This window comes from Micromonospora sp. NPDC047521, from assembly GCF_055587305.1.
In genome coordinates this window covers 1-55,692 of record NZ_JBVJGN010000003.1, presented here as the reverse complement: position 1 = coordinate 55,692, position 55,692 = coordinate 1, and the positions used below count along the sequence as shown (strand labels likewise).

The 55,692-nt window shown below is 72.5% G+C and carries 55 protein-coding genes and 1 rRNA gene (1 of these 56 only partly in view); 15 read left to right on the top strand and 41 right to left on the bottom strand.

Translation table 11 applies throughout. The features are described from left to right. A protein-coding gene (gene lepA / locus ACZ6N8_RS07830; RefSeq protein WP_364362265.1) for a translation elongation factor 4 crosses the window boundary here: on the bottom strand, positions 1-1,039 show its 5' portion. 839 nt of this gene lie to the left of the window's left edge; only the first 1,039 of its 1,878 coding nucleotides appear in the window; it begins with the start codon at positions 1,037-1,039; its stop codon lies off the left edge, out of view. 115 nt (positions 1,040-1,154) lie between these two features. Continuing rightward, positions 1,155-1,691, bottom strand: a complete 537-nt coding sequence (locus tag ACZ6N8_RS07825; protein ID WP_387123874.1) for a DUF4240 domain-containing protein — start codon at positions 1,689-1,691, stop codon at positions 1,155-1,157. 61 nt (positions 1,692-1,752) lie between these two features. Here ACZ6N8_RS07825 and ACZ6N8_RS07820 point away from each other — a divergent pair, with 61 nt between their 5' ends. Next, positions 1,753-2,739 carry a phosphotransferase family protein gene (locus ACZ6N8_RS07820; RefSeq protein WP_466008436.1) on the top strand — a complete coding sequence of 329 codons (987 nt, stop codon included), beginning with the start codon at positions 1,753-1,755 and terminating at the stop codon, positions 2,737-2,739. 182 nt (positions 2,740-2,921) lie between these two features. Continuing rightward, a complete protein-coding gene (gene rpsT / locus ACZ6N8_RS07815; protein ID WP_357989588.1) occupies positions 2,922-3,188 on the top strand; it encodes a 30S ribosomal protein S20 in 267 nt (88 codons plus the stop codon). 96 nt (positions 3,189-3,284) lie between these two features. Here rpsT and ACZ6N8_RS07810 read toward each other — a convergent pair whose 3' ends face one another. The 9 genes from ACZ6N8_RS07810 to nadD form a co-directional block, all read right to left on the bottom strand. Beyond that, complete coding sequence (locus ACZ6N8_RS07810) at positions 3,285-3,707, bottom strand: hypothetical protein (RefSeq protein WP_466008434.1); 423 nt, start codon at positions 3,705-3,707, stop codon at positions 3,285-3,287. After that, positions 3,704-4,684: a DNA polymerase III subunit delta gene (holA, locus tag ACZ6N8_RS07805; protein ID WP_466009126.1), complete on the bottom strand. Its 981-nt coding sequence runs from the start codon at positions 4,682-4,684 to the stop codon at positions 3,704-3,706. The genes ACZ6N8_RS07810 and holA overlap by 4 nt, the downstream gene beginning before the upstream one ends. Positions 4,685-4,852: 168 nt before the next feature. Further along, complete coding sequence (locus tag ACZ6N8_RS07800; RefSeq protein WP_466008433.1) at positions 4,853-7,249, bottom strand: ComEC/Rec2 family competence protein; 2,397 nt, start codon at positions 7,247-7,249, stop codon at positions 4,853-4,855. After that, a complete protein-coding gene (locus tag ACZ6N8_RS07795) occupies positions 7,246-8,076 on the bottom strand; it encodes a helix-hairpin-helix domain-containing protein (RefSeq protein ID WP_466008431.1) in 831 nt (276 codons plus the stop codon). The genes ACZ6N8_RS07800 and ACZ6N8_RS07795 overlap by 4 nt, the downstream gene beginning before the upstream one ends. Before the next feature lie 126 nt (positions 8,077-8,202). After that, positions 8,203-8,976 (bottom strand): SDR family NAD(P)-dependent oxidoreductase, encoded by a 774-nt coding sequence (locus tag ACZ6N8_RS07790; RefSeq protein ID WP_466008429.1) that lies wholly within the window; start codon positions 8,974-8,976, stop codon positions 8,203-8,205. A 4-nt stretch (positions 8,977-8,980) separates the two neighbouring features. Beyond that, positions 8,981-9,835, bottom strand: coding sequence for a DegV family protein (locus ACZ6N8_RS07785; RefSeq protein ID WP_387123884.1), 855 nt, complete (start codon positions 9,833-9,835; stop codon positions 8,981-8,983). 48 nt (positions 9,836-9,883) lie between these two features. After that, positions 9,884-10,543, bottom strand: a complete 660-nt coding sequence (locus ACZ6N8_RS07780) for a histidine phosphatase family protein (RefSeq protein WP_364362257.1) — start codon at positions 10,541-10,543, stop codon at positions 9,884-9,886. Then, the gene (gene rsfS / locus ACZ6N8_RS07775) at positions 10,540-10,947 is read right to left on the bottom strand and encodes a ribosome silencing factor (RefSeq protein WP_354828445.1); all 408 of its coding nucleotides are present in this window, start codon (positions 10,945-10,947) and stop codon (positions 10,540-10,542) included. The genes ACZ6N8_RS07780 and rsfS overlap by 4 nt, the downstream gene beginning before the upstream one ends. 110 nt (positions 10,948-11,057) lie before the next feature. Further along, a complete protein-coding gene (gene nadD / locus ACZ6N8_RS07770; RefSeq protein WP_151488713.1) occupies positions 11,058-11,654 on the bottom strand; it encodes a nicotinate-nucleotide adenylyltransferase in 597 nt (198 codons plus the stop codon). Positions 11,655-11,751: 97 nt separating this feature from the next. On the opposite strand from nadD, the gene ACZ6N8_RS07765 reads away from it, so the two are divergent. Together ACZ6N8_RS07765 and ACZ6N8_RS07760 are read left to right on the top strand one after the other, a co-directional pair. Then, complete coding sequence (locus ACZ6N8_RS07765; protein WP_466008425.1) at positions 11,752-12,408, top strand: PadR family transcriptional regulator; 657 nt, start codon at positions 11,752-11,754, stop codon at positions 12,406-12,408. A gap of 163 nt (positions 12,409-12,571) precedes the next feature. Next, complete coding sequence (locus tag ACZ6N8_RS07760) at positions 12,572-13,777, top strand: FAD-dependent monooxygenase (RefSeq protein ID WP_466008423.1); 1,206 nt, start codon at positions 12,572-12,574, stop codon at positions 13,775-13,777. A 49-nt stretch (positions 13,778-13,826) separates the two neighbouring features. Here ACZ6N8_RS07760 and pepN read toward each other — a convergent pair whose 3' ends face one another. Next, complete coding sequence (gene pepN / locus ACZ6N8_RS07755; RefSeq protein WP_466008422.1) at positions 13,827-16,376, bottom strand: aminopeptidase N; 2,550 nt, start codon at positions 16,374-16,376, stop codon at positions 13,827-13,829. 69 nt (positions 16,377-16,445) lie between these two features. Here pepN and ACZ6N8_RS07750 point away from each other — a divergent pair, with 69 nt between their 5' ends. After that, the gene (locus tag ACZ6N8_RS07750; protein ID WP_334510463.1) at positions 16,446-16,664 is read left to right on the top strand and encodes a DUF397 domain-containing protein; all 219 of its coding nucleotides are present in this window, start codon (positions 16,446-16,448) and stop codon (positions 16,662-16,664) included. A 51-nt stretch (positions 16,665-16,715) separates the two neighbouring features. On the opposite strand, the gene ACZ6N8_RS07745 is transcribed toward ACZ6N8_RS07750, so the two are convergent. After that, the gene (locus ACZ6N8_RS07745) at positions 16,716-17,330 is read right to left on the bottom strand and encodes a hypothetical protein (protein WP_466008420.1); all 615 of its coding nucleotides are present in this window, start codon (positions 17,328-17,330) and stop codon (positions 16,716-16,718) included. On the opposite strand from ACZ6N8_RS07745, the gene ACZ6N8_RS07740 reads away from it, so the two are divergent. Beyond that, positions 17,320-18,564, top strand: a complete 1,245-nt coding sequence (locus ACZ6N8_RS07740) for a cytochrome P450 (RefSeq protein WP_466008419.1) — start codon at positions 17,320-17,322, stop codon at positions 18,562-18,564. The two genes, ACZ6N8_RS07745 and ACZ6N8_RS07740, sit on opposite strands and share 11 nt — an antisense overlap. Before the next feature lie 46 nt (positions 18,565-18,610). On the opposite strand, the gene ACZ6N8_RS07735 is transcribed toward ACZ6N8_RS07740, so the two are convergent. Then, positions 18,611-19,780, bottom strand: a complete 1,170-nt coding sequence (locus ACZ6N8_RS07735; protein ID WP_466008417.1) for a zinc-dependent alcohol dehydrogenase — start codon at positions 19,778-19,780, stop codon at positions 18,611-18,613. Further along, entirely contained in the window at positions 19,777-20,331 is a 555-nt protein-coding gene (locus tag ACZ6N8_RS07730; RefSeq protein ID WP_466008415.1) for an SRPBCC family protein, read from the bottom strand. Before ACZ6N8_RS07730 ends, ACZ6N8_RS07735 begins: the two co-directional genes overlap by 4 nt. Positions 20,332-20,485: 154 nt before the next feature. Here ACZ6N8_RS07730 and ACZ6N8_RS07725 point away from each other — a divergent pair, with 154 nt between their 5' ends. Further along, on the top strand, positions 20,486-21,502 hold the full coding sequence (locus ACZ6N8_RS07725) for a glycosyltransferase family 2 protein (RefSeq protein WP_466008413.1): 1,017 nt from the start codon (positions 20,486-20,488) through the stop codon (positions 21,500-21,502). Positions 21,503-21,581: 79 nt separating this feature from the next. Here ACZ6N8_RS07725 and ACZ6N8_RS07720 read toward each other — a convergent pair whose 3' ends face one another. From ACZ6N8_RS07720 to ACZ6N8_RS07710, 3 genes are read right to left on the bottom strand one after another with little or no spacing between them, the layout of a single operon-like run. Beyond that, positions 21,582-22,217 (bottom strand): DUF3618 domain-containing protein, encoded by a 636-nt coding sequence (locus ACZ6N8_RS07720; protein WP_466008411.1) that lies wholly within the window; start codon positions 22,215-22,217, stop codon positions 21,582-21,584. Beyond that, positions 22,214-22,681, bottom strand: coding sequence for a phage holin family protein (locus ACZ6N8_RS07715; RefSeq protein WP_466008409.1), 468 nt, complete (start codon positions 22,679-22,681; stop codon positions 22,214-22,216). The genes ACZ6N8_RS07720 and ACZ6N8_RS07715 overlap by 4 nt, the downstream gene beginning before the upstream one ends. 31 nt (positions 22,682-22,712) lie before the next feature. Next, a complete protein-coding gene (locus ACZ6N8_RS07710) occupies positions 22,713-23,534 on the bottom strand; it encodes a hypothetical protein (protein ID WP_466008407.1) in 822 nt (273 codons plus the stop codon). A gap of 221 nt (positions 23,535-23,755) precedes the next feature. Here ACZ6N8_RS07710 and ACZ6N8_RS07705 point away from each other — a divergent pair, with 221 nt between their 5' ends. Both ACZ6N8_RS07705 and ACZ6N8_RS07700 read left to right on the top strand, forming a co-directional pair. Beyond that, entirely contained in the window at positions 23,756-24,247 is a 492-nt protein-coding gene (locus tag ACZ6N8_RS07705; RefSeq protein ID WP_466008405.1) for a DUF4383 domain-containing protein, read from the top strand. Positions 24,248-24,319: 72 nt separating this feature from the next. After that, on the top strand, positions 24,320-24,979 hold the full coding sequence (locus ACZ6N8_RS07700) for a DUF6766 family protein (protein WP_466008403.1): 660 nt from the start codon (positions 24,320-24,322) through the stop codon (positions 24,977-24,979). A gap of 24 nt (positions 24,980-25,003) precedes the next feature. Here the strand turns inward: ACZ6N8_RS07700 and ACZ6N8_RS07695 are convergent, their stop codons facing one another. From ACZ6N8_RS07695 to ACZ6N8_RS07620, 16 genes are all read right to left on the bottom strand, one after another. Continuing rightward, positions 25,004-25,453, bottom strand: a complete 450-nt coding sequence (locus ACZ6N8_RS07695; RefSeq protein ID WP_357989609.1) for a GNAT family N-acetyltransferase — start codon at positions 25,451-25,453, stop codon at positions 25,004-25,006. Between the two features lie 70 nt (positions 25,454-25,523). Then, positions 25,524-26,993 (bottom strand): GTPase ObgE, encoded by a 1,470-nt coding sequence (gene obgE / locus ACZ6N8_RS07690; RefSeq protein WP_466008401.1) that lies wholly within the window; start codon positions 26,991-26,993, stop codon positions 25,524-25,526. 92 nt (positions 26,994-27,085) lie between these two features. Next, positions 27,086-27,340 carry a 50S ribosomal protein L27 gene (rpmA, locus tag ACZ6N8_RS07685; RefSeq protein WP_043966727.1) on the bottom strand — a complete coding sequence of 85 codons (255 nt, stop codon included), beginning with the start codon at positions 27,338-27,340 and terminating at the stop codon, positions 27,086-27,088. A gap of 11 nt (positions 27,341-27,351) precedes the next feature. Then, the gene (rplU, locus tag ACZ6N8_RS07680) at positions 27,352-27,666 is read right to left on the bottom strand and encodes a 50S ribosomal protein L21 (RefSeq protein WP_007464063.1); all 315 of its coding nucleotides are present in this window, start codon (positions 27,664-27,666) and stop codon (positions 27,352-27,354) included. Between the two features lie 166 nt (positions 27,667-27,832). Continuing rightward, positions 27,833-28,309, bottom strand: coding sequence for a hypothetical protein (locus ACZ6N8_RS07675; protein WP_466008399.1), 477 nt, complete (start codon positions 28,307-28,309; stop codon positions 27,833-27,835). Between the two features lie 97 nt (positions 28,310-28,406). Continuing rightward, the gene (locus ACZ6N8_RS07670; protein ID WP_466008397.1) at positions 28,407-31,421 is read right to left on the bottom strand and encodes an Rne/Rng family ribonuclease; all 3,015 of its coding nucleotides are present in this window, start codon (positions 31,419-31,421) and stop codon (positions 28,407-28,409) included. A gap of 131 nt (positions 31,422-31,552) precedes the next feature. Beyond that, the gene (locus tag ACZ6N8_RS07665) at positions 31,553-32,272 is read right to left on the bottom strand and encodes a TIGR03936 family radical SAM-associated protein (protein ID WP_466009124.1); all 720 of its coding nucleotides are present in this window, start codon (positions 32,270-32,272) and stop codon (positions 31,553-31,555) included. A gap of 252 nt (positions 32,273-32,524) precedes the next feature. After that, positions 32,525-33,856, bottom strand: coding sequence for a type VII secretion-associated serine protease mycosin (gene mycP, locus ACZ6N8_RS07660; RefSeq protein ID WP_466008395.1), 1,332 nt, complete (start codon positions 33,854-33,856; stop codon positions 32,525-32,527). A gap of 10 nt (positions 33,857-33,866) precedes the next feature. Beyond that, positions 33,867-35,330, bottom strand: a complete 1,464-nt coding sequence (locus ACZ6N8_RS07655; RefSeq protein WP_466008393.1) for a hypothetical protein — start codon at positions 35,328-35,330, stop codon at positions 33,867-33,869. A 10-nt stretch (positions 35,331-35,340) separates the two neighbouring features. After that, positions 35,341-35,781: a hypothetical protein gene (locus tag ACZ6N8_RS07650; protein ID WP_466008392.1), complete on the bottom strand. Its 441-nt coding sequence runs from the start codon at positions 35,779-35,781 to the stop codon at positions 35,341-35,343. A gap of 114 nt (positions 35,782-35,895) precedes the next feature. Then, the gene (locus ACZ6N8_RS07645; RefSeq protein ID WP_466008390.1) at positions 35,896-36,090 is read right to left on the bottom strand and encodes a hypothetical protein; all 195 of its coding nucleotides are present in this window, start codon (positions 36,088-36,090) and stop codon (positions 35,896-35,898) included. Beyond that, complete coding sequence (locus tag ACZ6N8_RS07640; protein ID WP_466008388.1) at positions 36,080-36,448, bottom strand: YbaB/EbfC family nucleoid-associated protein; 369 nt, start codon at positions 36,446-36,448, stop codon at positions 36,080-36,082. The genes ACZ6N8_RS07645 and ACZ6N8_RS07640 overlap by 11 nt, the downstream gene beginning before the upstream one ends. Beyond that, on the bottom strand, positions 36,445-36,855 hold the full coding sequence (locus ACZ6N8_RS07635) for a YbaB/EbfC family nucleoid-associated protein (protein ID WP_466008387.1): 411 nt from the start codon (positions 36,853-36,855) through the stop codon (positions 36,445-36,447). Before ACZ6N8_RS07635 ends, ACZ6N8_RS07640 begins: the two co-directional genes overlap by 4 nt. A 20-nt stretch (positions 36,856-36,875) precedes the next feature. Then, complete coding sequence (locus ACZ6N8_RS07630) at positions 36,876-37,610, bottom strand: hypothetical protein (protein WP_466008385.1); 735 nt, start codon at positions 37,608-37,610, stop codon at positions 36,876-36,878. A 44-nt stretch (positions 37,611-37,654) separates the two neighbouring features. Then, entirely contained in the window at positions 37,655-37,963 is a 309-nt protein-coding gene (locus tag ACZ6N8_RS07625) for a type VII secretion target (protein ID WP_466008383.1), read from the bottom strand. A gap of 110 nt (positions 37,964-38,073) precedes the next feature. Further along, complete coding sequence (locus ACZ6N8_RS07620; RefSeq protein ID WP_466008381.1) at positions 38,074-40,068, bottom strand: TIGR03960 family B12-binding radical SAM protein; 1,995 nt, start codon at positions 40,066-40,068, stop codon at positions 38,074-38,076. A 106-nt stretch (positions 40,069-40,174) separates the two neighbouring features. Between ACZ6N8_RS07620 and ACZ6N8_RS07615 the strand changes: the two genes are divergently transcribed. Further along, complete coding sequence (locus tag ACZ6N8_RS07615) at positions 40,175-41,470, top strand: hypothetical protein (RefSeq protein ID WP_466008380.1); 1,296 nt, start codon at positions 40,175-40,177, stop codon at positions 41,468-41,470. A 9-nt stretch (positions 41,471-41,479) separates the two neighbouring features. Here the strand turns inward: ACZ6N8_RS07615 and ACZ6N8_RS07610 are convergent, their stop codons facing one another. Beyond that, positions 41,480-42,169, bottom strand: coding sequence for a lysophospholipid acyltransferase family protein (locus ACZ6N8_RS07610; protein WP_466008378.1), 690 nt, complete (start codon positions 42,167-42,169; stop codon positions 41,480-41,482). 96 nt (positions 42,170-42,265) lie between these two features. Continuing rightward, complete coding sequence (ileS, locus tag ACZ6N8_RS07605; RefSeq protein ID WP_466008377.1) at positions 42,266-45,412, bottom strand: isoleucine--tRNA ligase; 3,147 nt, start codon at positions 45,410-45,412, stop codon at positions 42,266-42,268. A 308-nt stretch (positions 45,413-45,720) separates the two neighbouring features. Here ileS and ACZ6N8_RS07600 point away from each other — a divergent pair, with 308 nt between their 5' ends. The 3 genes from ACZ6N8_RS07600 (at position 45,721) to sigJ (ending at position 48,429) form a co-directional block, all read left to right on the top strand. Continuing rightward, entirely contained in the window at positions 45,721-46,740 is a 1,020-nt protein-coding gene (locus tag ACZ6N8_RS07600; protein WP_466008375.1) for an ArsR family transcriptional regulator, read from the top strand. Positions 46,741-47,125: 385 nt separating this feature from the next. After that, complete coding sequence (locus ACZ6N8_RS07595; protein WP_466008373.1) at positions 47,126-47,557, top strand: carboxymuconolactone decarboxylase family protein; 432 nt, start codon at positions 47,126-47,128, stop codon at positions 47,555-47,557. Continuing rightward, entirely contained in the window at positions 47,554-48,429 is an 876-nt protein-coding gene (gene sigJ / locus ACZ6N8_RS07590) for an RNA polymerase sigma factor SigJ (RefSeq protein ID WP_466008371.1), read from the top strand. The genes ACZ6N8_RS07595 and sigJ overlap by 4 nt, the downstream gene beginning before the upstream one ends. A 10-nt stretch (positions 48,430-48,439) precedes the next feature. Here the strand turns inward: sigJ and ndk are convergent, their stop codons facing one another. Continuing rightward, on the bottom strand, positions 48,440-48,865 hold the full coding sequence (ndk, locus tag ACZ6N8_RS07585) for a nucleoside-diphosphate kinase (protein ID WP_363689346.1): 426 nt from the start codon (positions 48,863-48,865) through the stop codon (positions 48,440-48,442). Positions 48,866-49,007: 142 nt separating this feature from the next. Between ndk and ACZ6N8_RS07580 the strand changes: the two genes are divergently transcribed. Beyond that, a complete protein-coding gene (locus ACZ6N8_RS07580) occupies positions 49,008-50,432 on the top strand; it encodes a VOC family protein (protein WP_466008369.1) in 1,425 nt (474 codons plus the stop codon). Positions 50,433-50,435: 3 nt separating this feature from the next. On the opposite strand, the gene ACZ6N8_RS07575 is transcribed toward ACZ6N8_RS07580, so the two are convergent. The 3 genes from ACZ6N8_RS07575 to ACZ6N8_RS07565 are packed head-to-tail and all read right to left on the bottom strand — an operon-like array spanning position 50,436 to position 54,741. Continuing rightward, entirely contained in the window at positions 50,436-50,795 is a 360-nt protein-coding gene (locus ACZ6N8_RS07575; protein ID WP_364362222.1) for a DUF4233 domain-containing protein, read from the bottom strand. Continuing rightward, the gene (locus ACZ6N8_RS07570; RefSeq protein WP_466008368.1) at positions 50,792-52,126 is read right to left on the bottom strand and encodes a bifunctional folylpolyglutamate synthase/dihydrofolate synthase; all 1,335 of its coding nucleotides are present in this window, start codon (positions 52,124-52,126) and stop codon (positions 50,792-50,794) included. The genes ACZ6N8_RS07575 and ACZ6N8_RS07570 overlap by 4 nt, the downstream gene beginning before the upstream one ends. Beyond that, positions 52,123-54,741, bottom strand: coding sequence for a valine--tRNA ligase (locus ACZ6N8_RS07565; RefSeq protein WP_466008366.1), 2,619 nt, complete (start codon positions 54,739-54,741; stop codon positions 52,123-52,125). Before ACZ6N8_RS07565 ends, ACZ6N8_RS07570 begins: the two co-directional genes overlap by 4 nt. A gap of 69 nt (positions 54,742-54,810) precedes the next feature. Between ACZ6N8_RS07565 and ACZ6N8_RS07560 the strand changes: the two genes are divergently transcribed. Further along, positions 54,811-55,497, top strand: a complete 687-nt coding sequence (locus tag ACZ6N8_RS07560; RefSeq protein WP_466008364.1) for a hypothetical protein — start codon at positions 54,811-54,813, stop codon at positions 55,495-55,497. 104 nt (positions 55,498-55,601) lie between these two features. Here the strand turns inward: ACZ6N8_RS07560 and rrf are convergent. Continuing rightward, positions 55,602-55,692: ribosomal RNA gene (gene rrf, locus ACZ6N8_RS07555) — 5S ribosomal RNA — on the bottom strand; the annotation flags it as partial.

Here is a 55,692-nt window from a genome sequence, read left to right as displayed (position 1 = left end):
CGTAGTCCAGGGCGGCGTCGTTGAGCTTGAGCTTGTCCAGTGCCTCACGCAGGTTGGGGTAGTCGGACCCGTCGATCGGGTAGAGGCCGGAATAGACCATCGGCTTCGGGTCCTTGTAGCCGCCCAGCGCCTCGGCAGCCGGCCGGCTGTTGATGGTGACCGTGTCACCGACCCGGGACTGGCGGACGTCCTTCACGCCGGTGATCAGGTAGCCGACCTCGCCGACGCCGAGCGCGTCGGCCTTGACCATCTCGGGTGAGATGACACCGATCTCCAGCAGCTCGTGCACCGCGCCCGTGGACATCATCTTGATCCGCTCGCGGGCGCTGATCCGCCCGTCGATGACCCTGACGTACGTGACGACGCCGCGGTACACGTCGTACACCGAGTCGAAGATCATCGCCCGGGCGGGCGCCTCGGCGTCGCCGACCGGCGGGATGAACTGCCTGACGATCTCGTCGAGCAGGTGCGGCACCCCCTCACCGGTCTTGCCGGAGACCCGGATGCAGTCGGCCGGGTCACCGCCGATCAGGTGGGCCAGCTCCTCGGCGTACTTCTCCGGCTGGGCGGCCGGCAGGTCGATCTTGTTGAGCACCGGGATGATGCGCAGGTCGTTCTCGAGGGCCAGGTAGAGGTTGGCCAGGGTCTGCGCCTCGATGCCCTGCGCGGCGTCGACAAGCAGCACGGCGCCCTCGCAGGCGGCCAGCGACCGGGACACCTCGTAGGTGAAGTCCACGTGCCCCGGGGTGTCGATCATGTTGAGGACGGCGTGCTCACCGGCCCGCTCACCCTCGGCGATCGTCCACGGCATGCGGACGGCCTGGCTCTTGATGGTGATGCCGCGCTCGCGCTCGATGTCCATCCGGTCCAGGTACTGGGCGCGCATCTGCCGCGGGTCGACCACGCCGGTGAGCTGCAACATCCGGTCGGCCAGGGTCGACTTCCCGTGGTCGATGTGGGCGATGATGCCGAAGTTCCGGATGCGACCGGGGTCGGTGGCACCTGGGGCGTTCGCGCCGGGATCGAGCTTCGGTGGCACAGCGGTCCGTTCTGGTCGGCTGACGTGAACAGGCCGGCGCGCCGCCGACCCCCTCCATGTTCCCACGCCGCCGGGGTACGCCCGCTGCGCGGGCGACGGATCGGCCGGAGAACCCTCACTCCGGCGGCGGCTCCACGAAGAGCGCGGCCAGCCGGGGCAGTCGTCGGCGGGCCTCCTCCTCGTCGTCGAAGTCCCAGAAGTCGTTGAGGTCGGGGGTCCGCACCGGGTCGCGGTCCGCCGGCAGCTCCGTCGCGGTGGCCTTGCGGTACGCGTCCCAGGGCACCGCCAGCATCTGCTCGGCGGAGAACTCCTCCCCGCTGAGCGAGGCAGCCCGCACCTGGGGCAGCTCGGCGAGCGAGTCCGGGTCGGCTACCGCGCGGGCGAAGACGGCCCGCCCCTGGGTCATCAGCCAGCCCCGGAAGTACTCGAACCCGTCCGCCGAGGCGCCTCCGTTGATCAGGTACGCGGCACCCCACAGATCCGCCTTGTGCGACGCGGCCAGCACCCGCGTCTGGTGCCGGGCGTACCCGACGATGTCCTCCGGGTCGCGCTCGGCGAGCAGCGCGACGGCCCGCGCGGCCACCGGGCCGGGCTCTCCCCCGCCCCCGGCCCGGGCCTGGTCGATCAGCTGCCAGAAGTCCTCGGTCCTCATGGCTTGGCAGTCTGGCAGTGTCGCCGCGCGCCGCGCACGTACCCCGGGGCAGCATGGTGGGGTGTCCCCCACCCCGCTGCCTCCGGTGCCGTACCACGCCAGCGCGCAGCGACCGTCGTGGCAGGCGTTGCCGGCGGCGCTTCGGGCCGCCATCGCGGACCGGCTGGGCGCGCCGGTGATCACCGCGCGGGTCGCGGGCGCGGGCTTCACCCGCGGCTTCGCCGCCGTGCTCGACACCGCCGACGGTGGCCGGGCCTTCGTCAAGGCGGCACCCGCCGCCGAGCAACCGCGCCTCGTCGACTCGTACGCCCGGGAGGCCGCGATCCTGGATCGGCTGCCGGCCGACCTGCCGGCGCCCCGCCCCCGGTGGACCCTCCACGAGGCCGGCTGGTTCGTGCTCTGCACCGACGCCGTCGACGGTCACACCCCACGGCTGCCCTGGGCGCCCGCCGAGCTGGACGCCGCGCTCACCGCCTACACGCAGGTAGCCGCAGCCCTGGCCGAGCCGCCGGGCGACCTGACCGCGCTGGGCCTGCCGCACCTTGCCGACCTGGCGCGGTCGGACATCCTCTGGTGGGACGAGGTAGCCGCCGGCCGGGAGCCGTCGCCGCCGCTGCCCGAGCCGGTACGGGGGCGATTGCCCGAGCTGGTGGCACTGGAGGCCCGCCTCCCCGGGTACGCCGCCGAGGCGACCGGGCTGATCCACGGCGACCTGCGGGTCGACAACGTGCTTATCGACGCGGACGGCCGGGCCTGGTTCTGTGACTGGACCTGGGTCTGCCACGGGCCGCCCTGGTGGGATGTGGCAGGGCTGCTGCTCACCGCGTACGCCGGCGGGCTGGACGCGGACGCGCTCTTCGCCGGGCACCAGGCGTGCGCGGGCGCACCCGCCGACGCGGTGGACGCCACGCTTGCCGCGTTGGCCGGCTACTACCTCACCGGCGCGTCGGCGGCACCGCCGACGGCCTCCCCGCACCTGCCCGCGCACCAGCGCTGGAGCGGCGAGCAGGCCCTCGACTGGCTGGCCCGCCGGCAGGGCTGGCGGTGACGGCGTGCGCACCGGCCGGGGCGTAGGCTGGTTCCGACGGGCCGGGTCCGTCCGCGCGATGGCCGAGCCGTTTTGGCTCGTCCCGGGCGACCTGGTAACCTGGCTCTTCGCGCAGCGATGACGCATGTTCGTCATCTCGCGCAGAAGCTGACCAACCCGAGCTATCAAGACGAGGCTGTCGCGTGGCGAACATCAAGTCCCAGATCAAGCGCAACCGGCAGAACGAGAAGGCCCGGCTGCGCAACAAGTCGGTCAAGTCGTCGCTGAAGACCGCCGTCCGGAAGTTCAACGAGGCTGCCGAGGCCGGTGACGTCGAGAAGGCCACCGCGCTCATGCAGGACGCCTCTCGCAAGCTGGACAAGGCCGTCAGCAAGGGCGTGATCCACGCCAACCAGGCCGCGAACCGCAAGTCTGCGATCGCGAAGCGCGTGGTGGCGCTCTCCGCCTGACGACTTCGCCGTCAGACTGATTCGGAAAGCCCCGGACCCTCGGTCCGGGGCTTCCGTGTGTCTGTGACCGGGCTCTCTGCTCGGAAGGCCGAGTGCTCAGTCCGCCGGGTCGGGACGGCGGGCCGGTGGCACCGGGTCGGCGGCGACGACCACGCCCGCCACACTGTGTGAGATCCACTCCACCTGGGCTCGCCCGACCGCAGGCTCCATCTGCCGGCGGAAACGGTCACGCTCCTGCTCGGGCACGAGCGCGGCGGACCGGACCACCACCGCGGCCACCATGTCGTTGAGTTTGACCATGACCGCCACCACGGCGGGCAGCACCAGCACCGACCACCAGGTGACCAGCTCGGCGAGTGCGAGCAGCACCGCCAGGGCGATGGTGCCCTCGAAGAAGAGGAAGCACAGCACTCCCCCGGGGTTGACGAACCGCAGGCCGAGGAGCCGCGCGTACAGCGGCCGGTACCGTTCCTCCTCGGCGGGGATGGTGGCCCACGCCGTGCGGTTCGGCCCCGTCACCGGGTGCTGCCCTGCCGGGCCGCCGCCACCGAGAAGACGGCACGCTCCAGGGCGTACGCCCGGTCGTCGGAGCCGCCCTTGACCGCCGCGTTGCACTCGGCGGCGACCTGCATGGCCCGGACGAGACCCTCCGGCGTCCAGCCGCGCCCCTGCCGCTGCGCGCGCTCGATCTTCCAGGCGGGCATCCCGAGACTGCTGGCGAGCTGGTACGCGTTTCCCCGCCCGGCCGATGCCACCCGCGCCACCGTCCGCACCCCGTCGGCAAGGGCGTCGGCGATGGGCACCGGGTCGACGCCGACGTGCAGGGCCCAGCGCAGCGCCTCCAACGCGGCCGGCACGTCGCCGACCATTGTGGCGTCCGCCACCGTGAAGCCGGTCACCTCGACCCGACCCCGGTAGTAGCGGGAGACCGTCTCGGCGCTGATCCGCCCGTCGGTGTCCGCGACCAGTTGGGAGCAGGCCGCGGCCAGCTCGCGCAGGTCGTTGCCAACGGCTGCGATGAGCGCCTCGGCGGCGTCGTCGGTGCACCTGCCGCCGGCCCGGCGGATCTCGTCACGGACGAAGGCCACCCGCTCGCGGTGCCCCTTGAGCTTGGCCGCCGGGACGACAGTCGCGCCGGCCGCGCGCAGCCCGTCGGCGAACGCCTTGCCCTTGGCGCCGCCCAGGTGCAGCACCAGCAGTTGGACGTCCGGGTCGGGGTTCTTGGCGTACGACACCAGGGCGGTGACCAGGTCCTTGCGGGCGTCCTGGCCGGAGCGCAGGATCAGCAGCCGCCGCCCGCCGAACAGCGACGGGCTGAGCATCTCGGCGATCTCGCCGACGGTGAGCGCGCTGGCCTGGTACTCGCGGACGTCCACTTCGGGGTCGACAGCGCGAACCTTCGCGACAGCTTCGGTGACCGCGCGCGTGGCGAGCAGTTCCTCGTCGCCGAGGACGAGCAGAATGGGGGCGAGGTCGGCGGGGGTCACGCCGCCCATATTCGCACGGCCCACGGCGGGATCGTGCCTGCTCATCCGGCGCCCAGTCGGCGCAGCCCGCACACAGTGCAAATCCAGACATTCACCGTAATTCACCATCTAATCGGCAATACGGCTGCCTTTTCCGGTTCACCCGTGCAATTTCCACAGCACAATCCCCAGGCCTGCTCATGGCCGCCGCCCCGCCGGCACCCCTCGGCGGACCACTCCCAGGCCGGAGCCGGTGCGGAGCACCGCCAGGTCGCCGTCGGTGTCGGTCCGCAGCACCCGGGCGCCACCCCTGCCCAGCCGGGCCAGCAGCCCGGCGTTCGGATGCCCGTACGTGTTGCCGGCGCCGACCGGCACCAGCGCGACGGCAGGCCGCACGGCGTCGAGAAACCCCGGATCCTGGTACGCCGAACCGTGGTGGGCGACCTTCAACACGTCCGCCCGCAGCTGCGCGGGGCCGACCCGGGCCAGCACCGCGTGCTGCTCCTCGGTCTCCGCGTCACCGGGCAGCAGGATCCGCACCCCGGCCACCGTGGCGCGCAGCATCAGCGAGTTGTTGTTCGGATCGGATCTGGTGCCGGCGAGCGGGTACGGCGGGCCGAGCACCAGCAGGTCGACAGCGCCGACCGGATGGCGGGTGCCGGCCACGGTGGTCAGCAGCGCGGCCCGCCCACCGGCAGCCGCCGCCCGGACCAGCTCACTACCGCTCTCCGGGTCCGTCGACCGGGGAGCCAGCACAGCGCCCACCCGTCGTCCCCGGAACACCCCGGCCACCCCACCCACGTGGTCGACGTGGAAGTGGCTGACCACCAGGAGCGGCACCTCCCGTACGCCGAGTCGGCGCAGGCAGGCGTCCACCGCTGCCGGCTCCGGCCCGGCGTCCACCACCACCGCCCGACCGGGCGCGACGGACAGCACCAGAGCGTCGCCCTGCCCCACCGCGCAGGCCACCACCACCCACCCCGGCGGCGGCCAGCCGGTAGCCACCAGCCGAACCGGAAGGGCACCCAGCACCCCGGCTACACCGATCACCGTCACCAGTCGCCGTACCAGGGGCCGGCGGACCGCGACCAGCAGCGCGACTGTCAGCGCGGCCAGCAGCAGGGCTCCCGACGCCCCGCCCGGCCAGGGCAGGGTGCCGCCCGGCAGCCGGGATCCGTGCCGGGCGATGACGACCAGCCACCAGGCCGGCCAGCTCGCCAGCCACGCGGCGAACTCGGCGCCGGCCGGCCACAGCGGCGACACCGTCGCCGCCACCACGCCGAGGATGGTCGCCGGCGCGATGGCCGGCACCGCCAGCAGGTTCGCCGGGACGGCCACCAGACTGACCGTGCCGGAGATGCCCGCGACGACCGGCCCGCAGGCCAGTTGCGCGGCCGCCGGCACGGCGAGCGCCTCGGCCACACCAGGCGGAACGCCGCGCTGGCGCAGCCCGTCACGCCAGCGCGGCGCGAGCAGCAGCAGGCCCCCGGTGGCCAGCACGGACAGCGCGAACCCGGCATCGCCGGCCAGTTCCGGGTCGACAAGCACCAGCACGGCGACCGCGGCGGCCAACGCGGGCAGCGCGGCCCGGGGACGACCGGCGGCGAGCGCGGCGAGCCCGATCGCCCCCATCGTGGCCGCCCGCACGACACTCGGCGACGGGCGGACCAGGATGACGAAGCCGACAAGCGCCACCCCGCAGAGCCCGACCGCGAGCCACGGGCCGGCGCGCGTCCACCGGGCCAGCAGCAGCACTGCCCCTACGACAATCGCCACGTTGCTTCCCGAGACGGCATTGAGGTGCGTCATGCCGGTGGCCTGGAAGTCCTCCTCGACCGCGGGCGGCAGCCGGCTGGTGTCCCCCACGACCAGCCCGGGCAGCAGACCGCCGGGGTCGTCGGGCAGCGGCGCACAGGCCCGTTGCAGGCCGGCGCGGAGCGTCCCGGCGGCGCGTTGCGCGAAGGACGGCGCCCCGTGGCGTGTGGGCGGGCCGTCGGTGCTGAGCACCGCCCCGGTGAGGTCACCGCCGCGCGGAACGCCGAGGCGCCCGTCGGCGGTGAGTCGTTGCCCGGGGAGCAGCCCCCGCCAGGCCGGGTCGGTGGCCAGGACGAGCAGCCGCACCGGCGCACGGATCCGTCGGCCGGCCGGATCGGTGAGCCGGACCAGTTCCGTCGACACCAGCAGCATGCCCGGCCGACCGGCGCTCCGGATCGGACGCGGATCGTCCCGGATCACCAGCTCGGCGCTGACCGTGGCGCGCTGCTCGGCCAGGGCACGGATCGGCGGCGCGTCCCGCACGGCGAGCCGGGCCGCGGTGGCCGCCCCGGCGCAGACCACGCCGAGACCGACCGCGACGACGATCCAGCCGTACCGGCGGGCGACGGCACGGGGTCGGCCGCAGCGGCCGAGCAGGTGCAGGGCACCCGCTGTCGTCACGACAGCTGCCGCCCCGGTGACCACCACGAGCGGGCGGGCGCCGAGGTGCAGCCCGGTGAGCGCGGTGAGCCACGCACCCACCGCCAGCCCGGCCAGTCGCAGGTCCGGTGGCACGGGCTCGGCCTCGGTGGCAGGTGGCGTCACGGGCCGGCCGCTCACACCGTCACCAGGTCCTTCAACTGCTCGTAGCGGGCGTCCCCGATCCCGTCGACCTGACGCAGGTCGCCGACGGCCTTGAACCCGCCGTGCTGGTCGCGGTGGGTGAGGATGCGCTGGGCAAGCACCGGCCCGACCCCGGGCAGCGCGTCGAGCTGGGCGAGGGTGGCGGTGTTGAGGTTCAGCGGCCCGGCCACGGATGGGGCCCCGCCCACCGCCGGGCCTGCCGCGCCGGCCGGCATCGGCGGTGGCGTCACCCCGACGACTATCAACTCGCCGTCGGTGACCTTGCGGGCGGGATTGAGCAACGCCACGTCGACGCCGGGCAGGGCGCCACCTGCGGCCTGGACCGCGTCGGCGAGCCGTGACCCGGCCGGCAACCGCACCAGCCCGGGCCTGCGGACCTTGCCGGCGACCGCCACCACCACCTCGGCCGCGCCGGACCCGCCTGGGTCAACCGCCCCGGCCGCGCCGGGGGCATCCACCTCGGCGGCCGACGTGACCGCGTCGGTCAGCGGGGCGACCGGCTCGGCGTGCGGCCGGGAACGCCAGGCCCACCCGACCGCGGCCAGCACCACCACCACTGCGACGACCGCCAGCGCCCGCACCCCGCGCCGGCCCGGATCGAACGCCCCAGGCCCGGACAGTCGCGACGCGGGACCGGCCACCAGGCCGGCCGACGCCACGCCCGCGTCCGGCTCGGCAGACGACGCGCCAGCCAGGGGTACGCCAGCGGTCGGCACCTCTGCCCGGAGGGACGGCCCGCCGACAGGTGGGGCCGTCAGCCGGCGCAGCCGCTGGCGTACCTCTGTCTCCTCGTCATGCGACACGGCCCGACGCTAGGGGCGGCGGACGGTCCAGCGGGGCGCGGTGACCCGTTCCTGTGGACAACCGGCACCACTGTGGACAACGCCCTGATCATGCTTCGATCTGCTACGGGCGCGGTCGCCTGATGATCAGCGGGCCTCCGGGTCGAGACCGAGCACGGCCCGTCCGCCGTCCACCGGCAAGGTCGCCCCGTTGACGAAGCTCGCGGCGGGTGACAGCAGGTACGCGACCGCCTCGGCCACCTCCTCGGCCCGCCCGATGCGGCCCACCGGGTGCAGCCGGTTGAGTTCGGCGTCGATCCACTCGGCCTGGGACGGTTCCTGGGCGGCGAGGAACTCGGCGTGCCGCTCGGTGGCGATCGAGCCGAGCGCGACGGCGTTGGCGCGGATGCCGTGCCGCCCGTACTCGACGGCCAGCGCGCGGGTCAGCCCCTCCACGGCTGCCTTCGCGGTGGCGTACGGCAGGGCACCGGACACGGGCCGGCGGGCCTGGTGCGACGAGACGTTCACTATCGCGCCGCTGGTGCCGGCGGCGAGGAAGCGGCGCACGGCGACTGCGGCGCCGACCACGGCGGGGCGCAGGTTCAGCCCGATCAGGTCCAGGACCGTGTCGGCCGGCGCGGAGTGCAGCGCGGCGTCGCGGAACACCGCCGCGTTGTTGACCCAGCCGGTGAGCGGCGCGGCACGTTCGGCCAGGTCGGCGGCGTGCTCGGCGACCCGCTCGTCACAGGCGTCGCCGACCACCGGGACGAGCCGGTCGGCGGCGGGATGCCCGGCCAGCCAGTCGACGGCGTCGGCGTCCCGTTCCACGACGACGACCGTCGCGCCGGTCGCCGCGAGTCGTCGCACCACGGCCCGGCCGACGCCACGGCCGCCCCCGGTGACCACACAGGAGGTCGACACCGGCTCAGCCGACCGGACGGCGGTGGACGACCACCGAGGCCAGCCCCGGACCGGCGTGCGCGGCTACCACCGCGCCGGCCTCGGAGACGTACGTGTCGTGCAGCCGGTCACCGAACCGCTCGGTCAGCGCGGCGAGCAGCGCCTCGGCCCGTTGCGGCGCGGCGAGGTGGTGCACGCCGAGGTCGACGTCGTCGTCGCCGGCCGCCTCGACGGCCAGGTCGACGAGCCGGGCCACGCCCCGACTGGCGGTACGGACCTTCTCCCGCAGCACGATCGCCCCGTCCGGCATGTGCATGATCGGCTTGACCGACAGCGCGGTGCCGAGCAGCGCCTCGGCCGCGTTGATCCGGCCACCCCGACGGAGGAACTCCAGCGTGTCGACGTAGAACCAGACGGTGGTCCGGGCGACGGCGGCGAGCGCGGCGTCGCGTACCCCGGTCAGGTCCTCGCCGGCCTCGGCGGCGGTGGCTGCCGCGATGGCCGGGAAGCCGAGGCCCATGCCTGTGGAGCGACTGTCGACGACCTCGACGCGGCCGTCGAAGTCGGCGGCGGCGAGCCGCGCGGCCTCGACCGTGCCGGACAGCGCGGCGGAGATGTGCACCGAGACGACGCCGTCGGCGCCCTCGTCGAGCAGCCGGCGGTACGTGCGGGCGAACTGCTCGGGTGCCGGCCGGGAGGTGGTGGCGGTGACCCGCCGGGCGCTCAACGCCAGTGTGGCGTCGGCCGGTTGGGTCTCCACCCCCTCCAGCCCCTCCGCGCCGTTGAGCACGACCGTCAACGGGACGACTGTCAGCCGGTGCGCCTGCACCAGCTCGGGTGGAAGGTAGGCGGTGGAGTCGATGACAACCGCGACGGGCATGCCCGGCACGCTAGCCGATCGGGGCGTCGAACGCCGAGGCGGCAGCGTTCAGATCGCGTCGACGACCACCGGGGCGGTGACCAGGCCGACATTGTGCGCCCGCAACTGCCAGCCGCTGACGTCGTGCGCCCGGCCGACAGCGGGCGCGCGGTCGTCGTGCCGCAGCTCGCTCCAGTGGCAGTTGGCCAGGGAACCGATGGTGCGCAGCACGCCGGTGTCCCAACCGAGCAGGTGACCGATGCCCTGCCGGCTGGCGCCGCCGTGGGTGGCGATCACCACGGTGCCGCCCGGCGCCGCGTCGGCCGCCTCCCGCAGTGCGGTGCCGACCCGCTCGCCCAGGTCGTGCAGGGGCTCCAGGTCCGCGCCCGGGTCGGGGTCGCCGGCCCGCCAGCGGGCGTACTCCTCGGGGAAGCGTTCGGCGACCTCGGTGAGGTGCAGGCCCTGCCACTGGCCGAAGTGCCGCTCGCGCAGCCGGGCGTCGGTGCGGACCGGTAGCCCGGTCAGCGCGACAAGCGCGGCCGCGGTCTCCGCGGCGCGGCCCAGGTCGCTGGAAACGATGGCGTCGGGCCGCAGCGCCGCGAGCAGCGGCGCGGCGGCGCGGGCCTGGTCGCGGCCCAGCTCGTTGAGGGGTACGTCGGTCTGCCCCTGGACGCGGTTGGCGGCGTTCCAGTCGGTGTTGCCGTGCCGCCAGACGATCAGTCGGGTCATTCGGCTGCGGCGGGCCCGCCGGCGTCCGCCTCGACCAGGTCGCGGTCGACGAACGGGATGGTGGGGCAGTCCTTCCAGAGCCGGTCGAGCGCGTAGAACTCGCGCTCCTCGGTGTGCTGGACGTGCACCACGATGTCGACGTAGTCGAGCAGCACCCAGCGGCCACCACGCTCGCCCTCGCGCCGGATCGGCTTGGCCTTCTCCGGCAGCTCCAGCAGGCGCTCCTCGATCGCGTCGACGATGGCCAGCACCTGACGCTCGTTGGGGGCGGCGGCGAGCACGAACGCGTCGGTGATGGCGAGCTGGTCGCCGACGTCGATGATCGCGATGTCCTGCGCCTTCTTGTCGGCGGCGGCCTGGGCGGCCGCGATTGCCAGCTCGTGAGCGCGTTCGGAAACTGTCACCGTTCTCCTTCGATCAACCGTGCGATGCTCCAAGCGTCTCATACCCGGCGACGCCTCGACCTGTCAGTTCTGGTCGGTCCGGGGCACGATCCATCCCATACCGGGCGCGATCAGGGCTGATAGAGGCGCCGCTTGGCGATGTACTGCACCACACCGTCGGGCACCAGGTACCAGACCGGCTCACCCCGGGCGACCCGGGCACGGCAGTCGGTCGACGAGATGGACATCGCCGGGACCTGGATCAGGCTGACCGTGTCCGCCGGCAGGTGCTTGTCGGTCAGCGGGAAGCCGGGCCGGGTCACCCCGATGAAGTGGGCCAGCTCGAAGATCTCGTCCAGGTCCTTCCACGACAGGATGCGTTGCAGCGCGTCCGCGCCGGTGATGAAGAACAGCTGCACCTTGGGGCCGTACTCGGCCTGGAGGTCGCGCAGGGTGTCGACCGTGTAGGTGGGGCCGCTGCGATCGATGTCGACGCGGCTGACCTGGAAGCGGGGGTTGGAGGCGGTCGCGATGACGGTCATCAGGTACCGGTCCTCGGCGGGGCTGACCGGTTCGTCGGCCTTCTGCCACGGCTGCCCGGTGGGGACGAAGACCACCTCGTCCAGGCCGAACCGGTCGGCCACCTCACTGGCCGCGACGAGGTGCCCGTGGTGGATCGGGTCGAAGGTGCCGCCCATGATCCCGATCCGCCGGATATCTTCCTCCACCCAGTGATCGTAGGCCGGGCGCCCGGCCCGGACGTGCGGGGTCGCCGCACCGATACTCGTAGGCATATACTCGTGAACGAGTAAAGGGAGGTGGGTCATGGGGAAGCGGCGCAAGGTCGGCAACCTGCTGGCGCTGGCCGTGCTGTCCGCCCTGGTCCAGCGGCCGATGCACCCCTACGAGATCGCCACCGCACTGCGCTCCTGGGGCAAGGACCAGGACATGGATTTCAAGTGGGGTTCCTTCTACACGGTTATCCGCAACATGGACAAACACCGCATGATCGAGGCCGTGGAGAGCGTCCGTGAGGGCCGACGCCCGGAACGCACCGTCTACCGCATCACCGACGCGGGGCGGGCGGAGCTGATCGACTGGGCCCGCGAGCTGGTCTCCACACCGATGCCCGAGCATCCCCGCTTCCGGGCCGGCCTGTCCGTCCTCGCCGCCCTGCACCCCGACGAGGCCACCGACCTGCTGCGGCAGCGGCTCGACCGCCTGCAGGACGCGATCCGCCAGGACCGCGAAACGCTCGACGCGCACCTGCGGGACATCCCGCGGCTGTTCCTGGTCGAGTCGGAGTACGACCTCGCCATGCGCGACGCGGAGGCCACCTGGCTGCGCGCGCTGCTCGCGGAGCTGACCTCGGGCAGCTACCCGGGGCTGGACACCTGGCGGGCCTTCCACGAGACAGGCGCGATGCCCGCCGAACTGACCGAGCTTTCCGAGAGGACCAGCAGCCCCGACACCACCGACTGACGGACGGCTCCGGCGGGGTGCGCCAACACCCCGCCGGAGCCCTTACCCCGAACCGACACCTGGGAAGGTGCCCGGCCCGAAGCGGCAACCACGAGGATAACCGGGCTCCCTTCCAGGTCACGTCCGCGCGCCCCGCGCGGGCCACGACACCCAGGGAGAGAGCATGACCACGGTACGAACCGCGATCGTCATCGGCGGCGGCATCGCCGGGCCGGTGACCGCGCTGGCGCTGACCCGCGCCGGCATCGCCGCCACCGTCCACGAGGCGTACCCGGCCACCACCGGCGGCATCGGCGGCACCCTCGCGCTCGCGCCAAACGGCGTGGCGGCCCTGAGCGCGGTCGGCGCGCAGGAAGCGGTGACGGCGATCGCCACCCCCATCCACCACAGCGCCATGGCCGTCGGGCGTCGGCGCATCGCACTGCCCACGCTTGCCGGAGTGCCGCCGCTGCGGGTGGTGCACCGGGCCGAGCTGCACCGCGTCCTGCACGACCGGGCGAGCGCCGAGGGCGTCTCCTTCGCGTACGGCAGGCGGCTGGTCGGCGCCGAGCAGACCGACAGCGGGGTGACCGCCCGTTTCGAGGACGGCAGCACCGCCTCCGCCGACATCCTCGTCGGCGCGGACGGCATCCGCTCCACCGTCCGTGGTCTCATCGACCCGTCCGCGCCCGGCCCCCGGTTCACCGGCCTGCTCAGCTTCGAGGCGGTCGCCAGGCACGAGGTGGACGTCGAGCCGGGCACCATGACGTTCGCGTTCGGGCGACGCGGCTACTACCTGTACTGGCCCGAGCCCGGTGGCGGCACCCGGTGGGGGGCCAACCTGCCCCAGCAGCGGCCGATGAGCCTCGTCGAGGCCCGGGCCGTACCTGCCGAACAGTGGCTGGACACGCTGCGCACCAGCTACGGCGACGACGATCCGGGCCGGCAGTTGATGGCGACAAGCAGTGCCGACGACCTCCAGGTGGTCGGCTCGTTGCAGATCATGCCGCCGGTACCGCACTGGCACCGGGGGCGGATGGTGCTGGTCGGCGACGCGGTGCACGCGCCCTCGAACAGCTCCGGGCAGGGCGCGTCGCTGGCCATCGAGAGCGGCGTGCAGCTCGCCCGCTGCCTGCGTGACCTGCCCGATGTGGAGTCGGCGTTCGCCGCGTACGTGCGGCTGCGTCGCACCCGGGTCGAGAAGGTCGCCGCCCGGGCGGCCCGGATCAACCACGCCAAGGCGCCCGGGCCGGTCGCCCGGACGCTGATGCCGCTGCTGATGCCGCTGCTCGTGCGCACGGCCATGAACCCGGAGAAGACAGTCGCCGACGAGCAGCGCCACGTCATCGACTGGGACGCCCCGGTGACGGCGGAGCCAGCGCTGCGCTGAGACGGGGGCGCGGGGTGGCCGTCCAGCCACCCCGCGCCCACCCGGCGTGTCAGGCCGCAGTGGCGGCCACCGCCGTCCGGGCGACGAGCGCGCGCCGCAGATCGTCGTCGGCGTCGACGACCACCCGCCGCAGGCCCGGGGTCAGGTCGTCGCCGGCCAGCAGCGCCGCGGCCGCCTCCCGGGTCGGCTGCGCAACTGCGTAGCGGGGGAACGCCAGCGCCGCCACCCGGTCGGCAGTCCACGCGGTACGCCGAGCCGCGGCAGCCGGCATGTCGGTGAAGTACCGCTCGACGTACGCGGCTGTCATCTCGGCCTGCTCGGGCTGCCAGAACCCCTCGGCGGTCGCCTCCAACAACCGGTTCGACAGCTCGGTGTCGTGCACGATGATGTCCCACGCCGCCTGCTTCGCGGCCGGGTCGGGCAGGGCGGCCCGGCACCTGGCGGCCCGTTCCGCGCCAGTCGAGCTGACGTCGGCCTCGGCCTCGGCGGCGATCTCCGCCGCGCCGGCGGCGCCCAGCACCACCAGTCGCCGCAGCACCGCCCAGCGCAGCTCCGCGTCGACAGTCAACCCGGCCGGCACGTCCCGGCCGGCGAGCCACCCGACGAGCAGATCCGTGTCGGTGGTCGCGGCGATCCAGCCCCGCGCGGCGGCCAACTGCAACGACTCCCCCGCCGGCGCCCCGTCGAGCAGGCGCTGACACGCACCGGCGATCCGGGCGAGCGCCGCCGACCGGGTCAGCGGGTCGAGGTAGCGGTCGACGAGCGACCGGCTGAGGCCCAGCACGTCCTCCGCGATGATCACCTCTGTCTCGGCCGGCAGCGCCGCGACCATCAGGTCGACCAGGCCGGTGACCGGCCGCTCCCCGTCGGTCGCCGCGTCCAGCGCCTCGCTCCAGAGCACCGCCCGGGTGAGGGAGTCGGCCAGACCGGGCAGCACCAGCGGGACGGCGTCCGCCGACGCCGGGTCGAGGCGCACCTTGGCGAAGGTGAGGTCGCCGTCGTTGAGCAGCAGCAGCCGGGCCGCCGGCTCACCGGCCAGCTCACCGAGCACGGTGCGACCGCCGTCGACGGCCGGGTCCAGGTCCACCTCGTGGCGTCGCACCGTGCCGTCCGCCGCGTACCGGCCCACGCCGATCCGGTGCGGGCGCAGCACCGGGTGCGACTCGGGGGCGGTCTGCACCACGGCCACCTCGGTGTAGCGGCCATCGGCGTCGACTGTCACCTCGGCACGCAGCGTGTTGACCTGCGAGCGGCGCAACCACAGCTCGGCCCAACCGGACAGGTCCCGACCACCGGCCGCAGTGCCGCCTTCGCTCGCGACAGCGGGGACCGCGGAGAGGCTGGTCAGCAGGTCGGCGAGGGTGGCGTTGCCGAAGCGGTGCGCGGCGAAGTGCGCGTTCAGGCCGGCGAGGAACGCCTCGTCGCCGAGCGACGCCACCAGTTGCCGCAGCACGCTGGCACCCTTGGCGTACGAGATGCCATCGACGTTGAGCAGGCCCTCGGCGGCGTCTGCCACCTCCTGCGGCGCCACGGGGTGGGTGGAGGGGCGCTGGTCGGCCGCGTACCCCCAGGCCTTGCGGCGCATGGCGAACGTCGTCCACGTCCCCTCGAAGCGGGTCGCCTCGGCGGCGACCCGTACGCCCAGGTACTCCGCGAAGGACTCGTTGAGCCACAGGTCGTCCCACCAGCGCATGGTGACCAGGTTGCCGAACCACATGTGCGCCATCTCGTGGGCGATCGTGGTGGCCCGCATCTCCCGCTGGGTGTCGGTGACGGCCGACCGGAACACGTAGTCGTCGCGGAACGCCACGATGCCCGGGTGCTCCATGGCGCCGAGGTTGAACTCGGGCACGAACGCCTGCTCGTACTTGCCGAACGGGTAGCGCTCGGAGAAGAGCTGGTGGAACCGGTCCAGGCACTGCCTGGTGATGGTGAGGATCTCGTCGGCGTCGGCGTCCAGGTGCTCGGCGAGCGACTGTCGGCAGTAGAGGGCGAGCGGCACGCCGTCGTGCTCGGCCCGCCGTACGTGGTACGGGCCGGCGATCAGCGAGAAGAGATAGGTCGACAGCGGGACGGTCGGGGCGAACTCCCAGCGCCCGGGGGCCGGGTTGGCGGAGACCTCGGCGTTGCCGGAGACCGTCCACCCCGGCGGGGCGGTGACCGTGAGGACGAACGACGCCTTGAGGTCGGGCTGGTCGAACGCGGCGAAGATCCGCTGCACGTTGTCGAGGAACGTCACGGCGTACAGGTAGGTCTCGCCGTCGGCCGGGTCGACGAAGCGGTGCATCCCCTCCCCGGTGTTCGAATACGCCATCTCGGCGTCGACGAACAGCGTGTTCGTCGCCTCCAGGTCGTCGAGTGGCAGCCGGTTGTCGGTGAGCGTGCCGGGGTCGACGTCGCGGTCGTTGAGGCGTACCGCCAGCAGTTGGGCGGGCCTGACCTCGGCGAAGGTCGCGGTGCCGGGGGTCGCCCGGAACCGGACCTCGACCCGGGAACGGAAGGTGTCCCCGTCGCCGGTCAGGTCGAGGTCCACCTGATAGGACTCGACAGTAATCGCCGCGCCACGCGCGGTCGCCTCTACACGGGTCAGGCTCGGCATCCGCTTATCCTGCCCGATGGGGATCGGCACCCGGTCACCACACGACCCTCGGCACTGGAGGAAAGAACCATGGCGCAGCACCCCAAGGGCGACTTCGACCTCTCACGGGCGGTCTGGCAGCGGGCCGAGGGGGACACCTCCGACAGCGCGGTGGAGGTCGCGTTCGTCGATGACCTGATCGGCATGCGCAACTCCTCCGAGCCGGACGGCCCGGTGCTGGTCTTCACCCAGGCCGAGTGGGACGCGTTCGTCGCCGGCGCGCAGGACGGCGAGTTCGATCTGGACTGACGGCTCCACTGTCGCGGGTGGCCCGGGACAGCCGCCACCCGCGACCGCCCGTCAGGCATCGCCGTCGCCCCAGCCGAGGCCCCCCGGACCCGGGGCGTGGTGGAAGCCGGGGTGGTCGGCCACGTCGACGCAGCGCTCCCCGTCCGGGCCGACCGCACCGCAGAACAGCCGTTCGGCCCGGTGCCACGCGTCGGCAGATGACAGGGCCGCCGCGCCGAGCGCCACCTCCGGGCGGAGCAGGCTCAGCGCCTCCGCGTACCCCACTGCCAGCTCGCGGGCGTCCGCCGGGTCGGGCGCGGTGAAGCCCAGGTGCACCGTGAAGAAGCGGCGCGGCCGGGTCGGCCGGCCGGGCGGCCCGATCAGTGCCCGTGCGTCCCGGCCCGCGCCCAGCGCACCGACCGCCCGCCGCTGCCGCCAGTACGGCGACCTGTTGTCGCGCATCTCGCCCTCCCCGTGGTCGTGGCCGTCGGCCAGCCGGAGCCGCCGGGTGACCGGCGATCCCGCCGACGGCGGCTCCACCAGCCAGCCAACCAGGTTCCGCCGCCCCTGGGAGGGGCCAGCGGGTGCGCTGTCGACGCGGGGATTCAGCGGCGGCCACGCGGGTAGACGCAGCCGGGCGGCGGCGACGGCCGCCACCCGCACCCGAGGAGGCCCGATGGCGACCATGCCGGCCGACCGCGCCCCGGACAGCACCCTCGCGCTGTTCCGCGCCGGCTACCGGTTCATCGGCGAGCGCTGCGACAGGTACGGCAGCGACATCTTCCAGACCCGGATCCTGCTCGCGCCGACCATCTGCCTCCGTGGCCGGCCGGCGGCGATGCTGTTCTACGACACCGAGCGCTTCCAACGGCAGGGCGCGATGCCGTTGCGGGTGCAGCGGACCCTCACCGGCCGGGGCGGCGTGCAGGGGCTGGACGGGTCGGCGCACGCCGACCGCAAGGCCATGTTCATGTCGATCATGACGCCGACCGCGATCCGGCAGCTCGGCCACCTCTTCGACGAGGAGTGGCGGGCCCGGATCCCGGCATGGGAGGCCGCCGGGCCGGTGACGCTCTACGACGAGCTGGGCCGGCTGCTGACCCGCGTGGTGTGCGCCTGGGCCGGGGTGCCCCTGCCGACGTCCCAGGTCGACCGCCGCGCCGTCGACCTGCACGCCATGATCGAGGCGCCGGCCGTGGTCGGACCCCGGCACTGGCGGGGGCTGCTCGCCCGCCGCCGCGCCGAACGGTGGATCGGCGGCGTTATCGAACGGACCCGCCTCGGCGTCCACCCGGCGCCGGCCGGCAGCGCCCTGGCGGTGATCGCCGAGCACCGGGACGCGCGCGGGACGCTGCTCCCCCGCCGGATCGCGGCTGTGGAACTGCTGAACGTGCTGCGGCCGGTGGTCGCCGTCGACCAGTACATCGCCTTCGCCGCGCTCGCCCTGCACGACCACCCCGCCTGGCGGCAGCTGGTCCGCGACGACGACGAGGCGACCGAGCACTTCGTCCAGGAGGTACGCCGCTACTACCCGTTCTTCCCGATGGCGGCGGCAAGGGTGCGGCGCTCCTTCGACTGGCAGGGCCACCACTTCCCCCGGGGACGGCGGGTACTGCTCGACCTCTACGGCACCAACCACCACCCGACGCTCTGGCCCCAGCCCGAGCTGTTCCGGCCGGAGCGGTTCGCGGGCCGGCGCGGCGACGCGTTCGACCTGATCCCGCAGGGCGGCGGCGACCACTGGGCGGGGCACCGCTGCGCCGGTGAATGGATCACCATCGACCTGATGAAGCGCGCGGTCACCAACCTGACCACCAGCATGAGGTACGACGTACCCGTCCAGGACCTGACCCTGGACCTGCGCCGGATGCCCGCGCTGCCGCCGCTCGACCTGACCCTGACCAACATCTGTCGCGCCTGACCCCGTCCCACCACGCGCGGCGGTGGGACGGGGTGCCGTCAGCGGGTCACGGGTGCAGGACGCTGCGCAGGCAGCCGTCCTGCTTCTTCTCGAACATCTCGTAGCCCCGCGCGCCCTGCTCCAGCGAGAGCGGGTGGGTGGCCAGGTAACCCGGGTCGATCTCGCCGGCGGCGAGCCGGTCGAGCAGCATCGGGATGTAGCGCTGCGCGTGCATCTGCCCCATCCGCAACACCAGGGCCTTGTTCATGGCCGCGCCGAGGGGGAACTTGTCGACCAGGCCGGCGTACACGCCGACGATGCTCACCGTGCCGCCCTTGCGGCAGGCCATGATCGCCTGACGGACCGAGGTCGGCCGGTCGGTCTGCAACCGCGCGGACTGCTTCACCCGGTCGTACGCGTAGGTCGGCCCGACATCGTGCGACTCCATGCCGACGGCCTCGATGCACGCGTCGGGTCCGCGTCCACCGGTCATCTCCCGCAGCGCCTCCAGCACGTCCGTCTCGGCGTAGTTGACCGTCTCGACGCCGACCCGGTCGGCGGCCGTCGCCAGCCGGTCCGGGAAGCGGTCGATCATGATGACCCGTTCGGCGCCGAGGAGTTGCGCCGACCGGGCCGCCATCTGGCCGACTCCACCGGCGCCCCAGACGGCGACGACCTCGCCGCCGGTGAGACCGCAGAAGTCCGCGGCCATCCACCCGGTGGGCATCGCGTCGGAGGCGAACACCACCGAGTCGTCCGGCACACCGTCGGGCACACCGAACGCGCCGACGTCACCGAACGGCACCCGGATGTACTCGGCGTGCGAGCCGGCGTAGCCGCCCGCCGCGTGCGAGTACCCCAGGATGCCGGCCGGCGAGTGGCCCCACAGCTTCTCGGTGAACACCGGCTGCGGGTTGGAGTTGTCGCAGAGCGAGTACTGCTCGGTCCGGCAGTACCAGCAGCCACCGCAGGCGACCACCGACCCGACCACCACCCGGTCGCCCACCCGGTGCCGGCGTACGCCCGGTCCGGCCTCCACCACCTCGCCCATGAACTCGTGGCCGAGGATGTCGCCCTCCCGCATCGCCGGCAGGTACCCGTTGATCAGGTGCAGGTCGGAGCCGCAGACGCTGCTGGCCCGGACCCGGACGATGATGTCCCCCTCGGCGCGGATCTTCGGCTCCGGTACGTCCCGGACCGCCAGCTTGCCGACGCCTTCCCAGCACAGCGCCCTCACGCCCGGCCTCCCGTCATCAGCTTCTCCCTCGCCTTGTCCGTCGACTTCTCCTGCGCGGGGCTCCGACCGGACGGGTCGTGCCGGGTGTCCACCACCTGGCCGCACTCGAGCAGCGACTTCGCGCGGCGCAGCGCGTCCCGCAGCGCGAGGTCCGGCTCGTCCCCCTTGACGAGGCCGACCATCCGGCGCAGCGGACCCGAGCGGTAGCGCAGTTCGGCCCGGATCTCGGTGCCCCTGCCCTGCGGGGCGTCGGCCAGCTCGATCCGACCCTCCTGCGTCGTCGGCCCGTCCACGCTCCGCCAGGTCAGCGAACCCGGCCCGTCGGCGGTGACCGCAGCCGGCAACCCGGTCTCCGCGGGCTGCCGGTCGGTCCAGAAAGCCCGCACCGCGTCCGGGGGCCGGTCCACGGTCACCGCGCGGCGCACCACGTACCAGCCGTCCTGCCGGTCGGGCTGGCGGCGGTGCCGGCGACGGGCCACCGCCCGCCCGACACCGACAGCCGTCACTGTGGTGACCCCGACCAGCGCCCACCTCGTCGAATTGTCAGTCATGTCGTCTCTCCTTCGGGTTCGACGGCCGTACGGGCAGCGCTACCCCTGCTCGGGCCGTCGAAACGGCATGGCGGTTTCAACCACCGAGGGACGGGCACCTGCTGCGGGCGGCCCACCCGTCGGCCGCACACCACCACCTGCCCGGGAGGCGTCCATGTCCGTTCAGGCCAGCGGTGATCCACCGCGAGCCGGGGACCGCCGCGCCGGCTCCCCGCCGGTCGCCCTTCCGATGTCGTACGTCCTGCCGCTGCGCTGGCACACCGACGCGGGCCTCGCCGAGCTGACCGATCACCTGCGCTGGTTGGCGGGACGCGTCGAGGTGCTCGTGGTCGACGGCTCACCCGCGGACCTCTTCGCCCGGCACGCCGAGGCGTGGCGCGGCCTGGTCCGACACCTCCCGCCCGACCCCGCCGAGCGCGGAGCCAACGGCAAGGTCCTCGGGGTGCTCACCGGGGTACGGGCGGCGGGCCACGAACACGTGGTGATCGCCGACGACGACGTCAGGTACGACGAGGACGCGCTACACGCCGTGCACCGGCTGCTGGACCGGGTCGACCTGGTCCGGCCGCAGAACTACTTCGACCCGCTGCCCTGGCACGCCTGGTGGGACACCGGCCGGACGCTGCTCAACCGGGCGCTCGGCAACGACTACCCGGGGACCCTGGCGGTCCGCCGCAGCACCTTCCTCGGCATGGGCGGGTACGACCCGGACGTGCTCTTCGAGAATCTGGAGCTGATCCGCACCGTGCACGCGTACGGCGGGGTCGAGGCGGCACCTGCCTGGTTGTACGTCCGCCGGCTGCCGCCGCAGGCTGCGCACTTTCGGGGTCAGCGGGTCCGCCAGGCGTACGACGATCTGGCCCAGCCGGCGCGCCTGGTGACCGCGCTCGCGGTCCTGCCGGCGCTGGCGGCGGCGGTCGCGGCCCGCCGTGCCGGACCGCTGCTGGGCATGGCTGTCTCGGTCGTCGCCGTCGCCGAAGTGGGCCGACGCCGGGCCGGCGGCGGCACCGTCTTCCCGCCGAGCACGTCCCTGGCCGCCCCGCTCTGGCTCGTGGAACGGGGCGTCTGCAGTTGGCTGGCCGTCGGCAGGCGCCTCCTGTTCGGCGGCGTCCGGTACGGCGGCACGCGGATCCGCCGCGCCGCCCGCCCCGCCACGCGTCGTCCCCGGTAGCCGCGCGGCTCGACCCCACACGCGACAGCTCGCGGGCACCGGGGTCGGTGGCCGCGAGCTGTCGGCGGTGGGGCGTCGTTCAGGGGCGGGACTGAGCGGTGTCCCGGACGTCGTGCGCGGCCGACTTCGTGTCGTCCTTGACGGCGTGCACGGCGTCCTGCGCGGTGGACTTCACCGACTGGGCGGCGTTCTGGGCCGGCTCGCGCAGCTCGTCCTTGAGCTCGCTCGCCACCTCGCTCAGCTTCTCCTTCACCACGCCGCTGTGCTCGCCGACCTTCTCCTTGACCTGCGCGGCGGCCTGCTGCTCGCGCTGGGAGGCCGGGATCAGCGAGGAGGCCAACCAGCCCACCCCGAACGCGATCAGGCCTGCGGCGAGGGGGTTGCCCTGCGACTTCCGCCGGATCACCCGCGGCGCGCTGTGGGCGGCGTCGCTGACGGTCGAGGCCGCCGAGTGCGCGGCGTCGCTGACGCTGGAGGCCGCCGACGAGGCGCGGTCGCCCACCGAGTGGGCGGCGTGGCCGGTGCCGTGGCCGAGGTCAGACGCGGTTCCCATGACCTTGTCCCTCACATTCTGCAGCGCGGAACGGGCCCGCTGCTTCCGGTCGTCGACGATGCGGCTCGGGCTGACCTTGTACGCCAGGGCGTCCACATCGGAGCTGAGGCTGTTGCGGGTGGCTTCGATCTCGCGGCGGATCTGGTCGGGATCGGTGCTCATCGGGTGACTCCCTCCGGGTGTGGCTTGAGCGCGTCGGGGATCCGCTGCACGCTGTCGTTCGTCTGCTTGAGGCCGCGTACGTGCTGGGCGTTCTTCTTGGCCTTGGAGTAGAGGACGGCGGCGACCGCGGCCCAGACGACGGCCACGATCAGCGCCGCCAGGCCGGAGTCCATGACGTTGTCCAGGAACTGCCACACGGCGATGGAGACGAACAGTGCCACCATGTAGCCGCCGAAACCGGCGCCGCCGAAGAGCCCGGCGGCCTTGCCCGCCTTCTTGCCCTCCTGGCGGATCTCGGCCTTGGCCAGCTCGACCTCCTGGCGCATGAGCGTCGACAGGTCGGTGGTGACCTGACGCATCAGGTCACCGAGCGAGCTGCCCTTCACCTCCGCCGCGGGGTGCGGGGCACCCGGGTCGGTGTGGTATCCGGAGTTCAGGCCGGACCCCTGCGTCGGCGTGGTCATGCGGTCACCTCCCGTGGGATGGCTCGGCGGTTCACGGGCGGGTGGTGCCGCTGGACGGCACGCCCGGCAGCGGGTCGGTCTGGTTCACCGGCGGGAGCGGCTGCCCGGTGCCGGTGTGCTCACCCTGGACCGGGTCGGTGTAGCCACCGGGGGCCGGCTCGGCGTAGCCGCCGGGGGTCGGCTCGGCGTAGCCGCCGGAGGTCGGCTCGGTGTACGTGCCGGGGGTCGGGTCGAGGTAGCCGCCCTGCGGGACGGTGTCCTGCGCGGGCTGGGTCGGGATCACCGCGGTCTGCTCCGGGTCGTACGCGCCGGCGCCGCGGTAGCTCGGGGAGACGCTGCCGGAGTCGTCACCGGCGGCGGAGATGCTGCGGGTCAGCCGTCCGGCGAGCACACCGAGCACTGCCGCACCGACCAGGAAGGTGCCCGGGTTGCGTCGCGCGTAGTCGCGTACCTCGGTGATCAGGTCGCCCGGCTGGCGCTCGTCCAGCCAGCCGGCCACACCGTGCACCCGGTCGGCGGCCTGGCGGGCCAGCTCGCTCACCGGGCCGGCCTGGCCACCCTGCTCGGCCATCGAACGCATCTCGTCGGCGATCGACCGCAGCCCGGTCGCGGCACGGCGCTGCTGGTCACCGGCCTGGCTGGTGAGCTGGGTACGCGCCTCGCCGTACAGGTTGCGGGCCTGCCGGGCGGCCTCGCGGCCGACCTCGGTGCCCTGCTCCTTGGCGGTCTGGGCGACCGCTCCGCCAGCGTTGGCGGCCTCCGAGCCGACCTGGCGGGCCTGCTCGCGGACGCCACCGCCGTTTGTCGACTGCTGGCCATAGGTGGAAGTCGTAGGTGACAGATCGTAGGTCATGATGTCCCTTCCGCTCGGAAAGTCGTCGCGGTTGTGCTGGGGGGATGTCGACCGCGTCGCCACGGCCGACGCCCCTTCACCTACCCTGCGTTTTCTCTTCCATACCTCTTCGTGCATTTCTTTGCGGCGCCGACAGGATCGACTTCAAAATGGAGGATCGTGATGTCGCCGCCACGGACGGTGGGATCCGCGGGGCCGGCAGATCCACGAAGGGGGCAGCGGTGGCACGAGACACGCGAGGTGGCCGGTCGTCCGGCCCGCGACCCCGGGTGCAGGTGGCCGCGCTCGCCGTCGCCGGTCTCTTCCTGCTGATCGGTGTCCTGGGCTTCATCCCCGGCATCACCACCGACTACGGCGAGCTGGCCTTCGCCGGGCACCACTCGGACGCGCGGCTGCTCGGGCTCTTCCAGGTGTCGATCCTGCACAACGCGGTGCACCTGCTGTTCGGGCTGGCCGGTCTCGTGCTGGCCCGCAGCATCGCCGGCGCCCGGCTCTTCCTCGCCGGCGGCGGCGCGATCTACCTCGCCCTCTGGCTCTACGGCCTGGCCCTCGAGGCGGTCGACGCGGAGGGCGGCGCGAACATCCTTCCGGTGAACGCCGCCGACAACTGGCTGCACCTGGCGCTCGGCTTCGGCATGCTCGCCCTCGGGCTGCTGCTGTCGAACCAGGTGGGCACCGGCGGACGGCTGGACACCCCCTTCGACAGGGCCTGACCTGCCGCTGGGGCGGTTTCGCGACCATCGGGGTGTGGGTATCCGGGGGCGATCCGCGGAGGAGATGACGAGATGCCCCGTTGGTTACGCGACAACGCTCTGACCATCGCCATTCTGGGCGCTTTCCTGGTCTTCCTGGTGCTGCAGAGCGTCTTCGGCTGGCAGACCCACAACGAGGAGCTGGTCGAGTTCGGGGCCGCACCGCTGAGCTGGCCGGCGTACCTGACCACCGGTCACTTCGCCGAGGCGGTCTTCGAGAACTGGGAGTCGGAGTTCCTCCAGATGGGCGGGTACGTGCTGCTCACCGCGTACCTGGTGCAACGCGGCTCGGCCGAGTCCAAGCCGGTGGACCAGACCGACCGACCGGAGGACGACGAGCGGCACGCCACCGCCCGCTCCCCCTGGCCGGTCCGCGCCGGCGGCCTTCCGCTCGTGGTCTACCGCAACAGCCTCTCCCTCGCGCTGCTGCTGATCTTCGCCGGCTCGTTCGTCGGGCACCTGCTCGGTGGCACCGCCGCCTACAACCAGGAACAGGCGTTGCAGAGCGGCGCACCGCCGATCGGGGCGTGGGACTTCCTGCGCACCAGCGACTTCTGGTTCCAGTCGATGCAGAACTGGCAGAGCGAGTTCCTCGCGGTCGGCGCCCTGATCCTGCTGAGCATCGTCCTGCGGCAGCACGCCTCGCCCGAGTCGAAGCCGGTCACCGTCGAGCACGCCACCACCGGCGCCTGAGCGCCGGGTGCGGCGGCGGGACCGTCAGGCCGCGACCGGTAGCCGCTTGGCGAAACAGACGCTGTACGGGTTGCCCACGTACTCGCCGTAGACCGGGATCGGCTCGTAGCCGCACGAGGTGTACAGCCCGATGGCGGCCGGAAGGTACGTGCCGGTCTCCAGGCAGACCACCGAGTGGCCCTGCCGGAACGCGCACTCCTCCAACGCGGCGAGGAGTTGGCGGGCGATCCCCCGACCCCGGTACGCCGGCCGGACGTACATCCGCTTGACCTCGCCCGTGGTGGCGTCGAGCGCCTGGAGGCCGCCGCAGGCGACCGCCCGGCCGTTGACCACCACCGCGAGGTAGCGGATGTCGTCGTGGGTGACGGTGACCTGCCCGTCCAGACCCCCATCGGCCTCGCGCAGCTCACGCTGCTGCGCGCCGACCAGTGCGGCGATCTCCGGATCGGTGGCGGGCCGCGCTTCGATCAACATCACCCGACGTTAGGCGGGGCGGATTTCGCGCAGGTTTCCGACAGCCAACCCGATCACGGAGCGCAATCGGCTACTCGGCGTCGTCCCCGTCGTCGATCGCCTCGTCGTCGGACGAGTCCGCGCCGACCTCGTCCGCCGAGCGCACCCGGCGGGCCTTGCGCGCGGCGAGCCGCTCGGCCGCCGACGCCCGGTTCGACTTCTCCTCCAGCCGGATGTCGGTGCCCCGGTTGCCGGGCACGAACTCCACGCCGGCGAACAGCGTCGGCTGCCAGTCGAACTCGCGCTCGCCGATGCGGACCAGGTCGCCGGGCTGCGCGCCGGCCTTGGCCAGCTTGTCCTCGACACCGAGCCGGGCCAGCCGGTCGGCCAGGTAGCCGACCGCCTCGTCGTTGTCGAAGTTCGTCTGCTTGACCCACCGCTCCGGCCGGACGCCACGGACGGTGAACGAGCCGTCCGACTCGGCCGTGATGGTGAAGCCGGCGTCGTCCACGGCGAGCGGACGGATCACGATCCGGGTCGGCTCGGCCGGAGGCGCCGCCTTGCGCTCCGCCTCGACCAGCTCGGCCATCGCGTACGTCAGCTCCTTGAGCCCTTCGCGGGTGGCCGCGGAGACCTCGAACACCCGGTAGCCGCGCTCCTCCAGGTCCGGGCGGACGATCTCGGCGAGATCCCGGCCGTCGGGCACGTCGACCTTGTTCACGGCCACCAGCCGCGGCCGGTCGGCCAGCCCGCCGTACTGGCTCAGCTCGGCCTCGATGGCGTCGATGTCGGCGACCGGGTCACGGCCGGGCTCCAGGGTCGCCGAGTCGATGACGTGCACCAGCACGGCGCAGCGCTCGATGTGCCGCAGGAACTCCAGGCCCAGGCCCTTGCCGTTGGCCGCGCCCGGGATCAGGCCCGGCACGTCGGCGACTGTGAACGTGTGGTTGTCCATCCGGACCACACCGAGGTTGGGCACGAGGGTGGTGAACGGGTAGTCGGCGATCTTCGGCTTCGCGGCGGAGATCACCGAGATCAGCGACGACTTGCCTGCCGACGGGAAACCCACCAGACCCACGTCGGCGACACTCTTGAGCTCCAGCACGATGTCCAGCTGGTCGCCGGGCTCCCCCAGCTCGGCGAAGCCCGGAGCCTTGCGCTTGGCGTTCGCCAACGAGGCGTTGCCCCGCCCGCCGCGCCCGCCGCGGGCCACCTCGAATGTGGTGCCGGCGCCGACCATGTCGGCCAGGACGGTGCCGTCGGTGGTCTGCACGACCGTGCCGTTGGGCACCTTGAGCACCAGGTTGTGGCCGTTGGCCCCGTCCCGGTTCGACCCGGCGCCACCCTTGCCGTTGTCGGCCTTGACGTGCGGGTGGAAGTGGAAGTCGAGCAGCGTGGTCACCTGCGGGTCGACCACCAGCGACACGCTGCCGCCGTGCCCGCCGTTCCCGCCGTCCGGCCCGCCGAAGGGCTTGAACTTCTCGCGGTGGATCGAGACACAACCGTGCCCGCCATCACCGGCCTGCAGATGCAGAACGACCCGGTCAACGAACGTCGCCACGGCGTCAATCCTTCCAGCGAGGGCCGACCCCGCACTTCGAAAAAGCGAAGCGGGCCGGGACCCGGAGGTCCGCGGCCCGCTCAGCTCGAGAGCTACTGCTGCGGAACGATGCTGACGGTCTTGCGACCGCGCTTGGTGCCGAACAGGACCGAACCGGCGGCCAGGGCGAACAGCGTGTCGTCGCCGCCACGGCCGACCAGGTCACCGGGGTGGAACTTGGTGCCACGCTGCCGGATGAGGATCTCACCGGCGCTGACGACCTGACCACCGAAGCGCTTCACGCCGAGTCGCTGGGCCGCGGAATCGCGACCGTTACGCGAGCTGGACGCACCCTTTTTGTGAGCCATTGGAGGACGACCTACTTCCCGCTGGAGATGCCGGTCACCTTGACCTGGGTCAACGGCTGGCGGTGACCCTGGCGCTTGTGGTAGCCGGTCTTGTTCTTGAACTTGTGAATCCGGATCTTCGGGCCCTTGGTGTGCGCGGCGATCTCGCCGGACACCGCGACCTCGGCAAGCTTTGCCGCGTCGGTCACCAGGTCGTCACCGTCGACGAGGAGCACCGCGGTGAGCTTCACCGCGTCACCGGGAGCACCGGTGAGCTTCTCGACCTCGATCACGTCGCCCTCGGCGACCTTGTACTGCTTGCCGCCGGTCTTGACGATCGCGTACATCGGAGGCGGACTCCCTGTCGTTGAGGCTGCTGGCGGTTGTCCCCGTGGCGGCTCGCCGGGTAGCAGTGCACGGCGGCGCGGGCACACGGGAACACGGCACACCAAAAGTGCGCCGCAGGCAAGAGTACGCCATCGCCGGCCCGGACCCCAAACCGGCCCGCCCTGCTCAGCGCGGACAGAGCTGGTCGAGACGCTGCTGAAGCCTGTCGAGTTCGGTCTCGTCGATCGACTCGACGTCGACGCCGAGCGCGGCGACCTCGGTCCCGATGTCGGTGAGCAGAGTCTTGAGCTGCGGATCGGCAGTCCGCGCCGACTGCTCCCGCAGCGCCGTCCGCCAGCCCGTCAGCGCCGCCTCGGCCCGCTCACGGGCGGCCTCGGCGGTGGCGCTGTCACCGTCGCCCAGCGCCGCGATCATCCGGCCCAGCTCCTCCACGTACGTCTGGACGGCGCTGGCGCCCACCTGCCGCGCGGCGGCGCAGACCTGGACGGTGTCGCCGGCCGCCGCGCCGCCACCCGCCGGCGTGCCGACCGGGCCGGAGGTGGTGCCCGCGGTGGCCGGACCGGTCGGGCCCCCGTCGGCGGCGCAACCACCCCCGGCGGAGAGCGCGGCGACCAGCACGGTGACGGCGAGCAGACGACGCATCTTCTTCTCCTGACCGAGGATGGCCGGACCGGCGAGGTCCCTCCCCCGTCACTATGCCGGGGAAGGGACCTCGTCAAACATCGGGCCGGTCAGACGGTCAGGGGCGGGTCCGCCGGCGGGCGCCACCCCTGCGGGAACGGCGACGGCCCGCGCCGCCCTCGGTGCTCTCCTCGTCGGAGTCACCGTCGGCGAGCGCATCCGGGTCGTCCGCGGCGGCCAGCCGGGCCGACTCGCCCTGCTGGCTGTCCGACACGGCCGGCGCGGCGGCGGTGTCCGACTCGTAGCGGGACAGGTCGTAGCCCATGGTGTCGACGTAGTCGGCGTCCGGTTCGGCAGCGCTGTCGGTCTCGGTGACCTCGACCGCCGCCTTCTCCGCCGAGGCGCTCTTGCGCGCCCGGCGGCGGGACGACGCGGTGCCCTGCTCGGCGGGCGGAGCGGCGGCGACCGACGAGGCGACCGCCTTGACCTTCTCCCCCGCCCCAGCGGTACGCGGCTTCTCCGGCACCGGCTCGGTGTGGATGATGACGCCCCGACCCTTGCAGCACTCGCAGGTCTCGCTGAACGCCTCCAGCAGCCCCGCGCCGATCCGCTTACGGGTCATCTGCACCAGGCCGAGCGAGGTGATCTCGGTGACCTGGTGCTTGGTCCGGTCCCGGCCCAGGCACTCGGTCAGCCGGCGCAGCACCAGCTCACGGTTCGACTCGAGCACCATGTCGATGAAGTCGATCACCACGATGCCGCCGATGTCGCGCAGCCGCAGCTGGCGGACGATCTCCTCGGCCGCCTCCAGGTTGTTGCGGGTGACCGTCTCCTCCAGGTTGCCCCCGGAGCCCGTGTACTTGCCGGTGTTGACGTCGACCACGGTCATGGCCTCGGTCTTGTCGATCACCAGCGAGCCGCCGGACGGCAGGAAGACCTTGCGGTCCAGGCCCTTGATGATCTGCTCGTCGATCCGGTACTCGGCGAACACGTCGCTCGTGCCGACGTGCCGGCGCACCCGGTCGACCAGGTCCGGGGAGACGTGCGACAGGTACGACTCGACCATGTCGTACGACTGCTCGCCCTCGATCACCAGCTCGCGGAAGTCCTCGTTGAACAGGTCCCGGACCACCCGGATGACCAGGTCGGGCTCCTCGTACAACAGCACCGGCGCGCCACCCTCGGCAGCCTTGGCCTGGATGTCCTCCCACTGCGCCTGGAGCCGCTTGACGTCCCGGGCCAGCTCGTCCTCGCTGGCGCCCTCGGCGGCCGTACGGACGATCACGCCCGCGCCGTCCGGGACCAGCTTCTTGAGCGCGTCCCGCAGCCGCTTGCGCTCGGTGTCCGGCAGCTTGCGGCTGATGCCTGAGGCGTTGCCGTTGGGCACGTACACCAGGTGCCGGCCGGACAGCGCGATGTGGCTGGTCAGCCGCGCGCCCTTGTGCCCGATCGGGTCCTTGGTGACCTGGACCAGCACCGAGTCGCCGGAGCGCAGCGCCTGCTCGATCGAGCGGGCGCGCCCCTCCAGGCCGGAGGTGTCCCAGTTGACCTCGCCGGCGTACAGCACCGCGTTGCGGCCCCGGCCGACGTCGACGAACGCCGCCTCCATGCTCGGCAGCACGTTCTGCACCTTGCCCAGGTACACGTTGCCGGCCATGGTGCCTGAGGAGTTGCGGGTCACGTAGTGCTCGACAAGCACCCCGTCCTCCAGGACGGCGATCTGGGTGCGGTCACCGCGCTGGCGGACCGCCATCACCCGGTCGACCGCCTCCCGGCGGGCCAGGAACTCCGACTCGCTGAGGATCGGCGGACGCGTACGCCGCTGCTCCCGGCCGTCCCGGCGGCGCTGGCGCTTGGCCTCCAGCCGGGTCGAGCCGGACACGCCCTGCACCTCGTCGACCGTCTTGCGCGGCTCACGGATCTTGACCACGGTGGGTACGCCGTCGTCGGCGGCACCCTCGGTGTCACCCGCGCCCCGACGGCGGCGACGCCGGCGCCGACGGGTCATCCCGTCCCCGCCCTCGGACTCCTCGTCCTCGTCGCCCTCGGCCTCGGCGGTCTCCTCCTCCTCGGCCTGCGCGGCCTCCTCGGAGTCGTCGTCCTCGGCGTCCTCGGCACCGCCCTTGCCCCGGCCCCGGCCCCGGCGACCACGCCGGCGGCGACGACGCGCGGCGGCGCTGTCCTCGTCGTCCTCATCCGCCTCGGTGGCCTCCTCGGCCTCCTCGGTCGGCTCCTCCTCGGCCTCGACCGCCTCGATCGGCTCCACCGGCTCGACGTCGCGGCGGCCACGCCGGCGACGGCGGGACGGCTCGGCCTCGACGGCCGGCTCCTCGGCGACCGGGGCGGGCTCCGCCGGCCGGGTCACCGGTACGGCGTCCGGCTGCGGCGCCATGAACAGCACGGTGGGCGCGGTGAGCGCCGCCCGGCGACGGCGGGTACGCGGCTGCTCCGGCTCGACCACCCCGGCCGGCTCATCCGGCACTGCGGCCACGGCCACGCCCGGCGGCACCTCACCGGAGACGTCCTCGACGCCGCTGGTCCGGGTCGGCTCGTCGTTCAACTCCGCCTCGGCCTCGCGCCTGTCGGATTCCGCAGCCTGGGCGTCCTCGTCCTCGACGGCGGGCACCTCGTCGACGGCCGGCGGCTCCTCGACGGCGGCGGGAGGCTCCTCGACGGCGGCCGGCGTGGCCTTCTTGCGCCGGGTGCGGGTCACCTTGACCGGAGGTACGACGTCGGTCGGGGCCACCTCCGCACTGGCCGCGACCAGCGGCTCGTCGGCGGTGGTCTCGACGGCTGTCGCCTTGCGGCGGCGCCGGGGCGTCTTCGGGGCGACGTCCAGGTCACCGGAGATCGGGGCGAAGACCTCAGCCTGGGGCGACTCGACAGCGCCAGCCCCGGCGGTGGACGCCTCGACGGGCGCCTCGGCCTGCTCCGGCTGGTTGAGCGGGGCGGCCCGACGCCGGGTCGCCCGGGCACGTCGCGCCGGTGCTGGGGGCTCGGCGTTCTCCGCCCCGGACGGCTCCGTGCCGGGGGTCGCGACGGCGCCGCCGTCGGCAGTGGTGTTCTGGTCGGCGGTCTCGCCGGCCGGCTGTGAACCGGCCCGTTCGCCGCCCTCGGGCTCGTTCTCGAGCATGGACGTTCTCCAGTTCTGGCTAGCCCGGGCGCGGGTGAGCGCTGCCACGCAGGGTCGCCGCAAAAGTGTTTCCGCCGGGCGCGCGTGGTGCGCGACCGCCGAAGTCTGCCTGCCAGAGCACTGACCGTCGGTCAGTGCCCAACGATGGCTGCCCCGTCGCGGTCCGCATCCAACGGATCCACGATCGCACCCTGCGCGGTCAGCGTGCCCTGAGCCAGCCGGGTCACCCTCGGCGAGACCGGCGGCTCCAGGTCGGCCACCACGCGGAGGCCGGAAAGGACGTCATCGGGCCGTACGGACGGGGTGACCTGCCGCACGACCAGTTCGAGTATCGCACACGGGACGGCCGGTGCCCCGGAAGGCGTCGGCGTCGGGGTGAGGACATTGATCGATATCACGGCCGCACGGGCGTCGAAGGTACGTCGGCCCTGCTTGGTCATCCGCTCGACCAGCACCTCGTCGGCGGCGGTGAACGCGTCCACGGCGGCGCGCAGCACGGTCGGGTCGACCTCGGGCAACTCGATGTGCCAGTGCGAGGCCTGGATCCGGTCCGGCAGGCTGCCCCCGTCGGCGACCACGGCGTCCAGCACGTCCAGGCCGGGCGAGAGCGCGGCGTCCAGCGCCGCCCGCAGCGCCTCCGGGTCGACCGGCGCCTGGAGGCCGATCTCCAGGTACTCGGCCTCGCTCGCCACGCCGGTGGGCGCGGCGCTGGCGTAGGAGATCTTCGGGTGCGGGGTGAATCCCTGGGAGAAGGCGATCGGCACGGCGGCCCGACGCAGCGCACGCTCGAAGGCCCGGGCGAAGTCCCGGTGCGAGGTGAACCGCAGAGGTCCGCGCTTGGCGTACCGGATGCGGACGCGCTGGACGACCGGTGCCTGGCCGCCCTCGGGTTGAGGCTTTCTGGCGATCGTGGGCTCCCTGGGGTGTACCTGCGTGTCCACCCATCCTGACGCAGGGCTCGTGGCGACAGCCCACCGGGGCAGCCGGATCGACCCGTCGAACCGGCGCAAACCGGTCAGCGAGGCCCGGTCGACCCTGCCCGCGACGACGACGGACGGCCGACGACCCGCAGGTCATCGGCCGGCCGACGAGCGGGAAGAGAGCTAACGCTCCCTCGGCGGGGCGGGCGGCGTCGCACCCGGCGGGGCGTAACCCGGCGGGGGGGCGTACCCGGGCGGCGGGGCGTAACCCTCCGGTGGGGCGTACCCCTCCGGGGGCTCGAGGTCGAGCAGGTCGTCCGGGATGTCGGCCGGCAGGGTCGCCTCGCGGCGGTACCGGCGGCGGTTCCAGATCAGGAAGACCCCGAGCCCCAGCAGGAGCACAAGCACCACGGCGATGCCGATCGCGATCACCATGACCTGCTCGTCCGTCGGGCCGCCCTGGTCGCCGTACTGGGTGACGTCGAACTCCTCGTCGGACGCGTCCCCGCGGGCCGGTGTCGGCTCGGTCACGGCCGACGGATCCAGCAGTGGGTTGGCGGCCACCCGCGGCACGTTCGCGCTCAACGCGGTCACCGGGTCGATCAGGCCGAAGCCGTACTGCGGATCCCGACCGGCCGGGCCGGCGTCCCGGGCGGTCCGGATGATCCGGTTGATCACGTTGGCGGCGTCCAGGTTCGGATACTTCGCCCGGATCAACGCGGCCACACCCGACACGATCGCCGCCGAGTCGGAGGTGCCGTCACCCCACCCGTAGCCCCTGCCGGGCCCCACGTTGTAGACGTCGTCGCCGGGCGCGGCGATCACCGCCTCCGGCCCGTTGGCCGACCCGGACCAGAAGGCGCCACCCCGGGTGGTGCCGGTGACGGCGAGCACGCCGGGAACGGTGGCGGGAGCGGCCACCTGTACGAGGCCCGCGGCGAGGTTGCCGGCGGAGACCACCACGACGACGTCCCGGTCCAGGGCGTACCTGATGGCGCTCTCCTCCTCCGGAGTGACCGCCGAGGGCTTGCCCTGGGACAGGTTGATCACTTTCGCGCCGCCGTCCACGGCCATCCGGATGCCGCGGGAGACCGCGCCGTCGTCATACGGCTTGTCCTTGCCCGCGTACAGCTTGATGGGCAGGATCCGCGCGTCGGGGGCGATGCCGTCGACACCGTCGCTGCCGGCGTTCGTCGCCGCGATGATGCCGGACAGGTGGGTGCCGTGCCCGTCCTCGTCGGCCCGGCCGTCACCGCCGGCGCCGTAGCTGCGGCCACCGGCGAGCACCTGACCCTTCAGATCCGGGTGGCCGGCGTCGACGCCGCTGTCGATCACGGCCACGACCACGCCACGCCCGGTCGAGAGCTTCTGTGCCTGCTCGATCCGGAGCTCGTCCAGATACCACTGTTCGACTCGTCGGGGCGCGGCGGCCGCCGGTTGAGCGGCCCCCAGCACCAGGAGCCCCGCCAGCAGGCCAGCCGCGACCGGCCGGAGTGCTCCGACGTCCACCCTCATCCGTCCATCCTCATCGCAGGACACCCGGGGACGCACCGTCACCGGGGCCCCACGGATCGTCGTCCTCAGTCAACCACGACGAGTGCTCCGAGCCGGTACCGCCGCCGCCGTGTCCGGCGCCGCCCGCGCCGCCCATCATGCCGCCGCCCATCATGCCGGCCCCGCCACGGGCACCGCCCGCCATTCCGGCGCCGCCCGCTCCGGGCCCGCCGGCCCCCGCACGCAGCGCGTTCGCCGCGCTCGTCAACGGCGGCACCTTGCCGTTGCCACCACCGACCATGCCGGGGATACCGCCCACGCCGATCCCGCCGGCCGCGCCCAGGCCACCACCGCCGGCCCCGATCCCACCGGCCGCACCGACACCACCGCCGCCGAAGCCACCGCCCGCACCGCCCAGCCCGGCGCTGCCCACACCCGCGCTGCCCAGGCCGCCACCGCCGTACCCGCCGCCGAGACCCCCGGGCCCGGCACCGGCCAGACCGCTCGAGTAGTCCTCGTCGCCACCCGGGTAAGCCGTGGACGGCGGGGCGAACGGGTCGGTCCCCGTCGGCGAGGGGCCGCCGCCAGGACCGCCGATCGTGGGTGGCGACAACGGGTCGACGCTTGACGGGGGCCGGTTGCCGACGTCACCGATGCCGGGTGGCCTGCTGCCGATGTCCGGAGTGCCACCGACATCGACGTTGCCCTTACCGATGTCGCCGGTGTCGGGGCGACCCGTCGGCGGCACCCGGTCGTCGGGTCGGTAGGTGTCCTGCTTACCCGAGGGACTCGCCACGACCAGCTTGGGACGCTCCGTGTACACCGCCAGGGGCAGCGGCGACATCGCCGAGTTCGCCGCCTCCTTGTTGTCGCTGTACCACTTGTTCAGGCGGGAATCCGTGTCCCACAGACCACCACGCTTCTGGTCACCGGCCTGGCCGTCGACCTTCATGGTCGCCTCCAGGTCGTCGGCCTTGTCGCGGAACGCGCCGTCGGCGTACGACGCGGGATTGCTCTGGTAGTCCTTTCGGAGCGCGGCCAGGAACCCCGTCGTGCTCTCGCCGTCGCGGGCGTCGTCGAGCTCGGTGCCGTTGGGCAGACTCCACTCGTTCCACCCGAAGTCGTCCATCAGCGGGATCGGGATCGTCGAGACCGCCCGGCGGATGTCCCCCTCGATCCGCGTCAACGCGCCGCTGACATTGCTCGCGTCCGTGATCAACGCCTCGACCTGCTTACCGATCTCACCGAGGTGCTCGCGGTACGCGTCACCGCCGCTGCCCCTCCAACCGGCGAGCATGGCGGGCAACCCGCCGACGTGCGGACGCTCCTGACCGGTCGCGATCGGGCCGACGAACGACCGGCCGACAAGCGCGTCGCGCAGATAACCCAGACCGGTGGAGAGGCTGTTCCAGCCCACCCCGACCGAACCGACCGTGTCCGGGTCGGAGGAGAGCGTCACCTCGCGGACGCACCGCTCCCAGGTTCCTCCAGCCATGCCGTCCCCCTCAGGCCGTGTACGGGTAGGTGGGCGCGCCGCCGGCCGTGGGAGGCGGCGCCGCGGCGTCGAGCAGGCGTTCGATCTCCTTGCCGTTCGCGGCGTTGCGCGCCTCGGCGTCCCGGAACGCCTTGGCGATGTCCTCGGTGCCCTTCTTCAGCCCTTCGAGCTTCTCGGAGAGCATCGTGAGGTGCACCTCCATGTTGCTCGTGGAGGTCTCCAGGGCACGCCACTGCGTACGGGCGTCCTCGAAGGCGCCGAAGGGGGTGCCGTTGGGGACCGTCTGGGCGTTGGTGCTGTCGCCCTTCATCCGCTCCTTGACACGCTCCAACTCGTACTTGATGGTGTCGTCGACGTACTGCTTCAGCCGCTCGATGTACGTGGCGGCCGCGTCCAGGTCCTCCACGCTGACCTGAAGGTCGCCGGTGTTCGGCGGTGGAATGTCCCCCATGCGGTTCCTCCCCGTTCCCGACCCCCCGGTCGGTCCATGTCAGACGCAGCGTATCGAGTGCGGCCACGCCGAGGCAGCCCCAGCCATCGCTAATCGTAACCACCGCTGTCTATCTCAGCGACGCAGTTGCGGGACCAGCAGTGCAATAGCGAGCCCCACCAGGGCCAACGGGCCCAGGAGAACGGCTACGCCGCTCCAGGCCGCCTCGCTACGCACCGCCTGGACGACCTCCAGGACCACCAGACCCACGAGGATCACGGCGGTCACCGAGAGCATCACCACCAGCACACGGGCCTTGTCAGGACTCATCGCCCGTCCTCCCACGCGGCACCAGCGACATCGGATCGGCGAGGAAGGTGTCGACGTCGACGCCCCCGAGCCGCAGACCGGACATGATCTCCGAGCGGCGCTGGTCGGCCAGCGCCTCGGCGGCGCGGACCGCCTCCACCACCGCCTCGCCGAGCGTGATGTTGTCCACCGTCCGGTGGGCCCGCGCCGCGACAGAGATGTCCAGCAACTCCTTCCCGCCGGACACCCTGGCGGTCACCAGGCCGTCCGCGGCGGTACCGACGAACTCCTCCCGGGCCAGTTGACTGGTCCCGCTGGTGGCCGTCTCCAGCAGTGCCGTCATCTCCGTGACCAGCCACGCGATGTCGACCCTCCTCATCGGAGCCCCCGCGTCGCATCGCGCCACACCGTCAGCGGGTCCTGCGCGCCGGCGTCCCAGTCGACCGGATCCGCCGCGACGTCGTCGAGGCTGGCCCGGATGGTCTGCGCCAGGACGAGCCGGGCCGCGGTCACCGCCTGGCGGCAGTGCGTGCCGAGGAGGTCGGCGGGCAGGTCACGCACCGCCCGCGCGCTGATCCGTACGTCCGTCACCTCGCCCGCCCCATCGACGACTGCCGCGACCGTTCCGGTCTCGTCGAACCCCTCGTACGTCCGCTCCCGGGTCTCGGTCACCAACGCCACGAGATCCCGGGTGGCCTCCTCGGCGCGGCGCAACGCGGGTTCGTACGCCTCGGTGCGGGTCACCTCCCGGACGGAGTCGACGGCCCTGCGGTAGGCATCACTCATCACTGCTCCGTTCGTCGGACTCAGTTGCCCGGTACCACGATCTCCTTGTTCCAGCTCTCCGGGTCGCTGACGATCTCCCGGTAGCGGTCCCCGATCCGTGCGCTCTCGGCGTCGACCTTGTCCCCGGTCAGCTCGAACCCGCGCTTGAGCTGGGCCACGGCCGTGCCGATCGCGCTGTTCGCGCCGCGCATGGCCTGCATGAGCCCGACGATTGCGGTGATGATGGCGGTCACGAACGCGGCCCAACTGCCGATGACCGCCCACTTGAGGGCGGGGCCGGCCGGGCCTGCGGTGTTGGCGGCGATGCAGCCGACGATCGCGAGGCCGGTGCCCACCGACCAGGCCCAGAAGAGCGTCTCGAGCCCGTCGGCGACTGTGTTGCACCCCGACGAGGTCGTGATGGCCAGTTCCTTGAGCGCGTCCAGCGGCTCGACGACCTTGGTGGTCAGGAAGTTCTTGAAGACCTCGGCGCCGCCGCCCTTCCACAGCCCGTCGACCTCGCCGTGGAGTCGGGACAGCCGGCCGGCCAGGGTGGAGAACTCCTCGGCGAGGCCGGTCCACTTGTCGTCGGCCTCCTGGAACGGCGCCCAGCTGCGAATGTTCATGACGGCGATCGGGCTGACGTAGGCCATCGCCAGCGCCCCCGCGCCGGACGGCTCGGCGGCCACGGCGAGCATCCCGCCCAGAGCGATGATGACCGCATCCAGGCCGATCGTGCGCGCCGTGTCGACGCCGGACACCACATTGTCCGTCACAGCTCACCCCCGTTTGCCGTCGAAGAAGAGAACCGGGCCCGTACTCAGTCCAGAGCCGTGTCGAACGACTGGCCGTGCCGCTGCTCCATCGTCTTGTAGTGCTCGACGACCCGGCCGAGCCCCTGCGCGACCTCGCCGAGCGCGGCGGCGAGCGCCGACACGGCCTGCGTGGTCGTCTCGTGCATCTCGTCGTAGGCGGCGGAGAACCCCGCGTCGAACGCCGGCGCGGCTCCGGAGGGCAGCCGCAGGTATTCGATCTTGGGGAGCACGCCGGAACGCAGCGACTCCGCCGTCCCCGACATCTCCGAGGCGAGTTCGCCGAGCTTGCCGGTGTTCATGGAGAATTCGGACACCACGCCTCCCGCACCAACGCCTGTCACCCACCGGGCCTGAGCCCGGTGGGTGACGTGTCGGGTATGGAGGGTAGCGGCTCAGCGCATTCGCCGCTGCCCTGCGGGAGCGGTCAGGCGGGGTTGCCGGCCGCCGGCACCTTCATGCCGTTGCCGCCCAGCGGGGTGAGCGGGAGCAGCTTGCGGCCGGTCGGGCCGATCTGGATCTCGGTGTCCATCGAGGGGCAGACACCGCAGTCGAAGCACGGCGTCCAGCGGCAGTCGTCCTGCTCGAACTCGCTGAGCGAATCCTGCCAGTCCTGCCAGAGCCAGTCCTTGTCCAGCCCCGAGTCCAGGTGGTCCCAGGGCAGGACCTCCAGCTCGTCGCGCTGGCGGGTGGTGTACCAGTCGAGGTCCACCCCGAACGTCGGCAGTGTCTCGGCCGCGGCGTCCACCCAGCGCTGGTAGGAGAAGTGCTCGCTCCAGCCGTCGAAGCGGCCGCCGTTCTCCCACACCCTGCGGATCACCGAGCCGACCCGGCGGTCGCCCCGGGAGAGCAGCCCTTCGATGAGCGAGGGCTCGCCGTCGTGGTAGCGGTAGCCGATGGCCCGGCCCAGTGAGCGGTCCGAGTTGATCGCCTGCTTGAGGATCTTGAGCCGGTGGTCGATGACCTCCGGACGCTCCATCGGCGCCCACTGGAACGGAGTGTGCGGCTTCGGCACGAACCCGCCGATGGAGACGGTGCAGCGGATGTCCTTGGAACCCGTCGCGGCCCGCCCCGCCTTGATCACCTCGTGCGCCATGTCGGCGATCTCGAGGACGTCCTCGTCGGTCTCGGTGGGCAGGCCGCACATGAAGTACAGCTTCACCTGTCGCCAGCCGTTGCTGTACGCGGTGACGACTGTGCGGATGAGGTCTTCCTTCGACACCATCTTGTTGATGACCTTGCGGATCCGCTCCGACCCGCCCTCCGGGGCGAAGGTCAGGCCGGTACGCCTCCCGTTGCGGGACAGCTCCTGGGCGAGGTCGATGTTGAACGCGTCCACCCGGGTCGACGGCAGCGACAGCGAGACGTTAGTGCCCTCGTACTGCTGGGCCAGGCCCGAGCACATGTCACCGATCTCGGAGTGGTCCGCCGAGGAGAGCGACAGCAGGCCCACCTCGGAGAAGCCGGAGAACTCCAGCCCCTCGCGGACCATCTGCCCGACGGTCGTGATCGACCGCTCCCGCACCGGCCGGGTGATCATGCCGGCCTGACAGAACCGGCAACCCCGGGTGCAGCCCCGGAAGATCTCCACCGCGTACCGCTCGTGCACCGTCTCGGCCAACGGGACCAGGGGCTTCTTCGGGTACGGCCAGGCGTCCAGGTCCATCGTCGTGCGCTTGTGCACCCGGAACGGCACGTCCGCCCGGTTCGGTACGACCCGCTGGATTCGCCCGTCGGGGAGGTAGTCGACGTCGTAGAAGCGTGGCACGTACACGCTCTCGGTGCGGGCCAGCCGCAGCAGCAGCTCGTCGCGGCCACCCGGGCAGCCCTCGGCCTTCCAGTCCCGGACGATCGCGGTGATCTCCAGAACCGCCTCCTCGCCGTCACCGAGCACTGCGGCGTCGATGAAGTCGGCGATCGGCTCCGGGTTGAACGCGGCGTGCCCACCGGCCACGATCACCGGGTCGGCGTCGGTGCGGTCGGCGGCAAGCATCGGGATGCCGGCCAGGTCGATCGCGGTGAGCATGTTCGTGTAACCCAGCTCGGTGGAGAACGAGATGCCGAACACGTCGAACTCGCGGACCGACCGGTGCGCGTCGACGGTGAACTGCGGCACGCCGTGCGTGCGCATCAGGCTCTCCAGGTCCGGCCAGACCGCGTACGTCCGCTCGGCGAGGGTGTCGGGCAGCTCGTTGAGCACCTCGTACAGGATCTGCACGCCCTGGTTGGGCAGGCCCACCTCGTACGCGTCGGGATACATCAGCGCCCAGCGCACGGTCGCGGCGTCCCAGTCCTTGACCACCGCGCCCAACTCGCCGCCGACGTACTGGATGGGCTTGGAAACCTGAGGGAGCAGCGGCTCCAGCCGGGGCCAGACGGAATTGGTCGCGGCCGCGCGCGGCGTCGTGGACGGGGCACTCATGATGCCCAAGGGTACGCGCCCGTCCGGCGGTGACCGCGCGCACGCCCGATCGCGGTGGTGGCGGCGCGGTACTAACCTCGGACCGGCGCGAGAGGAGATTGCCGCGATGCCGGAGCCCCAGCCGGGAGCACGGCCGGCCGACGGGAGCACCCCGGGCACGGAGCCGGAACGGGACCCGGCGGTCGCCGACGAGCCGACCTCCCCACCCGTACCCCCGGACCAGCCCGACCCCTCGGACCAGCCCCGACCCTCGGACCAGCGCGACCCGGCGGATTCGCCGGCCGCCACCGCGGACGTCCTCGCCGAGAAGGGCGCCGAGCCGACCGCCGCCGAGGCGGGCAAGGCCGCGACCGCGGAGACGCCCGCGCCCCGGTGGAGCGGGTCTGCGCCGGTTCCTCCCCCGCTGCCTCGTCGGCAGGGCTGGGGCGCGTCGACCGAGCCGACCCCGCCACCGCCGGTGCCCCACGAGCCTCCGGAGCACCGCACCCCTGTCGACCCGTGGGCCGGCGTGGACACCGGCGGCTGGGACCTGCCGTCCGCCGAGCTGCCCCCACTGCCCCCGACGCTGCCGTATCCCACACCGCCGTCGACCCGGCAGTGGTCCGGTCCACCGGCTCCCCCTGCCGCTCCGCAGCAGGTGTCACCGCCGGCCGCGCCCATGCCGCCGCACGCCGCGCGGCCCGTCCCGCCGACCCGGCCGATGTCTCCCGCGCCGCCACCGCAGCGGCCGGTGTCACCGCCCGCGCCGGCCCCCGTGCCCAAGCAGCGTCGAGGCCGGCGCACGCCACCGCCACCACCGGCGCCGCCCGGCTGGCAGGCCCCCAGGGGGTACGTGCCGGTCCCGGTCCGGCGGCGACGCCGCTGGCCGTGGCTGCTGCTGCTCACGCTCGCCTGCTGCTGCGGTTGTCCCGCCTACTACGGGTTCCCGATCTCGGCCCAGTACCCGGCCCGGGCGGCTCTGCCCGACCAGGTGGAGGACCTCAGCCTGCGTCAGGACGACGGCAGCGCCGCGACCGCCAGGCGTCTGGAGAGTGAGGTACGCAACGAGCACTGGCTGGCCGAGGACACGTTTGCCGGGGTCTACTCCACGACGAGCGGCAAGCGGGTGACCGTCTTCGGCGGCACCGGCTTCCGGCTGAGCCCGGAGTCGGACGCGGAGGCGGAGATCAGCCGCCTCACCGAGCGGTACGCGCTGGGCACCGCCGAGACCGTGGACACAGGTGTGCGGGGCAGGCACGAGCGGTGCGCGGTCGGCCGGGCGGACGGCAGTGACGTGGTGGTCTGCACGTCGGTCGACCACGGCAGCATCGCCACAGGCGTGTTCACCCGGCTGTCCGTCTCCGACAGCGCCGACCTGCTGGGCACCCTGCGCGCCCAGATCGTCCAGCCCGAGCGGGGCTGAGCGGAGGGGTCAGGCCTCGCGGGTGGGGTCCGGGTGGGCGCGCGGCGGGGCGTAGCGGGGCACGTACTCCTGGCCGGTGAGCTTCTGGATCTCGCTCATCAGCTCGTCGGTCATCTGCCGCAGCGACGCGCGGTCGTCCGGCCGGCCGGTGAAGTCCAGCGGCTTGCCGAACCGGACGGTGATCTTGGCAGCGCCGGGGCGGGGCACGCGGGCGCCGATCGGCTGTGCCTTGTCCGTGCCGATCATGCCCACCGGGATGATCGGCACGCCGGCGGAGATGGCCAGTCGGGCCGCCCCGGTCCGCCCCCGGTAGAGCTTGCCGTCCGGCGAGCGGGTGCCCTCCGGGTAGACCACCACCAGGTCACCGCCCTTGAGCGCCGGGATCGCCGCGTCGAACGCGGACAGCGCCGCCCGACCGCCGGCCCGTTCGACCGGAATCGCGCCCAGGCCGGTGAGGACGAACTTGGAGATCGCGCCCTTCACTCCGGTGCCCTTGAAATACTCCGACTTCGCCCAGAACGCCAGGTGCCGGGGCACCACGGTGCCGAGGAACAGTTCGTCGGCCACCGAGAGATGGTTGCCGGCGAAGATCGCGCCGCCGGTCTCCGGCACGTGTTCCAGACCCTCCACGGTCGGGCGGAACGCCACCCGCAGCGTGGGCGCCACGGTCAGCTTGCCGATGGTGTAGAGCAGGGGCACTGGTCCTCCGGCAGATGAGGTGCGAGCAGGCGGTGTCACCGTAGCCGACGCCTCCACACTCCGCCGACGGAGGTGTGGAGGCGTCCGTACGCACGCTTACGAACGACGGACGGTCACCGTCACCCGCTCGCCCTCGCCCACCTCGCCGGCGAAGCCGTCAAGGCCCTCGGCGAAGTCCACCGAGTCGGCCAGGACCTCGCCGGACACGAAGTCGATGTACGCGGCCACCGCCGCGCGCACCTCCTCCGAGGCCGACACCGACACCACGATCCGGTCCGAGACGTCCAGGTCGGCGTCGCGGCGGGCCTGCTGCACGACCCGCACCACGTCGCGGGCCAGCCCCTCGGCGGCCAGCTCCGGGGTGACCTCGGTGTCCAGGACGACCACACCCTCACCGCCGGGCAGCGGCGCGGAGTGCTCGGCGTCGGCCGCGACCAGGCGCAACTCGTACTCGCCCTCGGCCAGGGTGACGCCGGCGGCCACCGGGGCGCCGTCGACCAGCTCCCAGTCGCCCGCCTTGACCGCCTTGATCACCTGCTGGACCTGCTTGCCGACCCGCGGGCCGAGCGCCCGGGGCACCACTGTCAACACCTGCTGGCAGTACGCGGACAGCTCCGCGCTGAACTCCACGGCCTTCACGTTGACCTCGTCGGCGACCAGGTCGGCGAACGGGCGCAACTGCTCCGCCGCCGGCGAGGCCACGGTCAACGTCGACAGCGGCAGCCGCACCCGCAGACCCTTGGCCTTGCGCAGCGACAGCGCCGCCGAGGCGACCGCCCGCACGTTGTCCATCGCCGCGACGAGGTCGTGGTCGGCCGGGAACTCCTCCGCCGACGGCCAGTCGGTCAGGTGCACCGAACGCTCCCCGGTCAGCCCGCGCCAGATCTCCTCGGCGGTCAGCGGCGCCAGCGGCGCCACCACCCGGCAGAGCGTCTCCAGAACCGTCCAGAGGGTGTCGAACGCGTTCGCGTCGCCGGACCAGAACCGGTCCCGGGAGCGGCGCACGTACCAGTTGGTCAGCGCGTCCAGGTAGGACCGGACGGTCGCGCAGGCGCCGGAGATGTCGTACGCGTCCATCTGCGCGCCGACGGTCGACACCAGCTCGTTCGTCTTCGCCAGGATGTACCGGTCCAGCAGGTGCGTCGAGTCGGTACGACGCCGCGCCTGGTGCCCGTCGGCGTTCGCGTAGAGCGAGAAGAAGTACCAGACGTTCCACAGCGGCAGCAGCACCTGCCGCACGGAGTCCCGGACCAGCGTCTCGGTGACCGCCATGTCACCGCCACGCAGCACCGGCGAGGACATCAGCATCCAGCGCATCGCGTCCGAGCCGTACGCGTCGAAGACGTGGTAGACGTCCGGGTAGTTGCGCAGGCTCTTGGACATCTTGCGCCCGTCCGAGCCGAGCAGGATGCCGTGGCTCAGGCAGTTGCGGAACGCCGGCCTGTCGAACAGCGCGGTGGCCAGCACGTGCATCGTGTAGAACCAGCCGCGGGTCTGCCCGATGTACTCGACGATGAAGTCACCCGGGTAGTGGTGCTCGAACCAGTCCGCGTTCTCGAACGGATAGTGCACCTGGGCGAACGGCATCGACCCGGACTCGAACCAGCAGTCCAGCACCTCCGGCACCCGGCGCATCATCGACTGGCCGCTCGGGTCGTCCGGGTTGGGGCGGACCAGGTCGTCCACCTCGGGCCGGTGCAGGTCGGTCAGGCGTACGCCGAAGTCCCGTTCGATGTCCGCGAGGGAGCCGTAGACGTCCAGGCGCGGGTAGTTCGGGTCGTCGGACTTCCACACCGGGATCGGCGAGCCCCAGAACCGGTTCCGGCTGATCGACCAGTCCCGGGCGTTGGCCAGCCACTTGCCGAACGAGCCGTCCTTGATGTGCGCAGGCGTCCAGTTGATCTGCTGGTTGAGCTCGACCATCCGGTCCCGGAACTTCGTCACCGCGACGAACCACGACGACACCGCCTTGTAGACGAGCGGGGTGTCGCAGCGCCAGCAGTGCGGGTACGAGTGGGTGTAGGTGTCCTGGCGCAGCACCACACCCCGCTCCTTCAGCTCCCGGATCACCGGCTTGTTGACGTCGAAGACCTGCTCACCCTGGTACGGCGGGACCAGCGCGGTGAACCGGGTGTGGTCGTCGACAGTGACGATCGTCGGGATGCCCGCGGCGTTGCAGACGTTCTGGTCGTCCTCACCGAAGGCTGGGGCGAGGTGCACGATCCCGGTGCCGTCCTCGGTGGTGACGAACTCCGCGCCGAGCACCTGGTACGCGTTGTCCCCGGCCTGCTCGACGAGGAAGTCGAACAGCGGCGTGTAGCGGCGTCCGACCAGGTCCCGGCCGTACACCGTGCCGACCTGCTCGAATCCGTCCAGCTCCTTGGCGTACGCGCCGAGCCGGGCGGCGCCCACCACGTACCGTTCGCCGTCGCGCTCCAGCACCGCGTACTCGATGTCGGGCCCGACGGCGAGCGCCAGGTTCGACGGCAGGGTCCACGGCGTGGTCGTCCAGACGCCCAGCCGGACCGGCCCGCGCAGCAGCTCCGGCGCGTTCTCGTCGGCGGTCAGCCCGAACCAGACGGTCAGCGTCGGGTCGTGCCGGTCCCGGTAGACGTCGTCCATCCGGGTCTCGGTGTTCGACAGCGGCGTCTCGCAGCGCCAGCAGTACGCCAGCACCCGGAAGCCCTCGTAGATCAGACCCTTGTCGTGCAGGGTCTTGAAGGCCCACATGACGCTTTCCATGTAGTCCAGGTCGAGCGTCTTGTAGTCGTTCGTGAAGTCGACCCAGCGTGCCTGCCGGTTGATGTACCGCTCCCAGTCCTGGGTGAACTCCAGCACCGAGGTGCGGCAGGCCTCGTTGAACCGGGCCACGCCGAGGTCGAGGATCTCCGCCTTGCTGGTGATGCCGAGCTGCTTCTCCGCGACCACCTCGGCGGGCAGGCCGTGGCAGTCCCAGCCGAAGCGCCGCTCGACGTGCCGCCCGCGCATCGTCTGGTAGCGGGGCACCACGTCCTTGACGTACCCGGTGAAGAGGTGGCCGTAGTGCGGCAGCCCGTTGGCGAACGGCGGACCGTCGTAGAAGACGTACTCGTTCTTGCCGTCGTCGCCGGCCGGACGGGCCTCGACGGAAGCCTCGAAGGTCTTGTCGGCCGTCCAGTGCTCCAGCACCCGGCGCTCGACCGCGGGCAGGTCCGGGCTCGCCGGGACACCGGCGGCGGTCGGGTCGTGCAACGGATAGACCATCGGGGTCGCTCTCCTCGCGCAGCTCACTCAACGTGGGTCTGCGAGGACGAACCTTCCGGGGTACGCCTCGCGACGGCGCTCCCGGGTGGTCCGCGGTACCACCCCGCTTGGCGGTCAGGATCGACCGCCCGCTCATTGCCGGCTGTGACGGGCCGCACCCGTCCGGTTCTACTGGGCCGGTTGCCCGGCTGTTCTTCCGGAGGCTCACCGGTGATGGCCGGGTCATCGCCTTACGGTGCTCAACGATACAAGACCCGCCCCCCACCCCGCCGCCGAGTAAAGCGCGCGCCGGCACCTAGGCTGGCCGGGTGATCCGGATCGAGTTGGACGAACCGACGCTGTCCCGCACCCGGATCGCCACCAGCCCGCTCTGGGAGGTCCTGACCAGCCTGTTCGTGCTGAACCGCCACCCGGCAGAGTCGCCCTGGCCGTACACCGACTGGGCACGGCACGCACGGCGGGTGCTCGACGAGGTGCCGGCGGCCGCGTCGGCCCGGCTGCTGACCGTCGGCCTACCCGCACCGGATTTCCTCAGCCCGATCCCCACGTCGGCCGCGCCGACCCTTGCCGAACAGCTCGCCGAGCTGCGCGCGACGCCGGCTGAGGTGATCGCCGAGCAGATCCCCCGCTACCACGACCCGGACGACCTGCCGGAGTGGCTCGGCCCGTTCGTCACGGATCGGCGGGCCGCCCTGGACCGGCTCGCCGACGGCATCGAGGCGTACTGGGACGCGGCCATCGCGCCGTGGTGGCCGGCGATGCAGGCGGCGCTGGACGAGGAGGTGCTGCACCGGGCGCGGGCGCTCGCCGCGTACGGTCCGGACGCGCTGCTGTCCGACCTGCACGAGCGGGTGCGCTGGGACAAGCCTGTGCTGACGTTGGTGAAGCCGTCGGAGCAGGAGTTCGTGGCGGTGGACCAGCGGCTGCTGCTGATCCCACTGATCTTCTCGCAGGGAGCGCTTGTCTGCGCCACCGACCATCCGGAGATCATCGCCGTCTCCTACCAGGCGCGCGGGGCTGCGGTGCTCGCCGAGGGTGGACCCGCCTCGGCGGGCCGGACGGCGCCGGCCACGGATCGGTTGGCGGTGCTGGTCGGCCGAGGTCGTGCCCAGGTGCTGCGGGCGCTGGTACGCCCGGCCACCACCGCCGGCCTCGCGGCCACCCTGGGGCTCGCCCCGAGCACCGTGTCGGAGCAGCTCTCCGCGCTGCTGGCCGCCGGCGTGGTGCACCGCCGCCGGGTGGGCCGCCGGGTGTTGTACGGCCTGGAACCGGCCGGCCTGGCACTGGTGCAGCTCGTCGGTGACGAGCCGGCGAGCGTCTCGGCCTGAGCATTCGGCTCGATCCGAATCCGTTTCCCACAGGTCCCGGTCACTCCTAGCCTGCGGGTCGCGACCATGCGATCGGGCGATCGGGTGCGTCGCACGTACCGCGGCCTCGGGAGATGGGTCGCGAACCCAGCGTCGGGAGGTCCGGGCGGTCCGCGGCGTCGACCTGGCGGTCGGCAACGGGGAGCTGTCCGGCCTGCCCGGACCGAACGACGCTGGCAGGTCGGGGCCAGGGCGCGGGGAGCGTGGTCCAGAGGGAGGCGATCACTCACGTTTCTCCCGATCCCGACCGGCATGACCGGCGTCACATCCCCGGCTGTCACGTCGTGCCCCCGCTGATCCGTCGTGACGGTGTCGAACCGATCAGGGGAGGAACATCGTGCAGCGGATGAACGCGGCAGAGGTCGCGCCACAGGGATACCAGGCCGTGCTCGGGCTGGAGAAGTACGTCCGGGCGAACGTCGACCACACCGTGCTGGAGCTGGTCAAGCTTCGGGCGTCGATGATCAACGGATGTGCGTTCTGCGTCGACATGCACAGCCGCGAGGCGCTCGACGCCGGCGAGTCGAGCCGTCGGCTCTTCGCGGTGGCCACCTGGCGGGAGGCGCCGTTCTTCGACGAGCGGGAACGGGCCGCGCTGGCGCTCACCGACGCGGTCACCAAGCTCGGTGAGCACGGCGTGCCGGACGAGGTGTGGGACGCCGCCGCGAAGGTCTGGTCGGAGAAGGAACTCGCCGACCTGGTCCTGGCCATTGCCACAATCAACGTGTGGAACCGGATCGGAGTGACCATGCGTCTGGAGCCTCCGGCCCACGTATGACCACCGGGGCTGCAGAGGCGGCCGGTGCGCTCCAGGCGCACCGGCCGATGCTGCTCGGGCTCGCCTACCGCCTGCTGGGCAGCCGGCACGACGCCGAGGACGTGCTCCAGGAGGCGTACCTACGCTGGCTGCGGGTGGACCGATCGGCTGTCGACGAGCCACGCCGGTACCTGTCCCGGGTGGTCACCCGGCTGGCCCTGGACCGGCTGCGGTCGCGGCAGGCGGCCCGCGAGACGTACGTCGGCACGTGGCTTCCCGAGCCGGTGCCGACCGAGCCCTCGCCGTTCGGGCCGCTGGACCGCGCCGAACTGCGCGACTCGCTCTCCACCGCGCTGCTGCACGTGCTGGAGCGGCTCACCCCGCCGGAACGGGCCGTGTACGTCCTGCACACCGCCTTCGAGCTGCCGTACGCGGAGATCGCGGAGATCCTGGACCGGACCCCCGAGGACTGCCGGCAGCTGCACCACCGCGCGGTGACCCGGGTACGGCAGGAGCAGCGGCGGTTCACGGCCAGCCGGTCGGAGCGGGAGCGGCTGCTCGACGCGTTCCTGGCCGCCGCCCGCGACGGCGACCTGGCGACACTCACCGGCCTGGTCGCCTCGGACGCCACGGCCTGGAACGACGGTGGTGGTCGGGTACGCGCGGCCCGCAACCCCGTCTTCGGCGCGGACCGGGTGGCCCGTTTCTTCGCCGGGATCTACGGCCCGGACCGCCACTGGACGATGCGCCGGGTGGAGCTGAACGGCGAGCCGGCCGCCCTGATGACCGGTCAGGACGGCAACACGTACGCCCTCACCATCGCTGCCGCGGATGGTCGGATCACCGGGATCTACGTGGTCGGCAATCCGACGAAGGTGCCCCCGGCCAGCTGAACGGGGAGCGTCAGCCCAGCTCGGGGAACCAGAGCGCGATCTCGCGCTTCGCGCTGTCCGTCGAGTCGGAGGCGTGCACCAGGTTCTCCCGGTTGGACAGCGACAGGTCGCCCCGGATGGTGCCGGCGGCGGCCTTGCGACCGTCGGTCGCCCCGACCAGCCCACGGACCACGTCGATGACCTGGTCGCCGGAGAGCACCAGGGCGACCAGCGGGCCGCCGGTCATGAAGTCCTTCAACGGCGGGTAGAACGCCTTGTCGACGTGCTCGGCGTAGTGCGCGTCGGCGAGCGCCGCGTCCATCGTCCGGTGCACCATCGCGTCGATCCGCAGCCCCTTGCGCTCGAAGCGGGAGAGGACCTCGCCGACCAGGCCGCGGCGAACCGCGTCGGGCTTGATCAGAACGAGGCTGCGCTCATCCGGGCTGTTGCTGGACACGCTGGGTTCCTCCTGTACGCGCTTGACGCTCGGGATCGGTACGGTCAGCCTAGCGACCCGGTCCCGGCGCCGGCGCGGCGGCCGGTCTTTCGCCCGGTGGCCGTTCCGGCCTAGCCTGGCCCTGACCCCCGGGAGGTCCACTGTGGCGAATGGCGGGAACCGACCCATCGCGCCGGTACGCAAGCTGATCGGCACGGTGCTGGGCACCGTGGCCACGTTCGTGGTCCTCTTCGGCCTCGGCATGACGAGCTGGCCGATCGTGGCGATCGGGGTCGCCCTGCTGGTGCTGGCGATCGCGCTGGCCACCGTACGCGGCGGTGGGCGCACCTGGGTGGTCGGTGTGGGCCACGTGCACAGCGCCTCGGAGCCACCCACCCAGTACGCGTTCGGCCGCTGCGAGCTGCAACTGGTGATCGACGCCCCCGGCCTGCCGCCCCGCTCGAAGAAGATCATCGAGCCGCGGGTGCCGGTCTCCAAGTGGCCGTCGCTGGGCCAGACCCTGCCGATCCGGGTCGCCCTGGACGACCAACGGCACGTCAAGGTCCTGTGGGACGAGGTGCCGACGCACGCCGAGACCGCCGCGGCAGTCGCCGACCTCCCCCCGGAGTTCGCCGAGGCGGAGCCCCTGGACGAGATGCTGATCCAGCAGGACGCCCCGCCGTGGGCCGACCGGGCGCCCGACGACGACTTCCGTGACCCGCTCGGCCCCGACCCGCTGCGCGCCGACCCCCTGCGACCCGATCCCCTGCGCGACGATCCGGGCGTCGACCCGGAGGGACGCGAGCCGGTGGTGATGCACCAGAGCCCCGGTGGCCCGGTGGTCCTGGAGGGCGTCGTCGTCGAACAACCCGCCGCCGGCCAGTCGTCAGGCAGCGGGCTGCCCCGGCGGGCCACCCCGGCGCCGCGCCCGCCCGCCGAGGAGCGCTTCGACCAACCCGGTGCCGAACGTTTCGACCCGGTGGAGGCGGACCAGCCCGTACCGCCTGCCGAGCCCCACCTCGACCCGCCCACCGCGCACCGGTTCGACCCGGCCCCCACCCAGCGGTCTGCCGCCACCGACCCACTGGACCCGCTCGACCTGCCCCTGGACGACCCCGCCACCACCACCACGGCGAGCGCCACCGTCAGCGCCGAGGAACTCGACGAGGCGATCTTCGGGTTCGACGGGGGCACCACGGCGGACCCGGCCGGCCCGATCAGCGGGGTGGGGCTGACCCTGCTGGTCACCGACCTGTCCCGGTCGCTCGACTTCTACCGCGACATGCTCGGCTTCACCGAGGTCGACCAGGGAGCGGGCAACGCCGTGCTCGCCTCCGGCACGACCCGGCTGGTGTTGCGCGAGGTCACCGGGGCAGCACCGATCAGCCGCCGACTCGTCCACGTCAACCTCGAGGTGGACGACATCGAGGCGGCGTACGAGCGGCTGCGCGGGTCCGGCGTCCGCTTCACGTACGCCCCCCGCGTCGTCAACCGGGGCAGCAGGCTGGAGGTGTGGGCGGCGGCCTTCCGGGACCCGGACGGCCACGGCATCGCTCTCACCCAGTGGCGTGAACGGGCCGACGCCTGACCGTCAGCCGAGGATGACCCGGCGGACGTGCACCGCGTACGCCCACACCAGGGCGAAGATGACACCAAGCGCGAACAGCGACCAGTGCAGCAGGCCGGACAGCAGCAGCAGGCCCTGGAGCACTGTGCCGGCGTGCCACGCCCAGGGGCGGCGCATCATGCCGGCGATCAGGATGGCGGCCACCGCCAGGGCCACCACGGCAGCGATCGCGCCGCCACTCAGGTCGCCGCCGACCACCCGGATCGGCTGGATCGCCAGCAGCAGCACCAGCGCCTCCAGGGCGAGCGTCCCGGCGCCCAGTCCGCGTACCGCCCGCTGCGGGTCGCGCAGCCCGGACCGGCGCGGCTGCTCCGGGCCGGTCATCGCTTCAGCAGGCGACGGGCGTCGGCCACCGTCACCACCGACCCCGTGACCAGCACCCCGACACCACTCAGCTCGCCGGGGACGTCCTCCTCGGCGAGCGCCACCGCCAACTCGATCGCGTCGGGCATCTCGTCGGCCGACTCCACCCGATCCTCGCCGAAGATCTCCCCGGCCAGGGCGGCGAGTTCCGCCGTCGGCATGGCCCGCGGCGAGCTGTTGCGGGTCACCACCACCACGTCGGCGACCGGCTCCAGCAGCTCCAGCAGGCTTGACGCGTCCTTGTCGGCGAGCACACCGACCACCGCGACGAGCTTGCTGAACGCGAACTCCTCCTGCAACGCGGAGACGGTGGCCGCCATCCCGTGCGGGTTGTGCGCGCCGTCCAGCAGGACGGTCGGGGCGCTGCGCACCCGCTCCAGCCGCCCGGGAGAGCTGGCCGAGGCGAAGCCCTCGCGGACCGCCTCGATGTCGAGCTGGCGCCTGGTCCCGGCGCCCAGGAACGCCTCCACCGCGGCCAGTGCCACCGCGGCGTTCTGCGCCTGGTGCGCGCCGTGCAGCGGGATGAACACGTCCTCGTAGACACCGCCCAGCCCCTGAAGGGTGAGCACCTGGCCGCCGACGGCGACCGCCCGGCGCAGCACGCCGAACTCGGCGCCCTCCCGGGCGATGGTGGCGCCCACCTCGGCGCAGCGTTCGAGCAGCGGTCGCGCGGCCTCCTCCTCCTGCGCCGCGGCGATCACCGTGGCGCCCTGGTGGATGATCCCGGCCTTGGCCAGCGCGATGTCCTGGAGCGTGTCACCGAGCCACTCGGTGTGGTCCAACCCGATCGGGGTGATCACACAGACCCCGGCCTGGATGACGTTCGTGGCGTCCTCGGCGCCCCCGAGGCCCACCTCGACCACCGCGATGTCGACAGGCGCGTCGGCGAACGTGGCGAACGCCAGCGCGGTGGTCATGTCGAAGTACGTGAGCGGCTCGTCCGACCGCGCGTCGACCAGCTCGGCGAGCGGCTTGATCTCCCGGTACACCGCCGCGAACCGCTCCTCGCTGACCGGCTCCCCGTCCAGGCTGATCCGTTCCCGCACCGTCTCCAGGTGCGGGCTGGTGTACCGGCCGGTGTGCAGCCCGAACGCCCGCAGCAGGGAGTCGATCATCCGCGCGGTGGAGGTCTTGCCGTTGGTGCCGGTCAGGTGGATCGAGGGGTACGCCCGCTGCGGACTGCCGAGCAGGTCGAGCAGCGACTCGATGCGGTCCAGCTCGAAGACCATGCGGGTGAAGCCACGGGCGTTCAGCTCGGCCTCGACGGCGGCGAAATCGGTACGGTCGGTCACGAGGGCAGTGTCTCCAGAGCAGCGTTGATCCGGACCAGGTCGGCCTCGGCGGTGGCGAGCCGGTCACGAATCTTCGCGACCACCGGCTCGGGGGCCTTGCCGATGAAGGCCGGGTTGTCGAGCTTCGCCCGGGCCTGCGCGACCTCCTTCTCGGCTGCCGTGCGGTCCTTGGTCAGCCGGGCCCGCTCGGCGGCCACGTCGATCGACCCCCGGGTGTCCAACGCGACACCGACCGCGCCAGGCATGGTCAGCGTGGCGCTGGCCTGGAAGTCTTCACCGGCCGGGTCCAGCCGGACCAGCGAACGGATCAGCGGCTCGTGGGCCGAGATGCCCGCCCCGGACAGCCCGTCCAGGCGGGCTGCCACCCGCTGCGTCGGGCGCAGCCCCTGGTCGGAACGGAACCTGCGGATCTCGGTGACCACCCGCTGCACACCCACCATCTCGGCCTCGGCGGCGTCGTCGACAAGCGAGCGGTCGGCCACCGGCCAGGCGACCGCCTGCACCGTCTCGCCGCCGGTCAGCGCGAGCCACAGCTCCTCGGTGACGAACGGGATGACCGGGTGCAGCAGTCGCAGCAGCTGATCGAGCACGTGCCCGAGCACCCGGCGGCTGGCCTCCGCCCGCTCGCCGCCCTCGGCGAGCACCGGCTTGCTCAGCTCGACGTACCAGTCGCAGACGTCGTCCCAGGCGAAGTGGTACAGCAGGTCGCAGACCTTGGCGAACTCGTACGCCTCGAACTGCTCGTCGACCTCGGCGGTGACGTGCGCCAGCCGGGACAGGATCCACCTGTCGACTGTGGAGAGCTGCTCGGCCGGGGGCAGGTCGCCGGTGGTGTGCGCGCCGTTCATCAGGGCGAAGCGGGTGGCGTTCCAGAGCTTGTTGCAGAAGTTGCGCGAGCCCTGGCACCACTCCTCGCTGACCGGGACGTCCTGACCGGGGTTCGCGCCCCGGGCCAGCGTGAACCGGGTGGCGTCGGCGCCGTACCTGTCGATCCAGTCCAGCGGGTCGACCACGTTGCCGAACGACTTCGACATCTTCTTGCCGAACTGGTCGCGCACCATGCCGTGCAGCGCCACCACGTCGAAGGGCGGCCGGCCGTCCATCGCGTAGAGGCCGAACATCATCATCCGGGCGACCCAGAAGAACAGGATGTCGTACCCGGTGACCAGCACGCTTGTGGGGTAGAACTTCGCCAGGTCCGGGGTCTCCTCGGGCCAGCCGAGGGTGGAGAACGGCCACAGGCCGCTGGAGAACCAGGTGTCCAGGACGTCCTCGTCCTGGTGCCAGCCCTCGCCGGTCGGCGGCGCCTCGTCGGGGCCGACGCAGACGATCTCACCCTCCGGCCCGTACCAGACCGGGATGCGGTGGCCCCACCACAGCTGGCGGGAGATGCACCAGTCGTGCATGTTGTCGACCCAGGCGAAGTAGCGCTTGGCCAGCTCGGCGGGCTCGATGCGCACCCGGCCGTCGCGCACCGCGTCGCCGGCGGCCTGCGCCAGCGGGGCGGTGTTGACGAACCACTGCAACGACAGCCGCGGCTCGACTGTGGTCTTGCACCGCGAGCAGTGCCCGACCGCGTGCACGTACGGACGCTTCTCGGCGACGATCCGGCCCTGCTCGCGCAGCGCGGCCACGATCGCGGGCCGCGCCTCGAACCGGTCCAGTCCCTCGAACGGGCCGGGCACGGTGATCACGCCGCGCTCGTCCATCACGGTCAGCGCGGGCAGGTCGTGGCGCTGGCCGATCTCGAAGTCGTTCGGGTCGTGCGCCGGCGTCACCTTGACCATGCCGGTGCCGAAGGACGGGTCGACGTGCGCGTCGGCGACGATCGGGATCCGGCGGCCGGTCAGCGGCAGCTCGACCTCGGTGCCGATGAGGTGCTGGTAGCGCTCGTCGTCGGGGTGCACCGCCACTGCTGTGTCGCCGAGCATCGTCTCGGCCCGGGTGGTGGCCACGACGACCTCGTCGCTGTAGCGGATCGAGATCAGCTCACCGTCGTCGTCGGTGTGCTCGACCTCGATGTCGGAGAGCGCCGTGAGGCAGCGCGGGCACCAGTTGATGATCCGGTTGGCCCGGTAGATGAGGCCGTCGTCGAAGAGCTTCTTGAAGATGGTCTGGACGGCGCGGCTCAGCCCCTCGTCCATGGTGAAGCGCTCGCGGTCCCAGTCGACGGAGTCGCCGAGGCGGCGCATCTGGCCGAGGATGGCGCCGCCGGACTCGGCCTTCCACTGCCAGACCCGCTCGACGAACTTCTCCCGGCCGAGATCGTGCCGGGACAGACCCTCGGCGGCGAGCTGCCGCTCCACCAGGTTCTGGGTGGCGATGCCGGCGTGGTCCATGCCGGGCAGCCACAGCGCCTCGAAGCCCTGCATCCGCTTACGCCTGGTCAGCGCGTCCATCAGCGTGTGCTCGAACGCGTGGCCCATGTGCAGCGAGCCGGTGACGTTCGGCGGCGGGATGACGATGGTGAAGGGGGGCTTGTCGCTGTCGGCGGAGGCCCGGAAGTGCCCGCCGGCTACCCACTGCTCGTACCGTCGCTGCTCTACCTCGCCGGGCTGGTACTGGCCGGCAAGGGTCGGGGCGTCGGGGCGTCGGGCATCCAGTCTCTCGGTCACCGGACAAGTCTACGGAGGGCTTCGGCGGACCTGACGTGCGCCACCTGCCGTTCGCGTACGGTGTCGGCTATGTCCGACGCACATCTCACCGAACGGTCGCTCGACGGCGGCCGCGAGCCAGTCGAGTTGACCGACGAGCCGATCCGGCTCAGCACCCGCGACTCCGGGGGTGATCCCGACGAGCGACCGGGTGGCTGGTCCCGGCGACGCCGCATCGTGTGGGCGGCGGCCCTCGTGGTCGGTCTGGCGGGCGCCGGTGTGCTGGGTGTCGCCGGGTGGCGGGTGGCGCAGCAGAAGGACACGGAGCTGACCTCACCTGATCGGGTGGCGGGCCTGTCCCGGGACGACAGTGAGCGGGCGAAGAGCACTGCCGACTACCTGCGTAGCGGCCTGGCCGCCGACATCGAGCTGGACAGCAGCTTCGGGACGGTCTACCGCGACCCGTCCGACGAGAAACGGTCCGTCCTGATCTTCGGGGGCACGACCCTGCTGTGGCAGCCGGAACGCGACCTGGACAGCCTCTTCGGCCTGATGTCCGACGAGACCGGTGCGGTGACCGGCCTGCGCGAGATGTCCGCGGGCGACCTGGGCGGCGTGCTCAAGTGTGGCAGCACCAGCGGCGAGGGCGGTGACTTCGCCGTGTGTGGCTGGGCCGACCACGGCAGCGTCGTGATGGCGATGTTCCCGGGGCGTTCGGTCGCCGACGCGGGCTCCCTGATGCGTGACCTGCGTGCCGGCATGCAGACCCGCGGCTGAACACGCCTAGTCGTCGGCGTACCGGTGCCGCGGGTCGGGCTGCGGAAACGGTCCGGGAAACGCAGAACGGGTCACCCGTGAGGGTGACCCGTTCTGGAATGATTGTCCGGCGGCGTCCTACTCTCCCACACCCTCACGAGTGCAGTACCATCGGCGCTGGAGGGCTTAGCTTCCGGGTTCGGAATGTAACCGGGC

Bases quoted from the DNA above. Each gene is read 5' to 3' on its own strand.
- mycP (WP_466008395.1), bottom strand. From the start codon at position 33,856: ATGAGGGTGGACGTCGGAGCACTCCGGCCGGTCGCGGCTGGCCTGCTG.
- ACZ6N8_RS07695 (WP_357989609.1), bottom strand. From the start codon at position 25,453: ATGTTGATCGAAGCGCGGCCCGCCACCGATCCGGAGATCGCCGCACTG.
- ACZ6N8_RS07780 (WP_364362257.1), bottom strand. From the start codon at position 10,543: ATGACCCGACTGATCGTCTGGCGGCACGGCAACACCGACTGGAACGCC.
- ACZ6N8_RS07675 (WP_466008399.1), bottom strand. From the start codon at position 28,309: ATGCGTCGTCTGCTCGCCGTCACCGTGCTGGTCGCCGCGCTCTCCGCC.
- ACZ6N8_RS07765 (WP_466008425.1), top strand. From the start codon at position 11,752: ATGGGGAAGCGGCGCAAGGTCGGCAACCTGCTGGCGCTGGCCGTGCTG.
- ACZ6N8_RS07740 (WP_466008419.1), top strand. From the start codon at position 17,320: ATGGCGACCATGCCGGCCGACCGCGCCCCGGACAGCACCCTCGCGCTG.
- ACZ6N8_RS07645 (WP_466008390.1), bottom strand. From the start codon at position 36,090: ATGAGTCCTGACAAGGCCCGTGTGCTGGTGGTGATGCTCTCGGTGACC.
- ACZ6N8_RS07650 (WP_466008392.1), bottom strand. From the start codon at position 35,781: ATGGGGGACATTCCACCGCCGAACACCGGCGACCTTCAGGTCAGCGTG.
- ACZ6N8_RS07595 (WP_466008373.1), top strand. From the start codon at position 47,126: ATGAACGCGGCAGAGGTCGCGCCACAGGGATACCAGGCCGTGCTCGGG.
- ACZ6N8_RS07620 (WP_466008381.1), bottom strand. From the start codon at position 40,068: ATGAGTGCCCCGTCCACGACGCCGCGCGCGGCCGCGACCAATTCCGTC.
- rpmA (WP_043966727.1), bottom strand. From the start codon at position 27,340: ATGGCTCACAAAAAGGGTGCGTCCAGCTCGCGTAACGGTCGCGATTCC.
- ACZ6N8_RS07730 (WP_466008415.1), bottom strand. From the start codon at position 20,331: ATGACTGACAATTCGACGAGGTGGGCGCTGGTCGGGGTCACCACAGTG.
- ACZ6N8_RS07615 (WP_466008380.1), top strand. From the start codon at position 40,175: ATGCCGGAGCCCCAGCCGGGAGCACGGCCGGCCGACGGGAGCACCCCG.
- ACZ6N8_RS07635 (WP_466008387.1), bottom strand. From the start codon at position 36,855: ATGAGTGATGCCTACCGCAGGGCCGTCGACTCCGTCCGGGAGGTGACC.
- ACZ6N8_RS07710 (WP_466008407.1), bottom strand. From the start codon at position 23,534: ATGACCTACGATCTGTCACCTACGACTTCCACCTATGGCCAGCAGTCG.
- sigJ (WP_466008371.1), top strand. From the start codon at position 47,554: ATGACCACCGGGGCTGCAGAGGCGGCCGGTGCGCTCCAGGCGCACCGG.
- holA (WP_466009126.1), bottom strand. From the start codon at position 4,684: ATGGGCGGCGTGACCCCCGCCGACCTCGCCCCCATTCTGCTCGTCCTC.
- ACZ6N8_RS07640 (WP_466008388.1), bottom strand. From the start codon at position 36,448: ATGAGGAGGGTCGACATCGCGTGGCTGGTCACGGAGATGACGGCACTG.
- ACZ6N8_RS07720 (WP_466008411.1), bottom strand. From the start codon at position 22,217: ATGAGCACCGATCCCGACCAGATCCGCCGCGAGATCGAAGCCACCCGC.
- ACZ6N8_RS07760 (WP_466008423.1), top strand. From the start codon at position 12,572: ATGACCACGGTACGAACCGCGATCGTCATCGGCGGCGGCATCGCCGGG.
- ACZ6N8_RS07715 (WP_466008409.1), bottom strand. From the start codon at position 22,681: ATGACCACGCCGACGCAGGGGTCCGGCCTGAACTCCGGATACCACACC.
- ileS (WP_466008377.1), bottom strand. From the start codon at position 45,412: ATGGTCTATCCGTTGCACGACCCGACCGCCGCCGGTGTCCCGGCGAGC.
- rplU (WP_007464063.1), bottom strand. From the start codon at position 27,666: ATGTACGCGATCGTCAAGACCGGCGGCAAGCAGTACAAGGTCGCCGAG.
- ACZ6N8_RS07745 (WP_466008420.1), bottom strand. From the start codon at position 17,330: ATGGTCGCCATCGGGCCTCCTCGGGTGCGGGTGGCGGCCGTCGCCGCC.
- ACZ6N8_RS07725 (WP_466008413.1), top strand. From the start codon at position 20,486: ATGTCCGTTCAGGCCAGCGGTGATCCACCGCGAGCCGGGGACCGCCGC.
- ACZ6N8_RS07670 (WP_466008397.1), bottom strand. From the start codon at position 31,421: ATGCTCGAGAACGAGCCCGAGGGCGGCGAACGGGCCGGTTCACAGCCG.
- ACZ6N8_RS07750 (WP_334510463.1), top strand. From the start codon at position 16,446: ATGGCGCAGCACCCCAAGGGCGACTTCGACCTCTCACGGGCGGTCTGG.
- ACZ6N8_RS07700 (WP_466008403.1), top strand. From the start codon at position 24,320: ATGCCCCGTTGGTTACGCGACAACGCTCTGACCATCGCCATTCTGGGC.
- ACZ6N8_RS07655 (WP_466008393.1), bottom strand. From the start codon at position 35,330: ATGGCTGGAGGAACCTGGGAGCGGTGCGTCCGCGAGGTGACGCTCTCC.
- ACZ6N8_RS07575 (WP_364362222.1), bottom strand. From the start codon at position 50,795: ATGACCGGCCCGGAGCAGCCGCGCCGGTCCGGGCTGCGCGACCCGCAG.
- ACZ6N8_RS07825 (WP_387123874.1), bottom strand. From the start codon at position 1,691: ATGAGGACCGAGGACTTCTGGCAGCTGATCGACCAGGCCCGGGCCGGG.
- pepN (WP_466008422.1), bottom strand. From the start codon at position 16,376: ATGCCGAGCCTGACCCGTGTAGAGGCGACCGCGCGTGGCGCGGCGATT.
- ACZ6N8_RS07560 (WP_466008364.1), top strand. From the start codon at position 54,811: ATGTCCGACGCACATCTCACCGAACGGTCGCTCGACGGCGGCCGCGAG.
- ACZ6N8_RS07785 (WP_387123884.1), bottom strand. From the start codon at position 9,835: ATGCCCGTCGCGGTTGTCATCGACTCCACCGCCTACCTTCCACCCGAG.